48 protein-coding genes (2 of these 48 only partly in view) are annotated in these 57,671 nt (G+C 63.5%); 25 read left to right on the top strand and 23 right to left on the bottom strand.

Annotated features, from left to right (window positions below; genetic code table 11):
- Together H7A13_07535 and H7A13_07530 are read right to left on the bottom strand one after the other, a co-directional pair.
- A protein-coding gene (locus tag H7A13_07535; protein ID MCP5333195.1) for a multidrug efflux RND transporter permease subunit crosses the window boundary here: on the bottom strand, positions 1 to 631 show its beginning. 2,507 nt of this gene lie to the left of the window's left edge; only the first 631 of its 3,138 coding nucleotides appear in the window; its start codon is at positions 629 to 631; its stop codon lies beyond the left edge, outside the window.
- Positions 631 to 1,839 (bottom strand): efflux RND transporter periplasmic adaptor subunit, encoded by a 1,209-nt coding sequence (locus H7A13_07530; protein ID MCP5333194.1) that lies wholly within the window; start codon positions 1,837 to 1,839, stop codon positions 631 to 633. Before H7A13_07530 ends, H7A13_07535 begins: the two co-directional genes overlap by 1 nt.
- A gap of 205 nt (positions 1,840 to 2,044) precedes the next feature.
- Between H7A13_07530 and H7A13_07525 the strand changes: the two genes are divergently transcribed.
- On the top strand, positions 2,045 to 2,653 hold the full coding sequence (locus H7A13_07525; protein ID MCP5333193.1) for a TetR family transcriptional regulator: 609 nt from the start codon (positions 2,045 to 2,047) through the stop codon (positions 2,651 to 2,653).
- 68 nt (positions 2,654 to 2,721) lie between these two features.
- On the opposite strand, the gene H7A13_07520 is transcribed toward H7A13_07525, so the two are convergent.
- The 3 genes from H7A13_07520 to ggt all read right to left on the bottom strand — a co-directional run bounded on the left by H7A13_07520 (position 2,722) and on the right by ggt (position 7,048).
- Complete coding sequence (locus H7A13_07520) at positions 2,722 to 3,945, bottom strand: GGDEF domain-containing protein (GenBank protein MCP5333192.1); 1,224 nt, start codon at positions 3,943 to 3,945, stop codon at positions 2,722 to 2,724.
- Between the two features lie 108 nt (positions 3,946 to 4,053).
- On the bottom strand, positions 4,054 to 5,307 hold the full coding sequence (locus H7A13_07515; protein MCP5333191.1) for a hypothetical protein: 1,254 nt from the start codon (positions 5,305 to 5,307) through the stop codon (positions 4,054 to 4,056).
- Positions 5,282 to 7,048, bottom strand: a complete 1,767-nt coding sequence (gene ggt, locus H7A13_07510; protein MCP5333190.1) for a gamma-glutamyltransferase — start codon at positions 7,046 to 7,048, stop codon at positions 5,282 to 5,284. Before ggt ends, H7A13_07515 begins: the two co-directional genes overlap by 26 nt.
- On the opposite strand from ggt, the gene H7A13_07505 reads away from it, so the two are divergent.
- Positions 7,047 to 7,709 carry a glutathione S-transferase N-terminal domain-containing protein gene (locus H7A13_07505; protein MCP5333189.1) on the top strand — a complete coding sequence of 221 codons (663 nt, stop codon included), beginning with the start codon at positions 7,047 to 7,049 and terminating at the stop codon, positions 7,707 to 7,709. The two genes, ggt and H7A13_07505, sit on opposite strands and share 2 nt — an antisense overlap.
- 6 nt (positions 7,710 to 7,715) lie before the next feature.
- Here the strand turns inward: H7A13_07505 and H7A13_07500 are convergent, their stop codons facing one another.
- Positions 7,716 to 8,324: an alpha-ketoglutarate-dependent dioxygenase AlkB gene (locus tag H7A13_07500; protein MCP5333188.1), complete on the bottom strand. Its 609-nt coding sequence runs from the start codon at positions 8,322 to 8,324 to the stop codon at positions 7,716 to 7,718.
- 162 nt (positions 8,325 to 8,486) lie between these two features.
- Between H7A13_07500 and H7A13_07495 the strand changes: the two genes are divergently transcribed.
- The 6 genes from H7A13_07495 (at position 8,487) to H7A13_07470 (ending at position 20,735) form a co-directional block, all read left to right on the top strand.
- On the top strand, positions 8,487 to 8,987 hold the full coding sequence (locus H7A13_07495; protein MCP5333187.1) for an exosortase/archaeosortase family protein: 501 nt from the start codon (positions 8,487 to 8,489) through the stop codon (positions 8,985 to 8,987).
- On the top strand, positions 8,950 to 9,567 hold the full coding sequence (locus H7A13_07490; GenBank protein ID MCP5333186.1) for a hypothetical protein: 618 nt from the start codon (positions 8,950 to 8,952) through the stop codon (positions 9,565 to 9,567). Before H7A13_07495 ends, H7A13_07490 begins: the two co-directional genes overlap by 38 nt.
- A gap of 95 nt (positions 9,568 to 9,662) precedes the next feature.
- Positions 9,663 to 11,180 (top strand): putative Ig domain-containing protein, encoded by a 1,518-nt coding sequence (locus H7A13_07485; GenBank protein MCP5333185.1) that lies wholly within the window; start codon positions 9,663 to 9,665, stop codon positions 11,178 to 11,180.
- A gap of 24 nt (positions 11,181 to 11,204) precedes the next feature.
- A complete protein-coding gene (locus tag H7A13_07480) occupies positions 11,205 to 18,719 on the top strand; it encodes a hypothetical protein (GenBank protein MCP5333184.1) in 7,515 nt (2,504 codons plus the stop codon).
- Between the two features lie 14 nt (positions 18,720 to 18,733).
- Entirely contained in the window at positions 18,734 to 19,492 is a 759-nt protein-coding gene (locus H7A13_07475; protein ID MCP5333183.1) for a hypothetical protein, read from the top strand.
- A 49-nt stretch (positions 19,493 to 19,541) separates the two neighbouring features.
- Positions 19,542 to 20,735 (top strand): M48 family metallopeptidase, encoded by a 1,194-nt coding sequence (locus tag H7A13_07470; GenBank protein MCP5333182.1) that lies wholly within the window; start codon positions 19,542 to 19,544, stop codon positions 20,733 to 20,735.
- Between the two features lie 297 nt (positions 20,736 to 21,032).
- On the opposite strand, the gene H7A13_07465 is transcribed toward H7A13_07470, so the two are convergent.
- Genes H7A13_07465 through H7A13_07450 form a run of 4 tightly spaced genes read right to left on the bottom strand, consistent with a single transcriptional unit; the run spans position 21,033 to position 24,491 of the window.
- Positions 21,033 to 21,788 (bottom strand): metal ABC transporter permease, encoded by a 756-nt coding sequence (locus tag H7A13_07465; GenBank protein ID MCP5333181.1) that lies wholly within the window; start codon positions 21,786 to 21,788, stop codon positions 21,033 to 21,035.
- The gene (locus H7A13_07460) at positions 21,785 to 22,684 is read right to left on the bottom strand and encodes a zinc ABC transporter substrate-binding protein (protein ID MCP5333180.1); all 900 of its coding nucleotides are present in this window, start codon (positions 22,682 to 22,684) and stop codon (positions 21,785 to 21,787) included. Before H7A13_07460 ends, H7A13_07465 begins: the two co-directional genes overlap by 4 nt.
- Before the next feature lie 10 nt (positions 22,685 to 22,694).
- Positions 22,695 to 24,080 carry a TonB-dependent receptor gene (locus tag H7A13_07455; GenBank protein MCP5333179.1) on the bottom strand — a complete coding sequence of 462 codons (1,386 nt, stop codon included), beginning with the start codon at positions 24,078 to 24,080 and terminating at the stop codon, positions 22,695 to 22,697.
- Between the two features lie 60 nt (positions 24,081 to 24,140).
- Positions 24,141 to 24,491, bottom strand: coding sequence for a hypothetical protein (locus H7A13_07450; protein ID MCP5333178.1), 351 nt, complete (start codon positions 24,489 to 24,491; stop codon positions 24,141 to 24,143).
- Between the two features lie 270 nt (positions 24,492 to 24,761).
- Between H7A13_07450 and H7A13_07445 the strand changes: the two genes are divergently transcribed.
- Positions 24,762 to 25,292: a dihydrofolate reductase gene (locus tag H7A13_07445; GenBank protein MCP5333177.1), complete on the top strand. Its 531-nt coding sequence runs from the start codon at positions 24,762 to 24,764 to the stop codon at positions 25,290 to 25,292.
- A gap of 17 nt (positions 25,293 to 25,309) precedes the next feature.
- Here H7A13_07445 and H7A13_07440 read toward each other — a convergent pair whose 3' ends face one another.
- The 4 genes from H7A13_07440 to H7A13_07425 all read right to left on the bottom strand — a co-directional run bounded on the left by H7A13_07440 (position 25,310) and on the right by H7A13_07425 (position 30,070).
- Positions 25,310 to 25,993 carry a class I SAM-dependent methyltransferase gene (locus H7A13_07440; GenBank protein MCP5333176.1) on the bottom strand — a complete coding sequence of 228 codons (684 nt, stop codon included), beginning with the start codon at positions 25,991 to 25,993 and terminating at the stop codon, positions 25,310 to 25,312.
- 67 nt (positions 25,994 to 26,060) lie between these two features.
- On the bottom strand, positions 26,061 to 27,146 hold the full coding sequence (locus H7A13_07435) for a hypothetical protein (GenBank protein MCP5333175.1): 1,086 nt from the start codon (positions 27,144 to 27,146) through the stop codon (positions 26,061 to 26,063).
- A 189-nt stretch (positions 27,147 to 27,335) separates the two neighbouring features.
- Positions 27,336 to 29,189, bottom strand: a complete 1,854-nt coding sequence (ilvD, locus tag H7A13_07430; protein ID MCP5333174.1) for a dihydroxy-acid dehydratase — start codon at positions 29,187 to 29,189, stop codon at positions 27,336 to 27,338.
- A 140-nt stretch (positions 29,190 to 29,329) separates the two neighbouring features.
- Complete coding sequence (locus H7A13_07425) at positions 29,330 to 30,070, bottom strand: VPLPA-CTERM sorting domain-containing protein (GenBank protein ID MCP5333173.1); 741 nt, start codon at positions 30,068 to 30,070, stop codon at positions 29,330 to 29,332.
- Positions 30,071 to 30,323: 253 nt separating this feature from the next.
- Here H7A13_07425 and H7A13_07420 point away from each other — a divergent pair, with 253 nt between their 5' ends.
- A complete protein-coding gene (locus tag H7A13_07420) occupies positions 30,324 to 31,010 on the top strand; it encodes a DUF1614 domain-containing protein (GenBank protein ID MCP5333172.1) in 687 nt (228 codons plus the stop codon).
- A gap of 6 nt (positions 31,011 to 31,016) precedes the next feature.
- Here the strand turns inward: H7A13_07420 and H7A13_07415 are convergent, their stop codons facing one another.
- The 8 genes from H7A13_07415 to H7A13_07380 all read right to left on the bottom strand — a co-directional run bounded on the left by H7A13_07415 (position 31,017) and on the right by H7A13_07380 (position 40,868).
- Entirely contained in the window at positions 31,017 to 31,535 is a 519-nt protein-coding gene (locus tag H7A13_07415; GenBank protein ID MCP5333171.1) for a histidine phosphatase family protein, read from the bottom strand.
- Positions 31,536 to 31,637: 102 nt separating this feature from the next.
- Positions 31,638 to 32,603 carry an ATP-binding cassette domain-containing protein gene (locus H7A13_07410; GenBank protein ID MCP5333170.1) on the bottom strand — a complete coding sequence of 322 codons (966 nt, stop codon included), beginning with the start codon at positions 32,601 to 32,603 and terminating at the stop codon, positions 31,638 to 31,640.
- Positions 32,600 to 33,574 (bottom strand): ABC transporter ATP-binding protein, encoded by a 975-nt coding sequence (locus H7A13_07405; GenBank protein MCP5333169.1) that lies wholly within the window; start codon positions 33,572 to 33,574, stop codon positions 32,600 to 32,602. Before H7A13_07405 ends, H7A13_07410 begins: the two co-directional genes overlap by 4 nt.
- Complete coding sequence (locus H7A13_07400) at positions 33,571 to 34,482, bottom strand: ABC transporter permease (protein MCP5333168.1); 912 nt, start codon at positions 34,480 to 34,482, stop codon at positions 33,571 to 33,573. The genes H7A13_07405 and H7A13_07400 overlap by 4 nt, the downstream gene beginning before the upstream one ends.
- The gene (locus H7A13_07395) at positions 34,479 to 35,456 is read right to left on the bottom strand and encodes an ABC transporter permease (GenBank protein ID MCP5333167.1); all 978 of its coding nucleotides are present in this window, start codon (positions 35,454 to 35,456) and stop codon (positions 34,479 to 34,481) included. Before H7A13_07395 ends, H7A13_07400 begins: the two co-directional genes overlap by 4 nt.
- A gap of 34 nt (positions 35,457 to 35,490) precedes the next feature.
- The gene (locus tag H7A13_07390; protein MCP5333166.1) at positions 35,491 to 37,047 is read right to left on the bottom strand and encodes an ABC transporter substrate-binding protein; all 1,557 of its coding nucleotides are present in this window, start codon (positions 37,045 to 37,047) and stop codon (positions 35,491 to 35,493) included.
- A 217-nt stretch (positions 37,048 to 37,264) separates the two neighbouring features.
- On the bottom strand, positions 37,265 to 38,521 hold the full coding sequence (locus H7A13_07385; protein MCP5333165.1) for a cytochrome P450: 1,257 nt from the start codon (positions 38,519 to 38,521) through the stop codon (positions 37,265 to 37,267).
- A gap of 142 nt (positions 38,522 to 38,663) precedes the next feature.
- A complete protein-coding gene (locus H7A13_07380; GenBank protein MCP5333164.1) occupies positions 38,664 to 40,868 on the bottom strand; it encodes a primosomal protein N' in 2,205 nt (734 codons plus the stop codon).
- A 276-nt stretch (positions 40,869 to 41,144) separates the two neighbouring features.
- On the opposite strand from H7A13_07380, the gene rpmE reads away from it, so the two are divergent.
- Both rpmE and H7A13_07370 read left to right on the top strand, forming a co-directional pair.
- Positions 41,145 to 41,369 (top strand): 50S ribosomal protein L31, encoded by a 225-nt coding sequence (gene rpmE / locus H7A13_07375; protein ID MCP5333163.1) that lies wholly within the window; start codon positions 41,145 to 41,147, stop codon positions 41,367 to 41,369.
- A gap of 266 nt (positions 41,370 to 41,635) precedes the next feature.
- Positions 41,636 to 42,919 carry a malate dehydrogenase gene (locus H7A13_07370; protein ID MCP5333162.1) on the top strand — a complete coding sequence of 428 codons (1,284 nt, stop codon included), beginning with the start codon at positions 41,636 to 41,638 and terminating at the stop codon, positions 42,917 to 42,919.
- Positions 42,920 to 42,955: 36 nt separating this feature from the next.
- Here H7A13_07370 and H7A13_07365 read toward each other — a convergent pair whose 3' ends face one another.
- The gene (locus H7A13_07365; GenBank protein ID MCP5333161.1) at positions 42,956 to 45,355 is read right to left on the bottom strand and encodes a penicillin-binding protein 1A; all 2,400 of its coding nucleotides are present in this window, start codon (positions 45,353 to 45,355) and stop codon (positions 42,956 to 42,958) included.
- Between the two features lie 269 nt (positions 45,356 to 45,624).
- On the opposite strand from H7A13_07365, the gene H7A13_07360 reads away from it, so the two are divergent.
- The 13 genes from H7A13_07360 to H7A13_07300 form a co-directional block, all read left to right on the top strand.
- Positions 45,625 to 46,683 carry a pilus assembly protein PilM gene (locus tag H7A13_07360; protein ID MCP5333160.1) on the top strand — a complete coding sequence of 353 codons (1,059 nt, stop codon included), beginning with the start codon at positions 45,625 to 45,627 and terminating at the stop codon, positions 46,681 to 46,683.
- Positions 46,683 to 47,249: a PilN domain-containing protein gene (locus H7A13_07355; protein MCP5333159.1), complete on the top strand. Its 567-nt coding sequence runs from the start codon at positions 46,683 to 46,685 to the stop codon at positions 47,247 to 47,249. The genes H7A13_07360 and H7A13_07355 overlap by 1 nt, the downstream gene beginning before the upstream one ends.
- Before the next feature lie 104 nt (positions 47,250 to 47,353).
- Positions 47,354 to 47,887, top strand: coding sequence for a type 4a pilus biogenesis protein PilO (locus H7A13_07350; GenBank protein ID MCP5333158.1), 534 nt, complete (start codon positions 47,354 to 47,356; stop codon positions 47,885 to 47,887).
- A complete protein-coding gene (locus H7A13_07345; protein MCP5333157.1) occupies positions 47,884 to 48,411 on the top strand; it encodes a pilus assembly protein PilP in 528 nt (175 codons plus the stop codon). Before H7A13_07350 ends, H7A13_07345 begins: the two co-directional genes overlap by 4 nt.
- Before the next feature lie 44 nt (positions 48,412 to 48,455).
- On the top strand, positions 48,456 to 50,591 hold the full coding sequence (locus H7A13_07340; GenBank protein ID MCP5333156.1) for a type IV pilus secretin PilQ: 2,136 nt from the start codon (positions 48,456 to 48,458) through the stop codon (positions 50,589 to 50,591).
- A 35-nt stretch (positions 50,592 to 50,626) separates the two neighbouring features.
- A complete protein-coding gene (gene aroK / locus H7A13_07335; GenBank protein ID MCP5333155.1) occupies positions 50,627 to 51,127 on the top strand; it encodes a shikimate kinase AroK in 501 nt (166 codons plus the stop codon).
- A gap of 225 nt (positions 51,128 to 51,352) precedes the next feature.
- Entirely contained in the window at positions 51,353 to 52,441 is a 1,089-nt protein-coding gene (aroB, locus tag H7A13_07330; protein MCP5333154.1) for a 3-dehydroquinate synthase, read from the top strand.
- A 62-nt stretch (positions 52,442 to 52,503) separates the two neighbouring features.
- The gene (locus H7A13_07325) at positions 52,504 to 54,060 is read left to right on the top strand and encodes an AAA family ATPase (GenBank protein ID MCP5333153.1); all 1,557 of its coding nucleotides are present in this window, start codon (positions 52,504 to 52,506) and stop codon (positions 54,058 to 54,060) included.
- A 209-nt stretch (positions 54,061 to 54,269) separates the two neighbouring features.
- Positions 54,270 to 54,566: a helix-hairpin-helix domain-containing protein gene (locus tag H7A13_07320; GenBank protein MCP5333152.1), complete on the top strand. Its 297-nt coding sequence runs from the start codon at positions 54,270 to 54,272 to the stop codon at positions 54,564 to 54,566.
- 173 nt (positions 54,567 to 54,739) lie between these two features.
- Positions 54,740 to 55,441 (top strand): ribonuclease T, encoded by a 702-nt coding sequence (gene rnt / locus H7A13_07315; GenBank protein MCP5333151.1) that lies wholly within the window; start codon positions 54,740 to 54,742, stop codon positions 55,439 to 55,441.
- A 102-nt stretch (positions 55,442 to 55,543) separates the two neighbouring features.
- A complete protein-coding gene (locus tag H7A13_07310) occupies positions 55,544 to 56,350 on the top strand; it encodes an outer membrane lipoprotein-sorting protein (GenBank protein MCP5333150.1) in 807 nt (268 codons plus the stop codon).
- A 2-nt stretch (positions 56,351 to 56,352) separates the two neighbouring features.
- Positions 56,353 to 57,603 (top strand): hypothetical protein, encoded by a 1,251-nt coding sequence (locus H7A13_07305; GenBank protein MCP5333149.1) that lies wholly within the window; start codon positions 56,353 to 56,355, stop codon positions 57,601 to 57,603.
- Between the two features lie 43 nt (positions 57,604 to 57,646).
- On the top strand, positions 57,647 to 57,671 hold the beginning of the coding sequence (locus tag H7A13_07300) for a L,D-transpeptidase (GenBank protein ID MCP5333148.1). The gene runs 455 nt beyond the window's last position; only the first 25 of its 480 coding nucleotides appear in the window; the start codon lies at positions 57,647 to 57,649; the stop codon falls past the right edge of the window.

Below are 57,671 nucleotides of genomic sequence, written 5' to 3'. Positions count from 1 at the left end.
GCTCCTGAATCGCCTGTGCCACGTCACTTGCGGTCAGGTTGAACTGCGCCAGTTTGTCCGGCCGCAGCCAGATGCGCATCGAATAGTCCTTCTGACCGAACAGCGATGCGTCGCCGACACCGGGAATCCGCTTGAGCTCGTCGATGATGTTGAGCAGCGCGTAGTTGCTGAGAAACATCGAGTCATACTGGCCGCCCGGCGCAGAGACAGTGATCAACCCCAGGATGCTGGTGGAGCGTTTCTGTACCCGTATTCCTTGTCGGCGCACCTCCTCGGGCAGGCGGGCCTGTGCGGCGGTCACCCGGTTGTTGACGTTGATGGTGGCCTGGTCGGGATCGGTGCCGATGGCAAAACTGACGGTGATGCGCAACTGGCCACTGGCAGCAGCCACCGAACGGAGGTAGATCATGTCCTCGACGCCGTTGATCTCCTGTTCCAGAGGCGCGGCAACGGTCTTGGCGATGACATCGGCGCTGGCGCCCGGATAACTGGTGATCACCACCACTTCGGGCGGAACGATGTCGGGGTATTGCGCAACCGGCAAGGCCCGCATCGACACCAGACCGGCCAGCACGATGACGATGGAGAGAACCGAGGCAAAGACCGGACGACGAATGAAGAATGCGGAAATCATGGTCTGGTTCCGGACTGGCTTGCCTGATTCGCCACCGGTGCCGGCGTCGGTCGAGGTTCTGCAGGCTTGACCGGTTCGCCGGCCTTGACCTTGATGACGCCATCCACGATCACCTTGTCACCCGGTTTCAATCCCTCTTCGATCAGCCACTGCGAACCGATGGTGATCCCCGGTTGAATCGGCTGGACTCTGGCCCGGTCACCCTCGGCGAGCAGATAGACGTAGGCGCCCTGCGGACCCTGCATCACCGCTGCCTGTGGCAACACCATCACCCCTTTGCGCACCAGCCCTTTGGGTACGATGCGCACGAACTGCCCCGGCAGGATGCTGTTGTCAGGATTGGCGAACAGTGCGCGTGCCCGGACCGTGCCGGTGGCCGGATCGATGCTGCTGTCGGTGAAGCTGATGTAGCCCTGTTGGTCGTACACCGTGCCATCACTGAAGCGCAGCTCGGCCGCCAGGCGTTCGCCCCCGGTCATCGTCATGGCGCCGCTGGCCAGCAGTTGGCGCTGACGCAGTGCATCGGTGTCGGGGTAGGAGAAATTGACGTAGAGCGGATCGAGCTGGGTGATGCGGGTCAGCAGGCTGTCCGCGCTGCCCGGGCCCACCAGACTGCCTTCCGAGCGCACCTCCAGACTGGTGATGCCACTCACCGGCGCCACCACCTTGGTGTAGCCGAGGTCGATGCGGGCTGCCTCGACATCACTGTTGGCCACCGCCAGGTTGGCGCGGGCCAGATCGAGTGCAGATTGCACACTGTCACGCTCGCGCGCGCTGATGGCATTTTCGGCAAAGAGCGCGGCGACCCGTGTCCAATCCCGTTCGGCCTGGCGCAGTTGGGCTTCGGCATCGCTCAATCTGGCCTGGGCGCGGGTCAGTGCCACCTCGAACGGAGCAGGGTCGATGCGGAACAGCAGATCCCCGGCCTTGACCCGCTGTCCCTCGACATAGGTCCGCTTCTGCAGGATGCCGGTGATGCGCGCCCGCACCTCGACTTCGCGAAAGCCGGCGGTACGCCCGGCGTACTCGTTCTCGATCGGTACATCACGCGGTTGCACGACCATGATGCCCACTTCGGGCGTTGGCTGTGCATGTGAATTGCCATCCTGCTTTCTGTCGCAGGCCGTGAGAGTGGTCAGCAGCAGGGTGCAGAGCAGGGCAGTGGGCAGATGCCGCGTTGGGAGCCGGGTGGCAGGGCGTATCATTCAGACTCTCTCCTGCAGTCGGTGGAAGCATCGATCCTGAAGCGAATTGAGACCGCAGAAAATCGGCAAGGCAGACAAAAAGTCTTACAATACATGCGGAAACAGGCGGTGGAGCAACGTGCTTGGATGCTGGAAAATTACATACATTCAAGTATGGTTGTCAACAACAATAACAGGCGGATCGCCTTCGAAGGAGATTTGAACCATGGCACGTCGAACCAAGATGGAAGCGGAACAAACCCGCGAACAGATCATCGATGCTGCCGAAGAGCTGTTTTTGACGCGCGGCGTGGCGCGGGCCACGCTGGAGCAGATTGCACAGGCCGCGGGAGTGACCCGCGGTGCGATCTACTGGCATTTCCGCAACAAGACCGATCTGTTCGACGCCATGTACTGTCGGGTGCATGATCCGGTCGAGGATCTGGTCAGCCAGTCGCTGGCGCTGGAAGATGAAGGGGCCATCGAGGCGCTGCGAAATTTCTGTGTGCAATCACTGCTCAGTCTGGCGCGTGACCGACGCCGGCGGCGGGTTTACAGCATTCTGTTCCACCACTGCGAATTCGTCGATGGCTTACAGGAGAGCAATCAGCGTCTGATCGCCATTCAGCACCGTGGCCTTGCCAGCATGGAAGCGCTGTTCCGCCGTGCACGCGAACAGGGCAGTCTGCCCAACGTCTGTCCACGGCTGGCGGCGATTGTCATCCACACCTCGATGCTGGGACTCTACTTCGACTATTTGCGGGAGCCGGATGCCTATGATCTGGAGCGGGAGGCAGCGCCGCTGGTCGATCTGATTTTCCGCTGCATCACCTGAACGGGCGCATGGTCTGATCAGACCGGTGAGCGGCCTGCCTGCACGATGGCTGGAGAATGCATCGGCCTTCAGGGTGTGGCAACGTCAGCCGTTTCGCGAAACAGGGTCCGGTTTCTGCCGCTGCGTTTGGCCTGATAGAGTCGCTGGTCGGCTGTGCGGAACAGCTCGGCGAAGCTCTCTCCATCCGCACCACTCTGTGCCACACCGATGCTGACGGTGACTTCAATGATGGTGTCGCGATGGCGAATCGGCATCTGCTGCAACGCCGTTCGCACCCGTTCGGCCACCGACCAGGCCTGCGCTTCAGTGCTCTCGCGCAGCAGCACGGCAAACTCTTCTCCACCGATACGCCCCGTCAGGTCGGATTTGCGCAACTGCTGGTTCAGCAGCAGCACGAATTGCCGCAACACCTCGTCACCGGCCTCATGGCCATGTCGATCATTGACCTGTTTGAAGTGGTCGAGGTCGAGCAGCAGCATGAAGTTGCTGCTGGCTGTGCGCGTCAGCAGTATTTTTTCGGCCATCAACTCGAACCCGCGACGATTGAGGATACCGGTCAGGCCATCGGTGATGGCCAATCTGTTTTGGCGGGCGAGAAACTTTTGCGACACCAGCAACAGCAGCCCGACGTTCCAGTAACCGAAGCTGGCAATCAGCACCAGCCAGGTGAGTGACGACAGCGGTGAGGCTTGCAGCAGGCTCGATTCGGTTCCGATCCTGATGATGGAAGAAGCGAGGAGGTGGGCATCCATGATCACCAGCAACCGGACCGTGAAGAGCAGGGCCAGCAGGGTGAACAGCGTGGCGTTGACCCACCGGGGCGCGGGCTGGATTTCATGCTCGGTCGGCAGGAAAAACTCGCGCGCAATCAGGATGCACAGCACGATGAATGGCAAGGAGAACAGCAGGACGCGGATGGCGTAATCGGGACTGCTCTGACCGAAATGGAAAAATGCCAGACAGCTCAGAACGAAAACCACCGCCGTTGCCCGCAGTGAAGTCGGGCGCTGATAGAAGCAGCGTATCGCATGATGCAAAAAGGTCAGACCGCTCAGGATGCTGGCATTGGCGATCACCATGGAGAGCAGATCGGGAATCAGCCCGCGTGCGGCGATCAGGATCAGACCGAGATTGATCAGTGCATGGGCGATGACAAACTTGCCGAGGCCGGGCTCGTCACGGTTGTTCAGATAGATGAAGCCCTGTGTCAGCGTGCACATCAGGTAGATCAGCGCGGTGACCAGAATCAGCGTGCGGATGTCGAGGGTGGCGAAAATCTCTGGACTGGGCATTGGGTGTCGGGGGTGCGCTTCGATCGGGCAGGTGTCGGCATGACCAGATGTTCAATCAAGCATAGCCTCATTATCGCCCCAAGGCCGCAACGAGCCCGGATGGACAACTCATGGAAGCCGGTAGGCAGCCAGCCGGTTGATGGCCATACGGATCTCCGATTCGATCTGCTGGTGGCGTGTGGTGTCGAAACCCACACGAGTGCCCTCCTTGGGCAGCGTTTTCAGTGCCGGCATCAGCGTGCCGTCATCGGAAGGCAAAGCGCTGACGACCTGCTGCAACTGCCGGGCGCTGGCTTCATCACCCGTCGCCAGCGTCGCCAGTCGAATGCCGGCCAGATCAGCGGCAAAGTCGAGGTAGCTGAAGTCGTTGCCCGACGCCTGCCGGTCGTTCAGCTCCTTCTGCAGACCGATCCACTCCGCCGTCTGCGGCAGGCTCTTGAGGGTGATGAGCGCGGAGAGCAGGTAGTGCTGCGCAAGGTCTGAACGCCTGTGCAGCGTCAGCGCGACCGGGTGATCGCGGTCGCGCACGAAGGGTTCGGCCATGCCGGCCGCGTAGAGGGCCAGCGCGGTGATGGCGGCGCGGTTCTCGCCTTGCGCCGAGCCTGCGGCACCACTGCGCTCCATCGCCAGTCGGAACAGTGCCGGCAGCGCCGTGGCCAGACTCAATGCGTCATCGGTCTGGCTGATCAACTGCCGCAGCCGTTCGTTGTAGGGCGCCACGGCTGCATGGTCGATGCCCTGCCAGAGCCAGCGGCCACCCTCGGCGACGATGCTGCGCACCTGCTGTCGATCGATGTGGTGATGGAGCGTCAGCCGGTCGGCGCCGATTTCGATGCGGTCGATGCCGTTCAGGGTCTGTTGCAGAAAATCGATCTGCGGCCAGAGTTTCGTGCCCTCGCGCAGCCAGCCGTTGAGCTGTGCAAGCGAGAGCGCCGGCAGTGGCAGGGCGCCGAGCCGGCAGCGGGTGGTCAGAATCTCCAGTGGCGTGGCGGTGACGCGGCAGATCAAATTGAGGTGGCGCGCTGGCCAGAACGACAGCGGCGTGCTGGCCAGAAGGTGGAGCGTGCCCGGTTCGATGCGCACCTGGCTGGTGGCCTGCCGGGTGCCCGGCAGATGGCCCAGTGCCGCCCTGAAGAACAGGTCCAGTTCACTGGCCTGCAGCGTCAGCGCCTGGTTCGACCTGGTGGCCGATTGCTTGATTCGCTGCGGGAAGGGGGCAATGTCGGCCGTGGGGCGTGGGCGGTCGGGCATCGCCAGTGGCGCGGGCGCGGTGGCCAGCCACAGCCCGGCCGCCAGCAGCAGAGCGAGGAGCGCAACCAGCAGACGCAGCATCCGTTCAGCGGCCTGCCGCACTGCCTTCACGGCGTGAATCGGCAGCGCCAATCAGCCCGGTCGGGTTGCGTTCGATCAGATGAATTCCACTGCTGAGGTCGCGCACATCGACCGGATGGCCCAGTGCTTCCAATGGTTCGCGCAGCGTGACGGCGGCGGTGCCTGCCTCCAGTTCGGTGCGGTCGTTGCGATTCTGGTAGTGCGGCAGATCGACGGTGCGTTGCGGATCGAGCCGCCAGTCGATCAGTGCGATCAGGCTCTGGGCCACGAAGGGGATGATGCGTGCGCCACCCGGCGAGCCGAGGATCCATCTGAGTTCACCCTGTTCATCGAACACCATGGCCGGTGTCATCGAACTGCGTGGCCGTTTGCCGCCGGCGATGCGGTTGGCCACTGGCTGACCGTTCTGTTCGGGCAGGAACGAGAAGTCGGTCATCTGATTGTTGAGCAGAAAGCCATCGACCATCAGCGTCGAGCCGAAGGCGGTCTCGATGCTGCTGGTCATCGACACCGCATTGCCATCGCGGTCGATGATGCTGAAGTGACTGGTGGAGGGAAGTTCGGGTGAACGGTCTTCGGCCTGGGTCAGCAACGACAGCTGGCCCGCCGCCGCCACGCCCATGTCATGTTGCGGGTTGATCAGCCGGGCACGCTGGCGCAGATAGTCGGGGTCGAGCAGTGCCTTCAGCGGTACCGGAACGAAATCGCTGTCGGCCAGATAGAGCGCCCGGTCGGCGAAGGCGAGCCGTCCGGCCTGGGCAAAGAGATGCGCCGCCTCGACCGAAACCGGCCTGAATGCGGCCAGGTCGAAGGGCTCCAGCAGTGCCAGCATCTGCAGCAAGGTCACGCCGCCGGAAGAGGGAGGCGCCATGCTGCAGATCCGATGACCGCGATAAGGCCCGCACAGCGGTGGCCGCTCCTTCGGCTGATAGTGGGCCAGGTCGGACAGGCGCAAAGGACCGGGGTTGCGGTGTCTTTGGACGGCGTCGACCATTCGTTGCGCGGTTTTTCCACGATAGAAGGCAGTGGGGCCTTCGATGGCGATGCGCCGCAGCAACTTCGCGTAGGCCGGGTTGGTCAGCCGGCTGCCGGCCGTGAGCGCTTGGCCAGCAGGGTAGAAGTAGTCATGCGCCGCTCCGGGCTCCAGCAGGCCCGGATTGCTGTTCTTTTGCAGCAGTTCGGCCAGTCGTGGCGAGACGATGAAGCCCCGGTCGGCCAGACGGATGGCATCGGTGAACAGTTGCCGCCACGGCAGCCGGCCATGGCGCTGATGGGCCAGTTCGAGCATGGCGAGCACGCCGGGGGTGCCGACCGAGCGACCGCCGACGATCGCCTGCAGCATCTTCATCGGGGCGCCATCATTGTTCAGAAACAGATCGGGCGTTGCGGCAGCAGGTGCGGTCTCGCGCCCGTCATAGCTGATGAGCTGCCCGGTTCTGTGCGTCCAGTGGAGCATGAAGGCGCCACCGCCAATGCCGGAGGATTGCGGTTCGACCAGATTGAGCACCATCTGCACGGCGATGGCTGCATCGACTGCGGAACCGCCGGCGGCGAGAATGCGGCGGCCGGCCTCGGCGGCCTGTGGATCGGCGGCCACTACCAGATAGCGGCTGGCGGTGACGGCGCTGTTGCTGCGGCTGCCAGTGGCGGCTTCCGGAGCGCGGTTCTCATCGACGGCCCAACTGCTGCCGGTGCCGCCGAGCAGCAGCAGGCCACAGAGCAGCAGGCGCGCTATGATGGTCTGCCGAGCGACGACAGGAGAGAGCGACATGATAGACCTTTACACCGCAGCGACGCCCAACGGCTACAAGGCGTCGATCATGCTCGAAGAGATTGGCCTCGACTATAACGTAATCGCCCTCAATCTGGCAGCTGGCGAGCAGAAGAGCCCGGCTTTCCTGGCCATCAACCCCAATGGCCGCATCCCGGCGATCGTCGATCGGGATGAAGAGGATTTCGCCATCTTCGAATCGGGGGCCATTCTGGTCTATCTGGCCGAGAAGAGTGGCCAACTGCTGCCGACCGATCGCAAGGGGCGCTCGAGGGTGATGCAGTGGCTGATGTTCCAGATGGGTGGCATCGGGCCGATGCAGGGGCAGGCCAATGTCTTCTTCCGCTACTTCGAAGAGAAGCTGCCGGCGGTGATTTCGCGCTACCAGAACGAGACCCGGCGGCTCTACCAGGTGCTCGATGGCCAACTGGCGCAGCATGAGTACCTCTGTGGTGACTACAGCATTGCCGACATCGCCAACTGGAGCTGGGTGCGTGCGCACAACTGGGCCGGCGTGGCGATCGATGACCTGCCCCACCTGCAGCGCTGGCATGACACCCTGCAGGCACGTCCGGCCTGTGTGCGCGGCATCGCCGTTCCACCGCGACCACCCCGCTCCGATGCCACCATTGCCGGCGCGCGACAGATGTTGACCCGCTAGGTGCGGCTATGGCCTGATCAGGCGAAAGGTCAGATTGATCCGCGGTTCGCTCACGCCTCTGCTGCGCGGCACCGCATGTTGCCAGTGTGTTTGCAGTGGTCCGGCCATCAGCAGCAGTGAGCCGTCGCTCAGCAGAATCTCGATTCGCGGTCGGTCCTTGCGCCGGCGGTGTCGCAGCAGAAATCGGCGGCTGGCACCGAAGCTGACCGAGGCGATGGCCGGATCGACGCCCAGTTCGGCCTCGTCGTCACTGTGCCAGCCCATTGCATCGTTGCCATCACGGTAGAGATTGGCCAGAGCCGAGTTGAAGCGCAGCCCGGTCAGGGTCTCGACCTGCCGGCGAATTTCGTTCAGCAGTGGCTGCCAGGGCGTTGGCTGCAACAGCAGCCCCGAATAACGGTAGCTCGCGCCCGGATCGCCATGCCAGGCCTGCAACCGGGGCAGCCGATGACGCTTGCCGAACAGCGTGATCTCATCCTGCCGCCAGGGAATGGCCGAGCTCAACTGTTCGAACAGCGATGGATCGTCGGGCCGTGACAGGACAAAGGCATCGGGCCACAGCGTGAGCTCGCCATCGTCGATGACGATCGACCGGGCTGCTGGATGGGAGGTCATGGGGAGTGATTCCAGCAGATGCGCCGCTGCACACCCTGGGTGGTCATCTTGATGTCATCTCGAAAACGGAACATCGGAGGCGTTCAAGGACAATTCTCCGCCAGAGCCGTGTGCAGCGACAACCACGCTTTCGAACCGTCCGACAGCCTCGCCCACAGGCGAATGCCAGCGCTGCCCTATCCGCTGTGGTTGAGTCTGGTCATCTTCGTTGGCCTGTTTTTCATCCTGCAATGGGCTTGGGGTAAAGCGCACGACACCGGGGTCGAGCGGCTGATCATCCACGATGCCACGGTAAGGCTGGCAACGACGCTGGTGAACCTGCTCACACCCGAAGCCGGCGCACGGGCGGTCGGTGCCAGCATCAAGGCCTCGGGAGGTGGGCTCAATATCCTGAATGGTTGCGAAGGAACGGAGATCATGTTTCTGCTGATTGCGGCCTTTGCCGCCGTGCGTCTGACCTGGCGCCGCACCCTGGTTGGTCTGGGCCTTGGACTCGTGCTGGTCTTCGCGCTCAATCAGTTGCGCATCCTGGTGCTGTTCTATGCCTTTCGCAATGAGCGGAATCTGTTCGACCTGTTGCACACCTCCATCCTGCCCGCCCTTCTGGTGGCTGCCGTTGCGCTCTATTTCTACGCCGTCCTTCACCGTGACCGCATGGCCTAGCCCAGCGCGCTTCGCGCTGGCACTGACCGTCAGCCTTGCGCTCACTCTCTGCGCGGTGTGGCTGTGGGGCACCGCCCTGATCGAACGGCTGATTCCGGTCGTCGGCCAGCTGCTCGGTCTGATCGATGACCGCTTCGGCATCCTGTTTCTGGGTGTCGAGCACGATTGGCAGGACACCGTGGTGCGATTGCGGGTGAACGTCATCGAACCCTTCGTCATGGGCGGGCAACAGGTCGAAGCCCTGCCCGAAGGATGGCTCGAAGTCACCACCACCACCGGCGCGGTGCTCCAGCCACTGATCATCGCCTCGGCCACCGGCCTGGCTCTGCCGGGTGGTCTGGCGGCGCGTCTGACCTCCGGCGCGCTGGCGACACTGTTGGCGTTCGGCTTCCTGTTGCTCGATCTGCCGCTGACGCTGCATGCCTATGTCTGGGACATGTTCATCGACCATCTGGAGCCGGACCGCTTCTCGCCGCTGATGCAGTGGCACCAATTTCTGCACAGCGGTGGCCGGTTCGGCGTGGCGCTGCTGCTGGGCCTTGGAGGATGGTGCAGTGCCGGGCGACTGTCACGGCAATAGGCCAATCGGCTCATCGATGTCGGTCATTGGCGACATCTTGTCGTCACGCGGGGCGTGTAGGCTTATTCAAGCCAGATACAGGGAGGAAGGCGCGCATGACCCGACCCCATCGACTCCTCTGCTCACTGCTGTTGCTGCTGGTCACAGTGCCCGGCCATGCAACGCTCGATGATGCCCGCGCCAAGGGCATCAAATGGTTGCTGCAGAACCAAAGAGGCGACGGCTCTTTCGCCGGGATGCGGGGGCTGAACATGCAATCGACCTCGGCCGCCGTGGAGGCGATGCAGACGGCGGGGCTTGCGCGTTCACCGCACTATGGCCGTGCGTTGACCTGGCTCGCCAATGCCTCGGGCGACAGTCTCGATTCACGTGCCTGGCAGGTGGCTGCGTTGACGGCAGCGGGACGTGATGCCGTCGCCATCGCGACCCGAATCCGCGATGAGCGCAGCAACGGCGTTGCCAGTGCCGGCAGTATCACCGGGAGCGTGGTGGCTTGGGGCGCCTATCCCGGCTACGGTGCGAGCACGATCGACACGGCGCTGGGTTACGGTGCCCTGCGTGGTGCCGGGGTGGGTTACGCGGGCGACACCACCGACCTCACGATCACCGCGCTGTGTATCATTCTGCCCGCCCAGCTTGCCAGTTCGCCTTGGAGCGGCGCATGGCCGCAGGCGTTGCCGCAAAACGGCCAGCCAGCACATGCCGCGGCCGGATCGTTGACGGCAACCACGGTCATGCTGCATGAGCTGAAGAAGCAGCGTCAGGCTTCACGCTTTCTGTCCGGCAGCGTCTGTGGCAAGAGCTCCCCAAGCGCCGTTGATGGCGCCATGACCAGCGCCAGAAGCTGGCTCATCGCCCAAGCCAACGGCGACGGCGGTTTTGCCGAACGCAATCCGCAAAGTGGTGCGCTGGAGGCCTCGACCCCGCTGGCGACCGCCATGGCGATTCGAGCGCTGGCGCCGTTTGCGGCCGAAGGCGATGCGGTCGCCGCCACTGCACTCGGCAACGCGCGCGCCTGGCTCGATGCCCAGCAGAGTGGCGATGGCAGTTGGCGTGGTGATCCACTCGTCACTGCCCGCGTCCTCGCCGCGCTGCCCGCCGCCACCGGCGCCCAGCTCACCGACAGTGATCAGGATGGTGTTACCGACACCATCGAGCAGCAGCTTGGCACGCAGATCATGGTTGCCGATGCGCAAGCCTGGCTCGATCCGAATGCCAACGCCGTGCCTGGAGTGACCACCACCTCGTTCCGCGTGCTGGCCAATCTCAACGAAGCCTTCAGCTACAGCGTCACTGCCGTCGGCGGCAGCGGGCCCTTCGTCTTTGCCCGCGTCAACGGCAACCTGCCGCCGGGTTTGACCATGGCGGCCAATGGCGTGATTTCCGGCGCGCCGACGGCGCCCGGCAGCTACGCCTTCGACTACGAAGTCACTGACGCCACCGACGCCCGGAGTCTGGTCATTGGCCGCATCGATGTGGTGCCAGCCAGCATGACGAACGGTGACGTGCCGCTGCCGCCCTGGGCGCTCGTGCTGCTGGGCGCCGGGCTCTTCAGCGCCATGCGCCGGCATGTCGCGCGCAGTGGCGTCCCGCTGCGGCGCAGAGCGAGATAACAGAGCGATCGCCGAGGAGTCCCCATGTCCTGTTCGACCCTGAATCGTCTGCTCGCCACCCTGGTTCTGCTGGGCGTGGCCTGCGCTGCCCATGCCGACCACAAAGAGGTGGCGCCCCTGCCGGCCAAGGCGGCCGAGGCGGTGCGGGCGGCGCAACAGGGTCGACCCGACCCGCTGGAAGCCGCAATCAAGCGCAATCTGGAGGCAACACTGGCGCTGACCGAACGCGGTGAGCGTGACGCGGCGAAGTTCAAGCAGAAAAAGATGTTGCCGCACGAGGTGCGGGGTCTGCTTGCCGATCGCAAGGCCGAGGCCGCCGCCAAGCGGCAGGAGATGCTGACCCTGAAAGGGGAGGTGTTGCAGCGTGTCGCCCGCGAGGCCGACACGATTGCGGCACGGGGGGCGTCCGAGCAGGCCGCGCAGGCCCTGGAATTGCACCGCCGGCTGGCAACCCGCTTCGACCTGGCCATACAGGATCTGGATGAGCTCTCCCGCGCGGACCCGGCCACTCTGGATGGACGCGCCAGGCAGGCTGCCAGCCGGATCAGGAGCTGGCTGACCGCGCGTCCGGCTGAGCCGCTGCCCGCGCCCAATTGGCGTCAGGCCGAGCCGGTCAGGCCGATGAAGCTGCCGGAGGCGGTGCCGCCGCGGTTCGTCGCGGACGCCTGGTGGCTGATGCAGCAGCAGTTTGCCAGCCGCGATGGCCTGGTCCGGGTCGCACTGCGGCCGACCCCGGCCGAGGCGGTGGCCTGCGGTTACGGTACCGCCGACCTGGCCGGCACGGCCGAGGCCCCCACCGCACATCCCGACATCGTCGCGTTGGCGAAAGGGCTTGATCACAATCCGGTGCGGATGTTCGAGTGGGTGCAGCAGAACATCGGGTTCGAGCCTTACTACGGTTCACTGAAGGGCGCGGTGGCGACCCTGTGGGCCAAGGCGGGCGGCGCCACCGATCAGGCCAGCCTGCTGATCGCGCTGCTGCGTGCTTCCAACATTCCGGCGCGCTATGTGCGCGGCAACGTCGCCGTGCTCGATTCGACCGCCCTCGGTGCCGACGGCCGCGGCCCGCGCTGGATCGGTGCCAGGAGCTACCAGGCGGCGGCCACGGTGTTGGGCAGCAACGGCAATCCCTATACGGCCTACCGCACCAACGGCATCGACCTGGCCCATGTCTGGGTCGAGGCCTGCCTGCCCTATGCCGACTGGCGTGGCAGCGGCCTCGACGACTCCGGCCACCGCTGGGTGCCACTCGATCCCTCGTACAAGGATCGGCGCTACCAGGCGGGTGTCGGCGTCGATGGCAGCTTCGACTTCGGTTACGACAGTTGGCTGGCGAGCCGACTGGATGCGCAGGGCAGCTATCGCCTGCCGCAGGAGCGCTTCGAGGAGGAGGTGGCGGCCCACGTCAAGAGCAAGGCCCCCGACTACGCCAACACCACGCTCGAAGAGGTGCCCTACAAAGCCGAGATCACGCGTGGCCATTTCGACATCCTGCCGATCGTGCCGCCCTACGAAGTGCTGCAATACAGCAGTTGGGATGGCACGACCGGCGGCTTGGCCGAGACTGCCGCGCTGCCGGAGCGGCACAGATACCGGCTGTCGCTTGTCGCCATGAACAGTGCGGGCAGCACGCTCGCCCAGAAAACCCTCAACCTGACCGACCTGGCGACCCGACGACTGACGCTGGCGTACCGGGGGGCAACCCCGGCCGATCAGTCGGCGTTCGATGCCTGGTTCGACGCGGTCGATCCGGCCGCTGCGCCGACCTGCGCGGCCACCGCCAACATGGTGCCGCTGTTCAGGCTCGAAGGGGTCGAACAGGCCAGCGAGGCAGGCAGCGGCAGCGTCCCGCTCTGTTCGTCCGACAACCGGTTGACGATGACGGTCACCCTGGCCGAACTGGGTAGCGCCGCCACCCGTGCGAGCGTGAGCTATTCGGACCTCCGTGCCGCCAACCTGCACGCCCTGCACGCCTACGCCTGGCACACCTCCGACACCTATCTCGTCAAGCGCAGCACGCAACTGCTGGCCAACCTGCAGGCCAACAACGGCAACGTCAACGCCGACCGCGACGCCATCGAGGGCGAATTCCTCAACATCGCCGCCAGCAAATACAGCCGCTACGTCGCCGACGCCTCGAAACGGGCCGGCGAACTGTTCGGCGAATCAGGCACCGTTGGAACGAGCCTCGGTCTGACCTCCGCCCAGGTCAAGGTCGCCTACCTGTTCGATCTGCCTTATGGGCTTTATCGCAGGGGCTTTCTGATCGACTGGCCCGGCGGCAAGTACACCGGCAGCCGTCTGGATATGCCCAGTACGACCGACAAACGCGCCTTCAAGCTGGCCGGTTTCGCCGGCTCGGCCTATGAAGCCTACATCTGGCAGGAGCTGGCGAATCTGGATGCGGTCTCCACCACCCGCGGTCTGCAGTTCGCCGCCGAGCAGGGGGTGGAGATCCTGCAGATCAACAGCAGCGGCGACTGGGCGGCGCAGAAAGCCAAGCTCACCAGCAACACCGACCCCGGCCTGAACTACGCGGCCAGCCATGTCGCCCAGATCGAGGCGAAATACGTCAACAAAGGCTTCAAACTCACTCTGCCTCGCCGGCTGATTCGCTATCCCGATGCCAACGGTTGGCTGGGCGCCACCTTCTATGCTGAACGCCTTACGCCGAACGCTGCTGACATCGATTGTCCCTATGTCTGTGCCAGCTTCCCCATCAACGGCTACAGCGGCGGCGTCACCATCGAGCCCACCGCCGCCTCGACCGGCACGTCCGGCGGCGACAGCGGCTCCGGCAGCGGCTCTGCTTCGGGCGGCTATGGCATCAGCGATCCGTTGGGCAGTCTCTACAACCCCAGCCTCGGCAGCGGCATCGTCGCTGACCCCTATGCGCCCACCTTCGCCCAGCAGTCCGGGCAGAACGGCTACCAGAGCGCCAACGGCTTCGGCAGTGGCACTGCCGTCTCCGGCGACCCGGTCAACATGGTCACCGGCAACCTGATCCACAGCGAGCGCGACATCGCCATCAAAGGGCGGGGCGGCTTGCCCATCGTCTTCGAGCGCTGGTACAACAGCCGGAACCCCCAGGACGGTCCGCTGGGCTTTGGCTGGACCCACAGCTTCAACCACGTCCTGCGTTTCTACGGCGTCGAGGGCGGGCAGGCCAAGCTCGGCTGGAGCGACGGCACCGGCGGCGAGCGCTACTTCGCCACGCCGAATCACACGAGCGGCAACATCGCCGCCGGTGCGACGTTTACGGGTTCCGCCGGCATCTACGCCACGCTCGAGCGTCTGGCCGACGGCCAATACCGCATAAGCGAACGCTCGGGGATGAAATACCTCTTCGAATCGGTCAATGGCGGCGCCAGCGACAGCGGCCTGAAAGCGCGGCTGCTCTTGATCACCGACCGCAACGGCAACGCGCTGAGCCTTTCCTACGCACCGATAACCGGCTGCCCCGGCAGCTGGGTCTGCAAGGTCAGCGACAGCCTCGGCCGCGCGCTGACCTTCGGCTACACCGCCAACCGCATCAGCCAGATCAGCGACTGGAGCGGCCGCAGCTGGCAATACAGTTACGACGGCAACGGCGACCTCACCCGCTTCAGGAACCCGCTCGCCGTCGCCGGCAGCCAGCCTGCGGTCAGCTACCAGTACCACACCGCAGCGGATGGAGCCAGGCTCGCCCACACCCTGAAGCAGTACCAGTTGCCGCGCGGCAACGGCATGCGCTTCGCCTACTACCAGAACGGCCGCGTCTTCCGCCACACCCCGTTCGGCGCCGACGGCGTGCCCAAGGAGGACCACGCCACCACCTTTGCCTGGAGCGAATTCCGCCGCGAAGCGCGGCAGATCGACGCGCTGGGCCATACGCGCACCTTCCTGTTCGACGCCCACGGCAACCCGCTTGCCATCACCGACGAAGCCGGGGCAACAACCGACTACACCTACGACCCCGCCGCCGGCCGCACCCACCTGCGGCTCACCCGCACCGACCCGCTGGGGATGCTGACCCAGTACGCCTACGACAGCCAGGGCAACCTCACCGACCTCACGCTGCCCTCCGGGCGCACGCTGCAAACCCTTGACCACACTGCCTACGGCCAGCCGCAGCGCGTCAAGGACGCCGACGGCCACTGGACCCTCAACCGCTTCGACGCCCAGGGCCGGCTCACCGACGTCATCCGTGTGAAGAATGGCGTTACCCCCGTCGCCAACACCAAACCCGCCAACGCTGACATCCTCGCCTGGACGCAATACCAGAGCGACAGCGTCGGCAACCCGGTCAAGACCCGGCGCCTGCGCGACTGGACCAGCGCCGTGCTCGGCGACCCCACCAGCGGCGTCGGCCCCAGCCTGGAAACCACCTGGGACGCCAGCCAACTGAACATCACCGGCCTCACCCGCCGCGGCGACCTCGACGGCACCCCGGCCAGCCTGGAAGTCGAGACCACCAGCGACTTTGCGCACGACAGCCTCGGCCGCACCACGCGCGGCCCGGATGGCGCCTGGTACCCCGCCGACTTCCAGTACGACCCCCTCGACCGTCCGCTCAAGACCGCCGACGGCCGTGGCCATCTGTGGGACACCGTCTTTGATGCCAACGGCAACCCGCTCATGGTCGGCTTGACCGTCAACGGCGCGTACCTCGACGGCCACTACGCCACCTGGGACGAACTCGATCGCCTCGAACGCCGCGTCGACTACGCCGGCCACGCCACGCTGACCCAGTACGACCCGCTCGGCCGCGTCAGCCAGGTGACCGAAGCCGACGGCTACACCCTTGCCTTCGACCGCGACCCGCTGGGAAGAGTGACCGGCGCCTACGACGAGGAAGGCCATCGCGTCAGCCTCGCGCTGGACGCCGACGGAAGACCGAGAAGCAGCACCGACCCCAACAACCTCACCACCGCCTACGAGTACTACCACGCCACTCAGGAAGGCCGCCTCAAGACCACCACGCTGCCCAAGGTCACGGGCCAGTCTCAGGGCCGTGCCGTCGAGATCGCCGCCTACGACGGCGCGGGCCGCGCCACCCGCATCAACAGCATCGCCGCCGACGGCAGCGTAAGAGATACATACCGCTTTTACGACGAACTGGGCCGACTCACCCGCGAAGTCGGCCCGCCCACCAGCGGCACCGATGTTAACCGTCCCGTCAGCTGCGTCGTCTACACCCCGCTCGGCGACGTCAAGGAACTCTGGGCCGGCAGCAGCACCGACACCACCAGCAAGAGCTGCGCGCTGGACGGCATCAACATCAAGAAACAGCTCAGCCGCACCTTCGACGACTTCGGCCGCAAGCTGACCGAGACCGACGCCCTGGGCAACACCTGGACATGGAGCTGGAACCGCCACCACGAACTCGTCACCAGCCAGACCCCGGTGCAGGCCCAGGCCGGGCAGAGCACGACCTACACCTACGGCGCCAAGGGCAACCCCGGCGAAACCCAGGGCCTGCTCAAAACCCGCAGCGTGCCCGGCACGAACGGCCAGACCGTCACCTACACCCGAGACGCCCTCGGTCTGGTGACCCGCGCCGAGACCAGGACCCCCGGCGACAGTCTGATCGTTTCCTACAGCTACGCCTACGACCCCGCCAAGCGCCTTGCCAGCGTCACCGACTCGAGAGGCAACAAGACCCTCACCTACACCTGGACCCCCGGCGGGCGTCTGGCGCAGCTGCAGGACGCCGACGGCCACGTCGCCAGCTTCGCCTACGACGCCACCGGGCGGCTCGCCACGATCACCGCCCCCAACGGCGAGAACGTCAGTTTCGTCTGGGACGCCGGCGGCCGCTTGATCGAGCAGCGGCTGCACTCGGGACAACGCACCACCCAGAGCTGGTTCGAGGATGGCAATCTGAAGCAGCGTCAGACCCTCTTCAACACCAGCACCCTGTCCAGCCACCTCTACACCCTGGACAACCAGGGAAGACGCGCCACCCAATCGGAAACCATCAACGGCAGCACCAAGAACTGGACCTATGCCTACGACTACCTCGACCGGCTCACCTCGGCCAGCGACGGCACGGCCGAGACCTACGCCTACGACATCTGGGACAACCGCAGGAGCAAGACCAAGGCCGGCACCACCACCGCCTATCTCTTTAATGCGGCACATCAACTCAGCGAGATCCGCAGCGGCTCGGACACGGGAACCCTGCTCGGCGCCGCGATCCACGACGCCGACGGGCACCTGAGCAAGCTGTGCGAAGTGAGCCCCGGCGGCACCATCACCAAGCCCACGGGCGACTGCAGCGCCAGCGGCACGGGCGCCAGCACGCTCACGCTCGTCTGGAACGCGCTCGATCACCTGCAAACGGCGACCCGCAGCGGCAGCGGCGCCATCGCCGAGAGCTACCAGTACGACGACCAGGGCCGACGGATCGCCAAGACCAGCGCCGCCACCACCACCCACTGGCTGTACGACGGCGATGCCATCCACGCCGAGTGGACCGGCACCATGAGCGGCCTGCCCGGCGCCGTCTACGCCCACGGCGGCCTCGACCAGCCGCTCGTGCGCCTGACCGGCACCACCCACACACCCGCCGCCACCCAGAGCGCCTACCTGCAGGATGGCCTGGGCAGCGTCGTCGGTCTGGCCAACGCAAGCGGCACGCTCACCGCCAGCCAGCGCTTCGACGCCTGGGGCAACCGGACCGCCTCGACCGGCACCATCCCGCAGTACGGCTACACCGGCCGCGAGCCCGACGCCACCGGCCTCGTCTACTACAGAGCCCGGTATTACCACCCCGGCATCGGGCGCTTCGCATCAAGAGACCCGATGGGGATGGCGGATGCGGTGAGCCCGTATGCGTATGTGGCCAACAATCCGGTCAACTACGTCGATCCCACCGGGGAGTTCCTGGACGTCATCGCCGACATCGGCTTCATCGCCTACGACCTCGGCGTGCTGGGATACGACCTGTACAAGACCGGCGGTCAGAACCTCGGCGTGCATGCCACGGCGCTGGCGCTCGATGTCGGCGGCGCGGTGCTGCCCTTCGTCACCGGGGCGGGCCAGGCCTACCGCGCCGGCAACACACTGGTGGACGTGGCTCGTCAGGCCGATAATGCCATTTCAGCCGGCGGCTCGGCGGCAACCCGGGGGACGAAGGTGCATACGGAGTTTGATACTGCGCTGAAGAATGGAGCAGGTGGGAAGAATATTTCGCCCGAGAGCGCCTATTTAAATAGAGTTCCTGATGAACGATATCGTCCTCGTGGAAGTTCGAATCCTGACGCAGTTGTTGGCAATATCCGGCAACCGACCGCCGTCTTCGATCTGAAGACGGGCAAGTCCGGCATCTCCAATTCGCAGATGGCAAAGTACAACGATAATCTTCCTGAGGGCACGCCAATCTTTACGGTGACACCCAATGGCCACAATGCCCCGCGTCCGCAAAGCATGTCGGGAATGGGCGCTGTGCTGAACACGGGCTCTCTGCTGGGAGGTTCGCTCTATGGGGATGATTCGGTGCCCTATCTAGGCGGAAACTCAGGAGGTGGTTTGGTCGATCCGCGCTTGTATAAGTAAGCCGAGTAGCAGCCGTGTACAAGGCCATCGAAATCGCGCGGTTCGTCAGGACGTATCTGCGGACTGCATTGCCAATAGACTATCAATTTTATGGAAAACGCGATTTGGTCAGGATGCGCGGGAATTTTGCGCAGCTTTTATTGATAGCGCAGGCCCGTGGTAATTATCTTCGTATTTTGCCCACGCTATATGTTGTCGGCGCAAATTTGGCTGAGGCTACAATCCATCAGGCTGTCTGCTTATATACAGTAAGACCAAGCGATTGGAATCTTGCACCTGAGTCGTTGGATTTTGATTTTGCTGCCCAGATCGTCGATCAGCTAAAAAAATCACCTGTCGGGATATTTGTGCGCGAAAGTGTGGATGCGGAAATCGACAACACCTTTCGTTGGTTTGGTAAGGATGGAAGCCACTGGTCTGATTATTTGTTCTTGGCATTTTTCAACATGACCCGTGGCGCTCCCACGGCGCGCAAGGACCTGGCGCGAGCCTTCGAACTGTTCATCAAGCGCAGTCGTTATTCGACGAACAAACCGCCCTTGGATTTCGAAGAGGCGCTCCACACCCGCTTCCAGGACCTCGAATCCCGCCTGGACCGCCCCGACTGCATCGCGCTGTGCCGGGCCGATGCCGAGGAACACGCCCGGCTGTTGAAGCTGCCGGCCATCGTCTGGCCGCCCGAGTGGCCAGAGGCAGTACCGCCCTGGCCGAAGGATGTGCCGGGCCTGATGGCCAGGCTTGGCAGTCTCTTCGCCGATCGCAGCAAGCCTTGAGCGGTCGCATGTCGCGTCCAATTTCCCTGAAACGCAAAGGAGCCCGACCATGACCATCTCCGCTGCCGCCTTGCCGCCCGCCATCGAACTGCGCCGCTGGCCGGGCGAACGCATCTGGCTGGCGCTGGTGGCGCTGTTGGCCGCGCTGGTCTGGGTTCTGCTGGCGGCAACCATCATCGGTCTGATCTATGCGCTCTTCCTCGGCATCTTTTTCTTTCTTGCCCACACCGTCTTCATCGCCCATGTGCGCGGCAGCGGCGTGCGTCTGGGCACGGCACAACTGCCGGAGCTCAATGAGCGCGTCGAACGGCTGGCCCGGCGGCTGGGTCTCAAGCAGGTTCCCGAGGCCTACCTCATGCAGGCCGGCGGCTCGCTCAACGCGCTGGCGACGAAATACCTCGGCCGCGACTGCATCGTCCTCTACAGCGAACTGGTCGAGGCCTGTGGCGATAACGGGGCGGCGCTCGATTTCATCGTTGCCCATGAACTCGCCCATCTGCGGGCCGGGCACCTGCGCCTGCACTGGCTGCTGCTGCCCGGCCTGTTCATGCCCTTCGTCGGCAGCGCCTACCGCCGCGCCTGCGAATACACCGCCGACGGCGCCGCGCTGGAGAGCGCCGGCCGCAGTGAAGAGGCCCTGCAAGGCCTGCTCATTCTGGCCGCGGGCGGCAAGCTGGCCGGTCGCATCGACAAGCCGCAGTGGATCGCCCAGACCGACACTCTGAACACGCCGTGGATGAAGCTGGGCCAGTGGTTCTCGTCGCACCCGCCGCTCAGCCGGCGGCTGGCGGCGCTGCTCGAGCTGCCGGTCAAAGGCACTCACCGGGCGACACTGGGCGCCGCGGGCATCGTGCTCCTGGGCATCGGCGTACCGGCCATCGGCGGCGTGGTGTTCGTCCAGTATCTCGGCCCGCAGATGCAGGCCGCGTTGCGGCCGCCCGCCGACGCAGCCCCCGCGCCCGCAGCCGACGGGCGTCGGCGTCAGGTCGAGGAAGGCATCTTGTCGCTCGCGCAGACGGCGGAAACGGCGCGCGCCCAAGCGATACTGCCGGCGGATGGCGAGGGGCTCTACGCCCTGTGGCGGCAGAGCCATCCGCAGCAGTCGGAACCGCGCGATCCCTATACCGGCGAGCGCTACGCTTACGAAACGGCCGCTGGCCACTATCGCATCTGGAGTCCTGGTCCCGACCGGCGCTCGACCGAGGATGATCTCTACTACGACTCGCGACCGGCGGCGCGCTGAGGGCATGCGCTTCGCCTACTACCAGAACGGCCGCGTCTTCCGCGTGACGCGCCTCACCCGCCGTGGTGACCTCGACGGTACCCCCGCCAGCCTATAAACCGGACAGATGCAGCGCCTTCAGCTACGACAGCCTTGGCCGCCTGACCCGTGGTCCGGATGCCCACTGGTGCGCTGCCGAATGCGACTGCGATGCCAACGGCAACCCGGTCGCCGCTGGACTCACCATTGGTGGAGATCGGCCGGCAGCCAAGGTGAAATGGTCGACGATATTCGAGATGCCTGTCTTGTGCATGATGGTCAGTCAGAAATGGCATTCGTGATGGAAGGCACAAGCGCCGTGAAGCCGCCGACCGCCACCAGCCCCAACACGATGGCCGCCCCCGCCGGCAGGTCGAACAGCGCCGACGCCAGCAGGCCGAGCGCATAGCCGGCGGCACCGATCCCATAGCCGCGCTTGAACCGCCCGCCGGCGGCAAGCGCCGGCACGATCAGGCTCGCGAACACCAGGTACACACCCACCACCTGCACCGATGCGGTGACGGTGACGGCGAACAGCCCGTAGAAACCGAGTGGCGAATCCTTCAGGCGCAGGTCGTGCCAGGCCGCCAGCACGGCCGCGGTGACCAGCGCCAATGGTCCAAGGTCGCCCCAGGTGCTCCACAGAATCTGCCCCACCAGCAGCTCCTGCAGGTGCTCGCCGGCGTGCGGGTCGTGGCTCATCAGCACGATGGCCGCGCAGGCGGCGGTGACGAAGCCGACGCCGATCAGTGCTTCCAGGTGGCGCTGCGCGCGCCGCTCCAGCGCGCGCAGCAGCAGCGCACCGGTGAGCGCCGCCAGCACGGCGGCGAGCTGCATGCGCCAGCCGCTCGCCTCGAAACCGAGCGCGCTGGCGATGACGATGCCGAGCCCGGCGAACTGCGCGATGGCGAGATCAATGAAGATGATCCCGCGCCGCAGCACCTCGCCGCCCAGCGGCACATGGGTCGCCAGCACCAGCAGGCCGGCGGCGAAGGCCGGCAGCAGGATGCCGAAATCGACCGCCGCGAAACTCATGGCGCGGCGCTCAGCAGGCGCGCGAGCGTCACCTCGAACAGCCCGAACAGGTCGTCCGTGCCCGGCGCCCCACCGACCGTGTAAGGCAGCTCCACGGCCGCAATGCCGGCCTTCTGCGACAGCCATGCGGAGGGTTGAGCGGACTGATAAGCCGCATGCAGGATCATCCGTGCCGGATGGCCTTTGAGCGATTCGAGCAATGCCGCCAGATGCGCTGCCGACGGCTCGACGCCGGGCTTGGGTTCGAGATCGCCCACCACCACCAGCCCCAGCCAGTCGGCCAGATAGCTGAAGCTCTTGTGGTGCACCACCACGGCCACACCCTTCAGGCGCGCGCCCTGTTCCGCCCAGCGCTCGCTCGCTGCCTGCCAGCGCTTCTGGAAGTCGGCGTTGCGCTCGGCATAGCGTGCGGCGTTGGGCGGGTCGAGCTGCGCCAGACGCTGGGCGAGCGCGTCGGCAATTTTCGCGACGCGACGCGGGTCGAGCTGCACGTGCGGGTTGCCGGCGGCGTGCAGGTCGCCCTGGGCGCGGTCGAGTTGGGCCGGCCTCTCCAGCAGCGGCACCTGCGCGCTCCCCTCGAAGTAACCCGGCTGGCCGGGCTGGATGCGGCCGTTGCCGGCCTGGCGCTGCAACAGCGGCAGCCAGCCCATTTCCAGTTCGGCGCCGGTGCAGACCAGCAGATCCGCGCGCCGCGCCTTGGCCAGCAGCGAGGGCCGCGCCTCGATGCGGTGCGGGTCCTGCAGCGCGGTGGTGGCCGAATCGACCTCGGCCAGATCGCCGGCCAGTTCACGGGTCAGCGCCGCCCACTCGGGCTCGCAGGCGAGCACGCGCAGCGCGGCCTGCGCCGGGGCGATCAGCAGGAAGCTCATCAACGCAGACAGGAACAGGGTTCTCATGGTGATCTCCTCAGAACTGATGGGCGCCGTGGGAACCGAGGCTCATGATGTATTGCAGGATGAGCTGGTTGTCGGTGTCGCCGGAAAGCACCTCATCGCGGTTGAATTGCAGGCGAAAGCGCGAGAACTCCGACGGCGAGAAGTCGGTCATCAGGCTCCAGCGGTCGGGGTGATAGCGATCGCCATCCAGACTCGCGGCGTTCAGGCCGAAGTCGGTCGAACCGCTCGACAGCCGGCTGTAGCGGGTGCCGACGCGCCAGCGCGGCATGAACTGGTACACCGCCTGGGCATACCAGCCGGACTGGTCGCTGTCGTAAGCGTCGGTCACGTCGAGACAGGCGCCGCCCTCGATGCGGTTGTCGGTACAGCTCAGGTCGCCGTTTTCGTCGCGCTGGAAATACTCGGCGGCAAAGGTGAAATTGCGCTGGCGCGGATTGCCGTTGGGCGCCCACTTCCACACTGCATCGGCCAGCCAGGTCTTGGAGTCGCCGGAAAACAGCGTCAGCGCCTCGACATCGTTCAGGTCATCCACCCAGCCCTCGCGCTCGCGCGGCCGGGCCTCGAGGTAGGAAAGTCCGGTGCGCCAACTGTGCGAGGCACCGACATCGCCGCCCAGGTGCGCGAAGGCCGCCCAACTGCCGGCGCCATTCTTGTCCCCGCCGGCTTCGGAGCCCGGAAAGAACTGCCCCTTGGCCAGCTCGGCGCCGAGTTCGAAAAACAGCTCGGTCGGCGCCAGCCAGCGCAGTTGCAGGCCGTCCTGCAGCAGTCCCTCGCCGAACAGCGCCTCGTAGACCAGGTTGTTGTCGGCGAAGTCCCAGGCGTGGGGGTGCTTCTCGTTCTGGTAGCCGATGCCGGAGCGAAAGCGCCCGCCCTTCACCGTGACGCCGTGGCCGATTTGCAGGCTCTGGAACCAGGCCTCCTCGACCTCCACCTCCTCGTCCAGAAACGCGAGGTTCAGATAGCCGCGCAGGTAGGGATCGATGTTGGCGCTCATCACCAGCTCGGTGTGTTCGAGCGTGAAGCCGCGCTCGGCGTGGGCATGCTCGCCGGCCGGCAGGAAGCCGCTGATGGGCCGCTCACCGCCGGCGCGATCGTTGTAGGCGCCTTGCAGGATCAGCGAGATGTCGGGGTTGAAGGCGCTCGACGGCGGCGGCGCCGCCTGGGCGGTCTGCTCGGCGCTGGCGGTGGCGGTCTGCGCGATCGCCTGGGCTTGGTCGGCCTGCGCCTCGGCCGCCTGCACGCGGCCTTCGAGCGCCTTCAGACGCGCCTCGTAATCGGCCTGCAGGGCCTGGAATTTCTGCTCGAACTCGGCGCGCAGCACGTCGAGTTCCGGTTGTGGCGCAGCCAGCGCCGGCGTGGCGAGCGCGCACAGCGCAGCCAGAAGAGTCTTTTTCATGGTTTGCTCCCAAACAGAGTGGCCCCGGCGCGCAGCAGCGGGGCGACGAAAAACGTCGGTTCAGATCGTCGGGAGCGGGGGTGGTGCGCGCACCTGATAGGGGAGGGTGTCGCGTCCGGAAATGGATGCAGGTTGATCGAAAAGTGGCGGCAGGATCGAATGGAGAGTGGGCGTCAGCAGTGCCGACGCGGGCAGTGGCGCCCCTTCGGCACCGGCGTGGGCCAGACAGAGCAGGCAATGCGGATGTTGCGGCAGTGCGGAGCCGTCGCCGTCCGCCGTGTGGCTCAGCGAGTGCAGCAGTGCCGAAACCTGCCAACCCAGCAGCATGGCCAGCAGCCATGGCAGCAGGCGCCGCGTCCGTTGGCGCGAGAAGAGTGACCGCGCAACTGCGTGGCTGTCAGCGCTGTTCACTGCACTGTTTCCGCATCGATCGGTACCGTGATCAGGTGGGTTGGCGGCGGACGATTGGACACGGCATGCTCGCCAGCGCCGGGGCTGTCGCCCGGCCCGCATCATTGTACTGCCTATCTGCTGTTCGCCAAGAGATGGCCGCTCGGCGCGGACGCCACTGGTTGATCGGGTCACCTTTGCCACTGTAAAAAGCATTGCCTGACCGGATGGTATGCTGCCGCGCCTTGAAAAGCCTTTCGCAATCGATCTCTCTCTTCCGGAGTCTGCCTGATGCCCGTCATCGCCCTGATTGCCGCCATGGCGAACAACCGCGTTATCGGACGCGACAACCAGCTGCCCTGGCACATTGCCGAGGATTTGCGTTTTTTCAAAAGGATGACCCTCGGCAAACCGCTGATCATGGGACGCAACACCTTCGAATCGCTGGGTAGACCGCTGCCCGGGCGCCCGCACATCGTCATCAGCCGCAATCCCGACTATCAGCCGGCGGGTGTCGAGCGGGCGGCGACGCTGGAGGCGGCCATCGCCCGCGCCACCGAGCTGGCACTGGCCAGTTCGGCCGATGAGATCATGGTGATCGGCGGTGCGCAGGTCTATGCGGCCGCATTGCCGTATGCGCGGCGCATCTACCTGACGCTGGTCGATGCCGAGGTGGCAGGCGACACCCACTTTCCAGCGATCGACAGCGCGCTGTGGCGGGAGGTGAGCAGAACAGCGGCCCAGGCGCGGCAGGCGCACGAGCCGGACTACTGCTTCGTGGTGCTGGAGCGCAACGAGGCCGGACTGTCTGAGCCGAACTGAGTGTTGCTGTATGTCGATCAGGCCGCGGATTGACCGATCAGAATCAGTGACGCTGGCTGCTGGCTGCGTGGGTCGAGCGGTTCACGCAGCTCGATCAACCGGAATCCGTTGCCGATGAACAGTCCTGTCCAGCTCTGCAGGGTTCTGAAGTACCAGTCGGATGGGTCGGTGAAGGCACTGCTGAAGCCTTGCCATGAGCCGCTTCGCCAGCCGTCCCGGTAGGTGGTCTCTGCGTCGACCCTCAGCGGATGCAGGGTCTGCACGATGAACAGTCCTTCGGCATTCAACAAGGCGGGCATGTTCCCGAACAGCTTCTCGACCGATTCATGGCCCAACAGCGAAAAATTCGCCACCGCCATGTCGACCTTCAAATCGAGTGCTCCGGCCGCGATCTGTGCGTAGTCGAGCAGACGAAAATCGGCGCCGCCGGCCTGGCGGGCGGCTTCGATCAGCGCTGCGGTGGCATCGATGCCGATCACCTCGATCGAATGCTTGACCAGTTCACGCGCCAGCCAGCCTTCACCGCAGCCGATGTCGAGCAGGCGGCCTGGTGAGTGGTCGAGAATGGCAGTGACGATGGCCTGATCGGTGGCATGACGACGGCTGGCGATCTCGCCCTGCCGCACTGCATTGGTCCAGGCGCCTGCATTGCTGTTCCAGCAACGCAGGATCTGCGCTTCTCGCAGTGGATCACTGGACATGGAGGCCTCCTGGCGGGGTTTGTGCTGGGAATGTCATTGAATCATGACGTTCCGCTGCTGCCCATGGTCATTTGAACGCGTATTGCCAGCCAGCGACCAGGCTCCAGTCGCTCTCCAGTTGCGGGCCATCGAGCCGCTCCCACAGCGGTTTGGCCAGTTCGATGCCGAAGCGGTGGCCGGCCAGATTGCCGGTCGGAACCCGGTAGTTGAGACCCATGGCGGCTTCCACCCGCTCGCCGGCCTGTGCCTCGGGGTTGGAGGCCGGTGACATGGTGGGTGAGAGTCTGGAGTCCCGACCGTCGATGTCGCCCCAACTGGCACCGTTCAGCCGCACCGAACCGCTCCAGCTGGGCGAGAAACGGTAGGCGAACCAGCCGGTCAGATCGATCCGGTCACCGAGCGAGTAGTCCGCACTGTTTCGTCCAAGCCGTAGCGTGGCGATGCCCTGGCCGCCCCACGAGCAGTCGCCATGCTGCGCGAAGTAGGTGATGCCGGGCAGCAGGTCATAGGTGCCCGAACCCAGCTGCATCGGGTACTCCATGCGCATGTCGATGAAGCTGCCGCCGGGGCCATGCGGCATGGCATCTTCCTCGGTGATGCTGCCGGTCGGCAGGCTGATGCCGAGGTTCAGATGGATCTGCTCAGGGGCCGCCACCGGCGTCAGGCGCAGCAGCGTCGAGAGTTCGAGATCACCGATCCCTTCGGACTCCATGCCATAGCGCACCGGCGGATTGCTGCCATGCTGATGCAGTTCCATGCTCATCTGCATCTTCTGGTACGGCAGCATCGCCATCAGCGTCATGGTGTCGTCGAGCGCGTACATCAGCTCGAACATGTGCATCTCCATGCGCATCTCCAGCGGGGCATCGTGGTAACCGTAGCCGCCGCTGGCGATGCTGCCGTAGGTCTGCTGCACGCTGACCGAATCGGTGCCGTCGATCAATCCGCTCTGTTCGCTGCGCATGTAGCGGTAGCCGAACATCCATTCACCGTTTTTGTGGGCATGGTCGGCCATCACGCCGATCGGCGCATGGGCATCGGGCCGCGCGCCCATCCAGTTCTCGTCGGCCAGCAGCGGCGGGCTGCTCAGCAGGGCCAGCGTGGTGAATGTGACGCCGAGAGGGTGGAAAGGGTGAGGCTGTGTCGGGGCCATGGCCAAACTCCTGGAGCAGTGTCGATTGGCGCGGCAGTGTAGGGAAGCTGGCGGGGCAATAGAATGCGACAGATTGTCGCAGCGGTGGGAATGGCTGATGAAACGGGAGGTTCGTGCAATCAGCGGGCGGGTGGCATTTTCCAACTCCGCTGCGCCAGCCGGCATTGTGACTGGCGCAGCGCAGAGACCTCAACGCCGCAACTGAGTAAGGTCGCGCACCGCGCCGCGGTCGGCACTGGTGGTGAGCAGGGCGTAGGCGCGCAGCGCGGGTGAGACCTTGCGGCTGCGCACTTCGCCGGGGCTCCATGCCGCGCTGCCGCGGGCGACCATCGCCTCGCGCCGGCGCGCCAGTTCAGCGTCGCTGACCGCCAGCTGGATGCGCCGTTGCGGAATGTCGATCTCGATCAGGTCACCCTCTTCGATCAGTGCGATGGCGCCCCCTTCGGCGGCTTCGGGCGAGACATGGCCGATCGACAGCCCCGAAGTGCCGCCGGAGAAGCGGCCATCGGTCAGCAGCGCGCAAGCCTTGCCGAGCCCTTTCGATTTGATGTAGCTGGTCGGGTAGAGCATCTCCTGCATGCCGGGCCCGCCGCGTGGCCCTTCGTAGCGGATCACCACCACGTCGCCCGGTTTGAGCTGGTCATCCAGAATGGCGGCCACGGCGCTCTCCTGGCTCTCGAAGATGCGGGCCGGGCCGGCAAAGCGCAGCAGGCTGTCGTCGACGCCGGCGGTCTTGACGATGCAGCCATTGAGGGCGATGTTGCCGAACAGCACCGCCAGGCCGCCATCGCGGCTGTAGGCATTTTCGAGATTGCGGATGCAGCCGGCACTGCGGTCGAGGTCGAGGCTTGGATAGCGGGTCGACTGACTGAAGGCGGTCTGGGTGGGGATGCCGGCCGGACCGGCCCGGTAGAACTCCCTGACCGCGGCATCGCCGCTGCGGACGATGTCCCAGCGGGCCAGCGCGTCACCTAGCGTGGGGGCATGCACCGTGGTGGTGTCGGTGTGCAGCAGTCCGGCGCGGTCGAGTTCGCCCAGAATCGCCATCACGCCGCCGGCGCGGTGGACATCCTCCATGTGGTAGCTGGCGGTGGCCGGTGCCACCTTGCAGAGGTTCGGCACCTTGCGCGAGAGCCGATCGATGTCACGCATCGTGAAGTCGATCTCGCCCTCCTGGGCGGCGGCCAGCAGGTGCAGCACCGTGTTGGTCGAGCCACCCATGGCGATGTCGAGCGTCATGGCGTTCTCGAAGGCGCGAAAGTTGGAGATGGCGCGTGGCAGAACGGCCGGGTCATCTTCCTCATAGTGGCGGCGCGTCAGTTCGACGATACGCCGTGCGGCCTGCAAGAACAGTTCGCGCCGATCGGCATGGGTGGCGAGCAGGCTGCCGTTGCCGGGCAGCGCCAGCCCGAGTGCCTCGGTCAGGCAGTTCATCGAGTTGGCGGTGAACATGCCCGAGCAGGAGCCGCAGGTGGGGCAGGCGGAGCGCTCCACCTCGGCCGCATCGGCATCGCTGACCGTGGGGTCGGCGGCCATCACCATCGCGTCGATCAGGTCGAGGTGATGCTCCTTGCCGGCGAGACGGGTCTTGCCGGCCTCCATCGGTCCGCCGGAGACGAAGATTGCCGGAATGTTGAGGCGCAGTGCGGCCATCAGCATGCCCGGCGTGATCTTGTCGCAGTTGGAGATGCAGACCATCGCATCGGCACAGTGGGCGTTGACCATGTATTCGACCGAGTCGGCAATCAGCTCGCGGCTCGGCAGGCTGTAGAGCATGCCGTCATGGCCCATGGCGATGCCATCGTCGACGGCGATGGTGTTGAACTCCTTGGCAATGGCGCCGGCACGTTCGATCTCCCTGGCCACCAGTTGCCCCAGATCCTGCAGGTGGACATGGCCCGGCACGAACTGGGTGAAGGAGTTGACCACGGCGATGATCGGTTTGCCGAAGTCCTCTTCCTTGACGCCGGTGGCGCGCCACAGCGCGCGGGCGCCGGCCATGTTGCGGCCATGGGTGGAGGTCTTGGAGCGGTAACTGGGCATGGTGTCGGTTCCATGGGACAAGGAGGAGGGCGGCATTGTAGCAAAGGCATCGTTCAGCACGGCCGGTAATGCAGTTGCTTCAGACAGCAAAAGGCCCGCCGGCAAGATGCGCGGCGGGCCTTGAAGCAGCCAGAGGAAGATCAGGTGTTGCGACGGGCGATGCCTGCCAGCGAAATCAGGCCAGTGCCGAGCAGCCAGACCGCAGGTGGCAGCGGTACGGGTGCCGGGGTTCCGCTCAGCTCGATCCTGACATTGTCGATGCCCCAGCTTTCGTCGCCGATGCCCTGCAGGCCCGAGGCGAAGAAGACGACCTCAAGCGGTGCATTGGTCTGGCCGAATCCCCAGCCAAAGCTGAGTTGGTAGACCGAATCGCCGAAGTAGGAATAGCCGAGGCTGTTCTGTTCAGCCGAACCGCTCTGAGCGGGGTTGCTGGAGAAAAAATTGCCCGGGTAGGACTGGTTGTAGCTTGGTATGTTGGAAAAAGTGGTGTGCAGCAGCGGCAAGGAGAGCGAGCCACTGGTGGCGGTGGCGCCGATCAGGTCCGGACCATAGCCGAACTGATTGCCATCCAGACTCTGGATCGCATAGAGATCGAAGCTGAGGGTGAAGCCGCTGTAACTGGGCAGCCCGGTGAGCGTCAACTTGACGGCATCATTGCTGAAGCCGAGGTTCTGACTGTCATTGAGTCCCAGAAATTTGCGGCCGCTCGGGGTGGTGTCGACGGCCAGCGAGCCCGGTGAAATCATCGACCATTCGGCATCGACGGTGCCGCTTTCGAAGTCATAGGTGAAACTGGTGGCGGCCATGGCGGCAGAGCTGCCCAGCAGCAGCGAAGCAGCCAAGGAGGCGACGGCCAGAGGTGAGCGATGAGACTGAATCATGACATTGTCCTGCTGAGTGGTTAGTGCCAATGTTAAAGCACTATAGATGCCATTAAATTTATATTATTAAAAATCATATAGTTAATAAAAAAAATAATGATTTTTTAATCGTTTTTTGATCGAAAGTGTAAAAAAAATTGACACTCGCCAGGCGTGCGGTCATTCCGCTCGGCAGGTTTGCCGCAGGCCGGTTACACTGCATCCCGTTGTGGAAAATGAGTCTGATCGGAGGAGTTGGATGTCAAGAAATGGTCTGTTCCTCGGCCCCCCCGGCTGCCTGGCACTGCTGTTGCTGTTCGGTCTGCTGGTGCTGGTGCCGATCTTTCTGGCCAATGCGGCGGTGACCGCGCTGGCGAAGCTGGGGCTGAGTCCCGGCGTCTCGCTGCTGGCGCTGATCGGCATCGTGGTCGGTGGGTTGATCAACATTCCGCTGTACCGCCTGCCGACCTATCTGGTGGTGGATGCGCCGGCACCGCAACTGTTTGGTCTCGATCGGTTGCGTCCGCAACGCACCACCTTTGAAGAGGGCTTCATGGTGCTGGCGGTCAATGTCGGCGGCTGTCTGGTGCCGCTGGCCATCGCGCTCTATGAGCTGGTGCGACTGGCCGGTGCCGGCGGCGGGATGCTGCTGTGGACAGTGCTGGCAGTTGTCATCAATGTGCTGCTCTGCCAGCGGTTGGCGAAACTGCTACCGGGCCGTGGCGTGGCCTTGCCGCCGTTGCTTCCGGCGCTGACGGCGGTGCTCTGCGCCTGGATACTGGGTGGCGAGATGGCCGCGCCGGTCGCCTTCGTGGCCGGGGTGCTGGGGCCGCTGATCGGGGCCGATCTGCTCAATCTGCCCAGGGTGCGGCAGTTGGGGGCGCCGATTGCCAGCATCGGCGGCGCGGGCACCTTCGATGGCATCGTGCTCTCGGGGCTGCTGGCCACGCTGCTGGCGTAGCCGACATCAGGAGTCCTGCTCGATCTCCTTGGGCCTGACCAGGGTGATCAGCCGGCCGCACTTCGCACGCACTTCACTCCAGTCGCAGTCGAGCTGAATCCGGGCGATGGCTGCGGTGGTCATCAGTTTGCCATCGGCGCGCATGGCGATCTGATCCTGCGCCAGCGTCAGCAGCAGTTGCTCAAGCCCTGGATTGTGTCCGATCAGCAGCAGTCGCCGGCAGCTGGAAGGGGTGGTGTGCAGCCGTGTCAGCAGGGTGGTCGGGGTGGCTTCATAGATGCGTGGCTCCCAGCGCAACCGGGTCGGCGGCAGTTCAAGCCGGGCGCAGAGCAGTTGGCAGGTCTCGGCCGCGCGTGCCGCCGTGGAGGCGATGACCAGTTCCGGCAGCAGCTGCTGTGCTTGCAACCAGTCGGCCATTTTCTGGCTGTCGGCACGGCCGCGCTTGGTCAGCGGACGGTTGAAGTCGGCGACATCGGGCGGCCAGTCCGATTTGGCATGGCGCATCAGCAGCAGTTCGCGGGTCATGATCGAAGGTTTCTGCGAGGTGATTGAACGTCTGGATGGATGATAGAGGATTGAACACCAAGGTGTCAGGGCATGTTGCTCTGGCATCTGAACGAGACGGCTTCACTCCAGCAGATGGCAGGCGACCTGATGCTCTGCCGCGATCTGGCGCAGGGCTGGACGCTGCTGCCGGCAGAGCGCCTGCGCCTGCGGACAGCGGCTGTGAAATGGACAGCCGATCAGGGTCGTGCCGGGGTTGGGCAGTTCGGCAGCGAGGCGCGGTGGGTTGGGGCGGTCGCGGTCGAGCCGTGGAATCGCCTGCAGCAGTGCCTGGGTATAGGGATGGCGTGGGGCGCTGAACAGCGTCGCGGCCGGGGCCAGTTCGCACAGGGTGCCGAGATACATCACCGCCACCCGGTCGGCGATGTGGCGCACCACTGCAAGGTCGTGGCTGATGAAGAGGTAGGTCAGTCCGCGTGAAGCCCGCAGCTCCAGCAGCAGGTTGAGCACCTGGGCCTGCACCGACAGATCGAGTGCCGAGACCGGCTCATCGGCGACGATCAGTTCGGGCGTGGTGGTGAGGGCGCGGGCGATGGCGATGCGCTGTTTCTGACCGCCGGAGAGCTGGTGTGGATAGCGCTGGCGCCAGGCGGTGTCGATGCCGACCGCGGCCATCAGGCTTTCGAGCTGCTGCCGATGTTCCGCCGCAGAGGCAGTGGGGTGGTGCCAGCGGATCGGCTCCAGCAGTTGGGCTTCGATCCGCAGCCGTGGCGAGAGCGAGGCGTGCGGATTCTGGAACACCATCTGCACCCGCCGGCGGAACTGCTGCCAGTCATCGCCATGCAGTTGCCGGATCGGCTGGCCACGGTAGCGGACTTCGCCGGACGCTGGCGCGGTCAGGCCGACGGCGATGCGCCCCAGCGTCGATTTGCCGCAGCCGCTCTCGCCGACCAGTCCCAGCACCTCGCCGGGGCGGATCTGCAGCGAGACGCCATCGACCGCCCGGATGGTGCGACGCTGCAGACCGCTGCCGCTGGTAAAGCGCTGTTCGATGGCGGTCAGGCTGAGCAGCGCAAGGGGGTCGCTCATCCATCGACCTCGATCGGCAGGTGACAGCGGCGCTGTCGATCAGGCGCAGTGCCTTGCCACTGCGGTGGCTGTTGCGGGCAGACCGACATGCGCTGCGGGCAACGTGGATGAAAGGCACAACCAGAGGGCAGGGCGCTGGCGGTCGGCATGCTGCCACCCAGGGCGCGCAGCGGTTGGCCGGGCGTGGCCCGCTGCGGCAGCGCATCGAGCAGGGCGCGGCTGTAGGGGTGGCGTGGCCGTTCGATCAGGGCGCGGGTCGGCGCGGTTTCGACCGCCTCTCCGGCATAGAGCACCAGCGTGTGGTCGGTGGTCTCGGCCAGCACGGCGAGGTCGTGGGTGATCAGCATCAGTGCCATCCGCTGTGCGGTGCAGAGTTCGGTCAACAGCGCCAGAATTTCGGCCTGGATGGTCACATCGAGCGCAGTGGTCGGTTCGTCGGCGATCAGCAGGGCCGGCCGATGCAGCAGCGCGATGGCGATCGCCACCCGTTGGCGCATGCCGCCGGAGAGCTGATGCGGATAGGCTTGCAACTGGCTGGCGGCCGCAGGAATCCGCACTTCCTGCAGCGCCTCGATGGCGCGGACGCGGGCCGCCCGGGCGCTGATGCGCTCGACCCCCGCTGGCGGATGGGTCAGGCATTCGGTCAACTGGGTGCCGATGGTCAGCAGCGGATTCAGCGTCATCATCGGATCCTGAAAGATCATCGCCATCTGCCTGCCGCGCAGGCGATGCAGCGCCGCTGGGTCGAGTGTCCGCAGATCCTGCTGCATGAAGCGCAGCGCGCCGCTGCTGATATGCGCCGGCGGCGGCAGCAGGTTCATCACTGCATGGGCCAGCATCGACTTGCCGGCGCCACTCTCGCCGACGATGCCGAGGCGCTCGCCCGCTTGCAAAGTGAAGCTGAGCTGTCGCAGCAGCGGCGTGCGACCCAGGCTCACTTCCAATCGGTCGACCTCGAGCAGTGGCGTCATGGCGCGTGACCGCCATGACGTGGATCGAGCGCATCACGCAGCCAGTCACCCAGCAGGTTGATGCAGAGAATCAGCAGTACCAGCGTGAGGCCAGGGATGATCGAGATCCACCAGGCGCCGCTCAGCAGCAGCTCGAAACCGCTGTTGATCAGGGCGCCGAGCGAAGGACGGGTGATCGGCATGCCGAGGCCGAGAAAGGAGAGGGCGGCTTCGCTCATGATCGCGCTGGCCACCTGCACCGTGGAGATCACCAGCAGCGGCGACAGGGTGTTGGGCAGCAGGTGGCGCAGCAGGATCCGGCGCTGGCTGAAGCCGAGCAGCCGTGCCGCCTCGACGTAGGCGAGCTGCTTCTCGGCCAGTACCGCCGCGCGCAGCGTGCGGGCGTACTGCGGCCACTCGGCGAGCCCGATCACCAGAATCAGCAGCAGCGGGACATGGTGTTGATAGTGCTCGGCCGGCAGCAGCGACTGTGCCAGCGCCAGCGCGACCAGCGCGATCATCAGGGTCGAGATCGACATCTGCACGTCGGCCAGCCGCATCAGCAGGTCGTCGAGCCAGCGGCTGCCATAGCCGGCGCAGAGACCGATCACAATGCCGAGCAGCGCCTGCACCGCCACGGCACCCAGGCCGATCAGCAACGAGATGCGGCTGCCGTGCAGAATGATGCTGAGAATGTCGCGTCCCTGCCCATCGCTGCCGAGCAGAAAGCGCGGGTCGCCGCCGGCCAGCCACAGTGGCGGGATCTGCGCATCCATGATGTCGTAACTGGCCGGATCATAGGGATTCTGCGGCGCCAGCCACTGCGCCGCCAGGCTGGCCGTCACCAATGCCAGCAACAGCAGCAACGCGGCGAGCGCCACCGGCGCGCGCAGCAGCTGTCGGCCCAGACTGGATGACCGGTCGTTCATGGCGCGGTTCCGCTCAGTCTGATGCGTGGGTCGACCAAGCCATAGAGCAGATCGACCAGGGTACTGGTGATGACGAAGATCACACCGACCACCAGCAGGTAGGCGGTCACCACCGGGCCATCGGCGCGGTTGACCGACTGCAGGAAGAGCGCGCCCATGCCCGGCCACTGAAAAATGGTTTCGGTCAGGATGGCGTAGGCCACCAGGCCACCGATCTGCATGCCGCCGACCGTGATCAGCGGCAGCAGCGTGTTCTTGAATGCATGCAGCCACCAGATGCGCCCAGGCGCGAGCCCCTTGGCCCAGGCGAACTTGATGTACTCCTGATTGAGCACTGCGGTCATCTCGGCGCGGATCAGCCGCACGAACAGCGGCAACAGCAGAGAGGCCAGCGTGCAGGCCGGCAGCAGCAGATGCTGCACGCCATCGAGGGTAAAGAGGCCGGACTTCCAGCCGAAGGGTGCGCTCAGTTCGCCGCGTCCCTGCGCCGGCAGCCAGCCCAGTTTGACCGAGAACAGCATGATGCCGAGGATCGCGGCGATGAAAACCGGAACAGAGATGCCGAACAGGGTCAGCCCCATGGCGAGCTGACTGAGTGGATGACGCGGCCGGATGGCGGCGAACAGCCCGACCGGAACGCTGATCAGGAGCACGATCAGGGTTGCGCCCAGCACCAGCTCCAGCGTGGCCGGTAGCCGCGCCAGAATCAGCGGCAACGCCGGCTCCTTGAAGAAGTAGGAGTGGCCGAGGTCACCGCGCAGGGCGCGACCGACGAACTGGCCATAGCGCAGTGCAAAGGGTCGATCGAGGCCCAGCTCGTGACGCAGCCGGGTCCGCTCTTCGGTCGACACCGACTGCCCGCTCAGCTCCCGCAGCGGGTCACCGAGTTGCTCCTGGATCACGAAGGCGATCAGGCTGATCACTCCCAGCACCAGCAGGGTCTGGATCAGGCGGCGCAGCAGCAGTTCAAGCATCGGTGAGCTGGATCCACTTCCGTTCGGCACAGGACTACTCGATCACCAGATCGCCCAGGTAGGGAAAATCCATCACATTGACGATCCGGTCGATCCTGACCCCACGGCGGGCGGCCCAGGCGAGGTTCTGCCAATGCAGCGGAATGATCGCCGCATCGTCGTGCACCAGCCGTTCGGCCTGCTGCAACAACTGTGCGCGCCGTGCGGGGTCGAGTTCGGTCTGCGCCTGCAACAGCAGCGCATCGAGCGCCGGATTGTGGTAGTGGCCACTGTTGTACTGCCCGTAGCCGTTCTGGCTGTCGCGGGTCATCAGCATGAATTCGAAGAAGTTGCCGCTGTCCTCGGTGTCCGACTGCCAGCCGAGCATCAGCATGTCCGCCGCGCTCTGATCGAACAGCGGCCAGTATTGCGCCTTCGGCACCGTCTTCAACTCGACGCCGATGCCGATCTTGGCCAGCATCCCCACCACCGCCTGGGCGATCTGCTCATCATTCACATAGCGGTTGTTGGGCGCCAGCATCGTCACTTTCAGCCCCTGGCCATGGCCAGCCTGTTGCAGCAGTTGCCGGGCTTCGGCGAGGTCGAACCGTGGCACGAGCGCGGGATCATGACCGGGATAGCCCGTCGGGCTGAGCTGGGCAGCTGGTGTGGCAAAACCGCGCATGATCTTCTCGCTGATGCCGACATTGTTGATTGCCAGCCGCACTGCCCGGCGCACGCGGGGGTCGGCAAAGGCCGGCACCCGCTGCTGATTCAGTTGCAGGGTGATGATGCGGGTGCCGGTCATGGTGACCACCTCGATGGCCGGCTGCCGTTGCAGGCGCGGCAGGTCGGCCGGCGGCACCGGCGCGATGAAGTCGACATCGCCGGCCAGCAGCGCCGCGATGCGGGTGGCATCCTCCTTGATCGGCGTCAGCACGATGCGCTCGACATTGCCGGGGGATTGGCGATCCCAATGGTTGGCAAAGCGTTGCAGTTCGAGCCTGACCCCCTGCTGCCGGCTCACCAGCCGGAACGGGCCACTGCCGCTGACATTGCGGGCGGCGAAGGAGTCACCACTCTTGACCAGTGCCTCCTTGTTGCGCCCCTGCTCATCCTGTCCCTGATAGAACTGCCGATCGAGCACAAAGATGTAGGTGGCGAGGTTGAGCACCAGCGGATAGGGCTGATGGGTGATCAGTTCGAAGGTGTGGTCATCGATCACTCGCACCGGCTTGAAGGGGGCGAACAGTCCCTTGAAGTCCGGGCTGCCCTGCAGCCGGGCGAAGGTCCAGGCGACATCCTGGCTGGTCAGCAGACGTCCGGAGTGGAACTTGACGCCCGGCCGCAGATGAAAGCGGGTGGTGAGCGGATCGATGCGTTCCCAGCGTTCGGCCAGCCTGGGTTCAAAGCTGCGATCCTGCTTCCAGCGCAGCAGTGGATCGAACAGCAGGTGCGAGAGTTGGAGCGTGGCGCCTGACAACTGCTCATGCGGATCGAGCGAATCGGGGTCGGCGTCATAGGCGACGCGCAGCGTGTGCTGCGCTGCTGCGGTCGTGCAGAGCGCAACGAGCAGTCCCATCAGCAGCAGGCGTGACCAGCGGGTGCGCATGGGTGGGGGACTCCAGTATGGGCTTGAATGCAAATGCAGAACGATCCGCAATGGGGCGCGCCGTGAATGGTAACTTGAAAAGCGGCGGTGATGGAGCCCCGATGCAATCCGTTGGCCAGAGGCGGCATGAATGAAAACAGGCGCCAAGGAGACCCAGGCGCCTGTTCGAGAGGCTGGCGTCCTTGCCGGTTGGCAGGACCGCTCAGTCGTCGTCAGCTCACAGCGGGCGCAGTTGCACCGGCAGTTCAGAGTAACCCTTGATGAAGGGTGAGTAGTTGCGCACTGGCTCGCCGACCACTTCAATGGTCTTGAAGCGCTTCATGATCTCTTCCCAGGTGACCCGCAGTTGCATCTCGGCCAGGCGGTTGCCCATGCAGCGGTGGATGCCGAAGCCGAACGACAGGTGGTGGCGCGGGTTCTCACGGTCGATGATGAACTCGTAGGGGCGGTCGATCACCTCTTCGTCACGGTTGCCCGAGACGTACCACATCACCACCTTGTCGCCCTTCTTGATCTGCTTGTCACGCAGAACGGTGTCGCAGGTTGCGGTGCGGCGCATGAAGGTCAGCGGCGTCTGCCAGCGGATGATCTCGGGCACCATCCTGGGAATCAGACCCGGGTTGTTGCGCAGCTTCTGGTACTCCTCGGGGAACTGGTTCAGTGCCAGTACGCCACCGCTGAGTGAGTTGCGAGTGGTGTCGTTGCCGCCGACGATCAGCAGTATCAGGTTGCCGAGAAACTCCATCGGCTGCATGTGCTTGGTCTCTTCGTTGTGCGCCAGCATCGACAGCAGGTCATGCTTGGGCGGTGAATTGACCCGCTCATTCCAAAGTCCGACGAAGGTGGCCATGCATTCGTTGACCAAGATCGACTCGCGCTCTTCGTCACTCTCGATCAGCCCACCTGGTGTGGGGACCGCTGTGGCGACATCAGACCAGTAGGTGAGTTTGCGGCGCTGCTCGAATGGAAAGTCGAACAGCGTGGCAAGCATCTGGGTGGTCAGTTCGATCGACACCCGGTCGACCCAGTTGAAGGTCTCGTTGACCGGCAGCGTGTCGAGAATTTCAGCGATGCGTTGCCGGATCAGCCCTTCCATCTTCGCCAGGCTGGAGGGGGCGACGATGCCCTGGACGGTTTTGCGCTGCACGCCATGCTTGGGTTCATCCATCGCGATGAACATTTTGAGCGGGAGCTCTTCGCGTGGATCGGCAATGCCGATACTGGGTTCAGAAGAGTAGATCTGCGGATTGCCTTCGACCGTCATGATGTCGTTGAACTTGGTCACCGACCAGAAGGGGCCGTTTTCGGAATCCTTGCAGTAGTGCACCGGTTCTTCCTTGCGCAGCCGGTCGAAAAATCCCCACATGGTGTTGGATTCGAACAGCGCCGGTTGGGAGACGTCGTAATCTTCGAGCGGAATGCTGTAGGGATCCTTCCCATACATGTGGTTGTAGGCTTTCTTGACAGCAGTCATGGTGAATCACCTGCGGATGTGAATGGATCTGAAGGACCGTATGCACACGAAGATGCGGCAGACGCACCATCGCTCAATAAATCATGACACGCGACCGAATGACCGTCCAGTCGATCCGGGCTTGATTTTGCCGCAATGCTGGCTACAGCGATTCAAGCGGATCGACAGCGATGTTCCAGTGCAGGCCGGCGGGCGTCGGCAGCCGCTCCAGTTCACTGGCCAATCGGCGCAGCAGTTGCTGCAGGTGGGGGCGGTTGCGGGCGATCAGCAGAATCTGGGCATGGTGGCGTCCGCCACGCCGGTCGATCGGCGCGGGATTGGGGCCGAGCCATTCGATGCCGCTGTGTGGTGGGGGTGGGGTCAATCCCTGCAGAAAGCGTTGGGCAGCCTCGGGTGCGGGCGCATCAGCCAGAATCAGTGCGAGGTGGCGATAGGGTGGCAGTGTGGCCATGGCGCGTCGCTGCAGTTCGGCCGCGGCAAAGTGGCCATAGTCCGCTTCGATCAGTTCGAGCAGTTGCGGATGGTCGGGGTGGTGGGTCTGTATCGCCACCTCTCCCGGCCGCTCAGCGCGCCCGGCGCGCCCGGCGACCTGGGTGACCAGTTGCGCCATCTGCTCCATCGCCCGGAAGTTGCTGCTGAAAAAGGCGCCGTCGGCGTCGAGGATGGCGCAGAGGGTGACGCGGGGAAAGTGGTGTCCCTTGGCCAGCATCTGGGTGCCGACCAGAATGGCGGGCGCCTGCCGTTCCACCTGTTCCAGCAGTTCGGTCAAGGTCGCGGAGTTGTGCGCCGTGTCGCGGTCGATGCGGATCAGCGGCACATCGGGAAAGCGCTGTGCCAGCGTCTCCTCGCAGCGCTCGGTGCCGCTGCCCAGTGCGATCAGCGTCTGGCTCTGGCACTGCGGACAGGCCTTGGGTGGAGTGCGGCGCTGATCGCAGCGTGGGCAGCGCAGTCCCGGCCGATGACGATGGAGCACCAGGCGTACTTCGCACAGTGGGCAGGTGGCCATCCAGCCGCAATCGTGGCAGAGCAGGGCGGTGGCATAGCCACGACGGTTGTGGAACAGCAGCACCTGATTCCCGGCCGTGAGATGTTGATCGATCAGCGCCAGCAGCGGCAGCGAAAAACCCTGTTGCAGCGGACGACCGCGCAGATCGATCAGACGGATTGGTGGCAATGTCGCATTGCCGGCCCGCTCCGGCAATGAAAGGAGGTGGTAGCGGCCGCGCTCGACGTTGGCCAGACTCTCCAGCGACGGTGTGGCGCTGCCGAGCAGCACCGGAATCTGCTCGATCTGGCCACGTCGTACAGCAAGGTCACGGGCGCAGTAGTGGACCCGTTCCTCTTGATGGTAGGAGCTGTCGTGCTCCTCATCGACGATCAGCAGCGCAGGCCTTGCCATCGGCACAAAGATTGCCGAGCGGGTGCCCAGGATGATGTCGGCCGTGCCCTGTGCACTGTGCAGCCAGTCGATCATGCGCAGGCCGGCAGTGCGGCCGGAGTGCAGCACGGCGATACGTGCCTGCGGAAAGCGCTGCGCGAAACGTTGCTGCAATTGGGGTGTCAGGCCGATCTCCGGCACCAGCACCAGTGCCTGTTGCCCGCGGGCCAGCACATCGTCAATCAATTGCAGATAGATTTCGGTCTTGCCGCTGCCAGTCACCCCTTCGATCAGCGTGACGCTGAACGCTCCCCAGCGCTGCCGCATCGCCGTGCAGGCCGCTTGCTGGTGTGGATTCAACGGTGGTCCGGTTTCTACTGTGCTGGATGCAGACGGGGCGTGCGAGCTGGGCAGCCGCCAGTCACAGCGCAGCAGCCCTTTTTTCAGCAGCGCAGTGAGCGGGGCGCCAGTCAGACCCAGCGCGCGCAACTCGGCATGGTCCAGACCGCTGTCGCGGGTCAGACGGGCGAGGATCTCCTGCTGCTTGCGGCTGCGCCCAGTGGCTTTCGTTTCATGCAGGGTGGCTCCGGCAGGCGAAAGCCGGTAGTGCCGCTCCATCACCTTGCGCAGTGGTTGGCCGTGCCGCAATGGCGGTGGCAGAGTGGCGGCCAGCAGTTCACCGATCGGCTGCTGGTAATACTCGGCACTCCAGAGGGCGAGTTGCAGCAGTGGCTGTGGTAGCAGGGGATGTTCGTCCAGCACCGTTTCGACAGGGCGGATTTTGCCGGCAGCGACTGAACTCCGTGCTGCAATGGCGACCACCACCCCCACCAGCAGGCGGCCAGAGAAGCGCACCCGTACTCTGGTGCCCACGGCCATCGGTTCGGCCGATGGTGCCAGGTAGTCGAAGGTGCGCCGCAGCGGCACGGGCAGCGCGACCTGCAAGTAGAGCGTCTCTTCGCTGTGCATCACGAGAGTGGATCAGCGATTGCGACGGAGTGGTCTGGCGCAACAGAGATCAGGTGGGATGGGTTGCACTGCGGCGCTGTTCAGGTGCCATGCGTGGCTGGGACGGCTGCCAAGTGCGGCAGTGGGCGTGACCTTTGTTCTCGGTTCTGCTAGCATCAGCGCCCTTTATGTGACTGGGTTGCCTCAGCGGCGGGTTGCGACTGTGCTGGGGGATTCTAGCTGGGTTCGATCCGAATCTGTAACGAATGCATTCCAAATTGTGCCGCGGGAGGAGCAATGAAATCTGACATTCACCCTAAATACACCAAAATGGTCGCTTCCTGCCGCTGTGGGGCAACGATCGAGACCCGTTCGACGTTGGGACGTGACATGAACATCGAGGTCTGCTCCAACTGCCATCCGTTCTATACCGGCAAGCAGAAGGTTCTTGACACTGGTGGCCGGGTCGAGCGTTTCCGCAAGCGGTTTGGCCGTCCCAGCGTGGCAGCTTCGACCGAGTAAACCTCAGCGGTACAGCGCCGCTGTCGTCATCAGGCCCATGCCAGCCCGAACAGGGCTGGCATGGGCCTTTTTTGTCTTCCTCTGAAATCGACTGAGGCTGCCGGATGGCAGCTTATCAGACATGCCTGATGTGAACAGAGCTGTTTGTCGGTCGCCAATAGCAAATTTTCCAGAAAATTGCTTCTAATCTGGTCTGTTTGAAACCGATGTCTTGCGCTATTCTGGCAGAAACACCTGTTCAACCGACCAGTCTTGGAGGATTTGGCATGTCTGACAGCCTGAAACAGACCGCTCTGGAATACCATGAGCTGCCCAGGCCCGGAAAACTGGAGATCTCTGTCACCAAACCGACCGGTACAGCGCGTGATCTGGCGCTGGCCTACAGCCCCGGCGTGGCCGAACCGGTGCGAGAGATTGCCAATGATCCCGAAAGTGCCTACCGCTACACCGCCAAGGGCAATCTGGTCGGTGTGATCTCCAACGGTTCCGCCATCCTGGGCTTGGGCAATCTGGGACCACTGGCCAGCAAGCCGGTGATGGAGGGCAAGGGGGTGCTGTTCAAGCGGTTTGCCGGCATCGATGTGTTCGACATCGAAGTCGATGCCGAAACGCCGCAAGCCTTCATCGACACGGTGGTGCGAATTGCCGAGACCTTCGGCGGCATCAACCTGGAAGACATCAAGGCCCCGGAGTGCTTCGAGATCGAGCGGGTTTTGATCGAGCAGTGTGCGATTCCGGTGTTTCATGATGACCAGCATGGCACGGCGATCGTGACCGCGGCCGGACTGCTCAATGCGCTGGAGTTGCAAGGGAAGCGGCTCGAAGAGGCGACCATCGTCTGCCTTGGCGCCGGTGCGGCGGCGATTGCCGGCATGCGGTTGCTGATCAGTCTGGGTGCCGACCCGGAGCGCATCTTCATGCTCGACCGCAAGGGCGTGATCCATGCAGACCGTGACGATCTCAATCAATACAAGGCGGCTTTTGCGCGGGAAACCGACAAGCGCAGTCTGGCCGATGCCTGTGCGGGTGCCGACGTCTTCATCGGGCTGTCGGGACCGAACCTGTTTCCGGCGCAGGCGCTGAAGATGATGGCGCCGCGTCCGGTGGTGTTTGCCTGCTCCAATCCCGATCCGGAGATCAGCTGGCAGATGGCTCATGCAGCACGAGATGACCTGATCATGGCAACCGGCCGATCCGATTATCCCAATCAGGTGAACAATGTGCTGGGCTTTCCGTTCATCTTTCGCGGTGCGCTCGATGTGCGCGCGCGGGTCATCAACGAGCCGATGAAGATCGCGGCGGTACATGCCTTGCGGGAGCTGGCCAAGGCGCCGGTGCCGCAGGAGGTGATGGATGCCTATGAGGGGCGGCGGTTGAGCTTTGGCCCCGAATACATCATTCCGAAGCCGATGGATCCACGGCTTCTCGGACAGGTCTCAGCCGCGGTGGCGCGTGCCGCGGTCGACTCGGGTGTCGCGCAAAAATCCTATCCAGCGCACTACCCGCTCACATCGACCGATGAGGTTTTTGGCGGTGGTCGCACCGGCTGATGGGTGAGGCGGCATCGATCTGGCGTACTGCATTGTTCAGAACAGTTCGCGGCTGTCGGTGGGGCTCGGAGCCGCGCCTTCCGGCGAGCTTGACGGTGGGGAGCGTGTCTCCTGCTGCGGCAGCTCTTCGGCCTTGAACAGTTCGAAGATGGCGTGGCTCATGTCCGGACCGGCACGCTCTCCAGTCACCGGGTCGATGCGCACTGCGACGATCCCGGGTGGTTGCGGCAGCTGCACTTCGTCGACGCCATCGAGCGCAGTGCGCATGAAATCGATCCAGATCGGCAGGGCGGCAGTGCCGCCGAACTCATATTCGCCGAGGCTGCGGGGCTGGTCGTAGCCCACCCACACCGTGGTCACCAGATTGGGGTTGAAGCCGGCGAACCAAGCATCCTTGCCTTCGTTGGTGGTGCCGGTCTTGCCGGCGATGTCGTGGCGGTTGAGAGCCAAGGCAGCCCGACCGGTGCCCTTGGTGATCACATCCTTGAGCATGTCGTTGATCAGGTATTGGGTACGCGCATCCATGACCCGTGGCGCGCTTTTCGAGGCGGCGCTCCCATCGATTGCGGCCGGGTGTTCCGGAGCGGGATTTTCGGTGTCGCACTCATGGCAGACCCGGGCAGGGTTGGCGCGGTACAGCTCCTGTCCGTAGCGGTCGTAGACCGCCTCGATCAGGTAGGGTTCCACCTTGAAGCCGCCATTGGCGAGCACAGTGTAGCCGCGGGTCATCTCGAGCGGCGTGACCGTGCCGGTGCCCAGCGCCAGTGTCAGATCGCGTGGCAGCCGCTCCTTGGCAAAGCCGAACTGCTGTGCGTAGCTGATTGCCTTGTCGGGCCCAATCGCTTGCAGCAGGCGGATCGAGACCAGATTCTTGGAGAGGTAGAGCGCCTGGCGCAGGCGAATCGGGCCGCTGAAATCCCCGCCCGCATTTTCGGGGCGCCACTCCGGCTCGAAGGGAGAGGTCTGAAACACCAGTGGGGCATCGTCAATGATGCTGGCCGCGGTAAAGCCATTTTCGAGCGCGGCGCTGTAGATGAAGGGCTTGAAGCTGGAGCCTGGCTGTCGCTCGCCCTGGGTGACGCGGTTGAAATGGTTGCTCTCGGCATTGAGTCCGCCCACCAGTGCCTGGATGGCGCCACTGTTGGCATCGACGCAGAGCAGTGCGGTCTGGACTTGGGGCGGCTGGGCCAGAATCCAGCTGCCATCCTGCTCCCTGAACAGCCGGATCAGATCACCGGGAGAAAAAGGCTGTTTCCCGGGTTTGGGGTTGCGTGGCAGGGCGACCTGACTGGTCTTGCGCCCGCTCCAGCCCAGCAGCTTGTCCCAAGGCAGGGTCAACTCCTCGCCATTTTCGAGCAGGATGTCGATCTGCTTGCCATCGATGCGGGTGATCAGTGCGCGCTGCAGGCCGCTGAAGGCGGGCAGCGCCATGATCCTGGCCAGTCGCGCGTCGCGGCTGGTCACCTCCTTCAGGTCGATCTGTCCTTCGCTGCCGCGATAGCCATGACGCCGGTCATACTTGAGCACGCCGGAGAGCGTGGCCTGGTTGGCGCTCTGCTGCAGCCGGGCATCGAGGGTGGTGATGACCTGCAGGCCACTGCTGTAGGCCTTGCTGCCATAACGGGCCAGAATCTCCTGGCGTGCCATTTCGGCCACATGCTCGGCCTGCAGGTCGCGTTGCGGGCCGTGATAGCGCGTGGCGGGCGGAACGGTGATGGCTGCGTCATGCTCGGCCTGATCGATGTACCCCAGTGAGAGCATGCGGCCGAGAATCCAGTTGCGACGCAATCCGGCCCGCTCGGGGTCGGCGATCGGGTTGAACCGAGACGGGGCCTTCGGCAATGCGGCGATCATGGCGATTTCGCTCAGGTCGAGGGCGTCGATCTTCTTGCCATAGTAGACTTCGGCGGCGGCCTGAATGCCGTAGGCGCGGTTGCCGAGATAGATCTTGTTGACGTAGAGCGCGAGAATCTCCTGCTTGGAGAGTTCGCGTTCGATCTTGATCGCCAGCAGGATCTCCTTCAGCTTGCGGTCGAAGGTCCGCTCCTGAGACAGAAAATAGTTCTTCGCCACCTGCATGGTGATGGTGCTGCCACCGCTTTTGATGCGGCCGCTTTGGATCAGCTCCAGCGCGGCACGCAGCAGGCTGCCGGGATTGATGCCGGGATGTGAAAAGAACTGGTCATCCTCGGCGGCCAGAATGGCCTGGATGAACCGTTGCGGAATCTCCTCGTAGGTCAGTGGCGAGCGCCGTTGCTCGCCAAATTCTCCGATCAGCAGCCCCTCTTTCGAGTAGATCAGCAGCGGGGTTTCCAGCTCCACCTCTCGCAGCAGCTCCACGTCAGGCAGTCGCGGTACGGTGTAGAGGTAGAGTCCGAACAGTGCCAGCGTGAAGAGGCAGAGCGTGGCAAGCGTGATTCGTATCAATTGCAGCATGAAGAGCGGGCGTGGTGTGAAGAGTGGTGGAGTGACTGGCAAACTGATCGGCAAGGACTACTATTGAAAAAGATTGGATTTTCGGTGCCTGTCACAGTTCTGCATTCTAACGCATGGGCCAAGGGGTGCGGGATGTGAAATGGTCCGCATCGCTCCGGAAGCAGGAGATGTCTGCTGAAAATCCTGTTTGCCTGTTGGGTTGCAGGTGGTATTTAATGTGAAGGGTCGAGATATATCTCCGGCGTGCGCAAGCAAGGAATCATTCTGACGTGTTTGGTCTGTTCAAAAAGAAGCAAACGCCCCTGCTCGGGATCGACATCAGCACCACGGCGGTCAAACTGATCGAACTGAGCTGCTCCAGTGACAGCTATCGGGTCGAGAGCTATGCGGTCGAGCCATTGCCGCCCAGCGCGGTGGTCGAGAAGAGCATCGCCGATGTCGAGGCGGTGGGGCAGGCCATCGGCAGGGTGGTGTCCCGTGCCAAGACCAAGGCGCGTGATGGCGTGGTGGCAGTGGCTGGATCGGCGGTCATCACCAAGACGATCGAAATGGATGCCGATCTGACCGACGACGAGCGCGAGACCCAGATATCGCTCGAAGCAGACCAGTACATTCCCTATCCGCTCGAAGAGGTGGCCATCGATTTCGAAGTGCAGGGGCCCAGTGAGAGCGACGCCAGAAAGGTGCAGGTGCTGCTGGCCGCCTGTCGTCATGAAACAGTGGAAGCGCGTGAAGCCGTTCTGGCCATTGCCGGACTGACGCCCCGCATCGTCGATGTCGAAGCCTATGCGATAGAGCGTGCCTTTTTGCTGGTCAAGGATCAGATCGACCCTGATGCCCGGGTCGTGGCCATCGTCGACATTGGCGCCACCATGACCACGCTCAGCGTGCTGGTCGAAGGCAAGACCATCTACACCCGCGAACAGCTCTTTGGCGGCAAACAGCTGACTGACGAAATCCGTCGGCGCTATGGACTTTCCGAAGAGGAAGCAGGACTGGGCAAGAAGCAGGGCGGATTGCCTGATGAATATGAAGATGAAGTGCTGGCACCCTTTCGTGAGGCGGCCGTGCAGCAGGTGGCGCGCTCATTGCAATTCTTCTATGCATCGAGCCAGCACAATGACATCGATTGCCTGATTCTGGCAGGTGGAACCTCTTCGATCTCCGGCATGACAGAGCTTCTGCAACAGCGAATCGGTGTTCCCACTTTTCTGGCCAACCCTTTTCTCGGGATGACCATTGCCCCCAAGGTCAATGCCGCCGCGCTGACCAATGACGCGCCCGCCTTGATGATTGCCTGCGGTCTGGCGTTGAGGAGCTTCGACTGATGGCCAAGATCAACCTGTTGCCATGGCGGGAAGCGCTGCGTGCCGAGCGTAAAAAACGCTATATGATCGCGCTGACCGTGACCGCGCTGGTCGCGGTGCTGCTGGTGCTGGGGGGCAGTCGCTACATCCAGGGAGAGATCGAGAATCAGCAGGCGCGCAATCAGTTCATGCAGCGTGAGATCGCGCAGCTCGATGCGCAGATCAAGGAGATTCTGGGGTTGAGAAAACGCCGGGACGAGCTGATCGACCGGATGAAAGTGATCCAGTCGCTGCAGGGCAACCGGCCGGTGATCGTGCGGCTGGTCGATGAATTGGTCAGAACATTGCCTGATGGCGTCTACTACACTTCGCTCGATAAACAGGGTGAGCAGATCACCATTCAGGGTGTTGCCAAGTCGAACAATCGGGTCTCGGCGTTGATGCGCAACTTCGACCGTTCCGAGTGGTTTGCCAATCCGAATCTGCTTGGCGTCAAGGCATTTCCCGAATTCGGTGAACAGGCCAACAGCTTCAACCTGCTTGTGCAGCAGAAGAATCCAGACGCTGGCGAAGCGAAGAAGCAATAGGGTGTTTCGTGGCCATTCTTGATCGAATCAAAAACCTTGGAAAGATCGATTTCAGCAAGATCGATCTGAACGACCTCGATCTCGACAACATCGGCTCCTGGCCGATGCCGATCAAGGTCCTTCTGGCGCTGCTGCTGTTTGCAGCACTGCTTGGATCAGGATACTGGTTCTATCTCAAGGAGATGGAGCTTGAGCTGGAGACTGCGGCGCGCCAGGAGCAGCAGTTGAAGGAGAGCTTCTCGGCCAAGTCGTTTCAGGCCGCCAACCTCGAACAGTACCGCCAGCAGATGAAGGAGATGGAGGAGTCATTCGGGACCCTGCTTCAGCAGTTGCCCAAGGATACCGAGGTGCCTGGGCTGCTCGAGGACATCACCCACACCGGGCTCGGTTCCGGACTGGAGTTCCAGAGTATTCGCCTGCTGCCCGAGGTCAAGCGAGAAATCTACATCGAACTGCCGATCGAGATCGTTGTCACCGGCAGCTATCACGATCTGGGCAGCTTCGTCAGTGGTGTGGCCGCATTGCCGCGCATCGTGACTCTGCATGATTTCAGCCTCAGACCCGACAGCAATTCCGGTCTGTTGACGGCGCGTATCATCGCCAAGACCTATCGTTACAAGGATGGGGCAGCACAATGATTCGGGCATCGACGAGATGGGGATTGGTATTGCTGTGCCTCCTGTTGCAGGGCTGTGGTCAGGAAGATCCGTTTGCCGATCTGAAGGCCTATGTGGAAGAGGTCAGGGCCAAGCCCAAGGGGACGATCGAACCACTGCCGAAATTCAAGCCTTATGAATCCTTTGCCTACTCGGCGGCGGGAATGCGCAGCCCCTTTGATCGACCGATCGAAATCCAGGCCATCCAGCGCCGGATGGAGGGAGAGAAGGTGGCGCCAGACACCAATCGAGCCAAGGAATTCCTTGAAGGCTTCAACATCGATGCCTTGGTGATGGTGGGCACCATTGCCAAAACCGACCAGATCTGGGCGCTGTTGAGTGATGGCAGTGGCGGCATACACCGGGTGACCCAGGGCAACCATCTGGGGCGCAATCATGGTCGTGTGGTGGCGGTTCACGAGAACAAGATTGATGTGGTCGAGATCGTTCCGGATGGACAGGGTGGCTGGGTGGAGCGTCCACGCACCCTGGACATGAAGGAATAGTCGGCCCCGATTGGATATTGATGGAGAGAAGATTCATGACGTTGATGCGGGCAACAAAAAAAGCATTGCAAGATGGCCGCTGGATCGCGTCGCGGTTCGTTGCGCTGTGGGGGCTGCTGTTTGCATTGGGCGTCCAGGGGGCGGCACTGCAGGGGGTCGAGTTTGCATCCCTGCCGAATGACCGTTTCGAGATCAGGCTCGATTTCGACGGCGCTCCGCCCCAGCCTCAAAGCTACAGCATCGAACAGCCGGCACGCATCGCCATCGACCTGGTCGGGGTGAAGAGTGCGCTGGGCAAAAAGAGCTATTCGCTCGACCACCGCAATGCCCGCAGCGTCACCGTGGTGGAGAGCAAGGACCGCACCCGCATGATCATCAATCTGGTCGATCTTGCGCCCTACAGCACGCAGGTCGATGGCAATACATTGCGGGTGGTCCTGGGTGAAAAGCAGGCTGCTGCCGTGACGGCCGCTACGCCTGCGCCGGTGGCTGCCCCAGTGGCAGCAGCGCCGACTGCGGTACCCGTGGCGGCTGCACCCCCGCCTGCCGCAGTCGCGGTGACTCGACCTGCGGTGTTGCCAGCACGTGGCAGCCAGGTCGAAAAGGTCGATTTTCGGCGTGGCGAGAGCGGTGAGGGCAAGCTGGTGGTGACGCTGTCGAACAGCGGTGCCAACGTCGATGTTCGCGAAGAGGGTGGCAAGATCCGCGTCGAGTTCAGCGACACCAGACTGCTGCCAGCCTTGCGGCGGCGGTTCGATGTCACCGACTTTGCCACGCCGATCACCAGCATCGATGCCACCGAGGAGTCGGGCAAGGCGGTGATGACGGTGACGCCGACGGGTCACTATGACTACCTCGCCTACCAGGCCGACACCGAGTTCACCCTCAGCGTCAAGCCGCTCACGGCCCAGGAGCAGGCCGATGAGCAGAAGAAGAAGTTCGCCTACACCGGCGAAAAGCTGTCGCTGAACTTCCAGGACATCGAAGTGCGGGCGGTATTGCAGTTGATCGCCGATTTCACCAACCTGAATCTGGTGGCGAGCGATACGGTGACCGGTCGCATCACGCTGCGACTGAAGAATGTCCCCTGGGATCAGGCGCTCGATCTGGTGCTCAAGACCAAGGGGCTCGACAAGCGGCTGGTCGGCAACGTGCTGACGGTTGCGCCGGCGGCCGAGATCGCCGCGCGTGAGAAGCTTGAACTGGAGACCAACAAGCAGGTCAATGAGCTGGCGCCGCTGCACACCGACTTCATCGAGGTGCGCTACGCCAAGGCGGCCGACCTGCTGGCGATGCTGACCGGCAAGAACAGCATCCTGTCGACGCGCGGCACCGCCAGCATCGACAAGCGCACCAACCTGCTGATCGTGCAGGACACCGATCAGGTGCTGGCCGAGGTGCGCAGCCTGCTGAAGCGCCTCGATGTGCCGGTGCGGCAGGTGCTGATCGAAGCGCGCATCGTCAAGGCCAGGGCCAATGTCAGCAAGGATCTCGGCATCCAGTGGGGGGGGCGCTATGGCGATAATGACGGCAACAACATGGTGATTGGCGGGTCTGGCGTGAGGGCCGGTGTCCCTGGACCGGTGACCGGTGGCGATGTCGTCAACCTCGGCGTCACCAAAACCGGAACCACCACGCTCAACCTCGGCTTTGTCAACAACTCCAACATCCTCAACCTGAGCCTGACCGCGATTGAAGAGAATGGCGACAGCCAGACCCTGGCCCAGCCGAAGGTGCTGACCGCCGACAAGCAGATGGCCAAGATCGAGCAGGGCACCGAGATCCCCTATCAGGAGGCCACCTCCAGTGGCGCCACCTCCACCTCGTTCAAGCCGGCCGTGCTGGCGCTGGAGGTGACGCCGCAGATCACGCCGGACAACCGCATCATCATGGACCTGCAGGTCAATCAGGATGTTCCGGGAGCCGTGACCAATGGCATTCCGAGCATCGACACCACCCGCATCAAGACCCAGGTACTGGTCGACAATGGCCAGACGGTGGTGCTGGGCGGCATCTACACGCAGGACGACACTTTCACGGAAACCAAGACTCCGCTGTTGGGGGATGTGCCCTATGTCGGCAGCCTGTTCAAACGGACCTCCAAGGGCAAGATCAAATCGGAGCTGCTGATCTTCATCACCCCGCGGCTGGATGGCGAGGGCAAAAGCAGCCTCCAGTGAGCAGGGCGGATCGCAACATATTTCTGATCGGGCCGATGGGGGCGGGCAAGAGCACCATCGGCCGGCTGCTGGCGGAACGTCTCGGTCTGCCGTTCAAGGATTCGGACCATGAAATCGAAGCGCGCAGTGGTGCTGACATTCCCTGGATTTTCGATGTCGAAGGCGAAGCGGGCTTTCGTCGACGTGAAACTGCCGTACTGGCCGACCTGACCTGCGAGCAGGGCATCGTGCTGGCGACCGGCGGTGGCGCGATCCTGAAGGAAGAGAATCGCACGCTGCTGAAACAGGGTGGCACGGTGGTCTACCTGGCTGCCTCGGTCGAGCAGCAATATGCACGCACCCGCCGTGACCGCCAGCGGCCGCTGCTGCGCGAGGCCGATCCCCATGCCAGGCTGGCCCAGCTCTTTGCCGAGCGTGAGCCGCTCTATCTGTCGATCGCCGACTGTGTGGTGACCACCGACCGGCGCACGCCGCGGCTGGTGGTACAGGAGATTCTGCGACATCTGGGTCGGGACGATCCCACGACAGCCTCCTGATTTCGTTCCTGAGTGCGGTCGGTGAAGTCACGCCCACCCTGCATCGGGTGAGCCCGAATCGGTGGTCCCGGGTGCAAAGGGCTCACCATCAATCAAATCAATGGGTTATCATTCGGTCTGGTGCTGAAGGATGGCCGATGCCGGACTTTCAGCGGTTTTGGTGAATCGTCGTCGAACATGTCATCTGGACATGAAGACTGCGCACTCAAGTCCCGGATCTGATTCATGCTGCAACTCACTGTCGACCTTGGCGCGCGTTCCTATCCCATCCACATCGGCGCGGCCCTGCTGGCGCGGCCTGAGCTCTTTGCGACGGCGATTCGCGGCGAAAAGGTGCTGATCATCACCAACGATCGCATTGCGCCGCTCTATCTCCAGTCCCTTTTGGCCACGCTGGCAAACCATCGGGCCGAGGTGTGCATCCTGCCGGATGGTGAGCAGTACAAAACCGTCGAGAGTGCGATGCAGATCTGGGATCGACTGATTGCGGGGCACCATGATCGGGGCACCACCCTGCTGGCGCTCGGCGGAGGAGTGATCGGCGATCTGACCGGATTCGCTGCCGCCTGCTATCAGCGCGGTGTCGATTTTGTGCAGGTGCCGACCACACTGCTGGCGCAGGTGGACTCCTCGGTGGGTGGCAAGACCGGCGTCAACCACCCGCAAGGCAAGAACATGATCGGCGCCTTCCATCAGCCCCGCGCCGTCATCATCGACACCAATACCCTGAACACGCTCGCGCCGCGCGAATTCTCGGCAGGGCTGGCCGAAGTGATCAAGTATGGACTGCTCGGCGATGCCGATTTCTTCGGCTGGCTCGAAGCCAATATGGAGCAGTTGATGGCGCGCGATCCGGATACCGTTGCCAGGGCAATCGAGCACTCCTGTCGGGCCAAGGCGCTGATCGTGATGGCCGATGAGACCGAACAGGGGCAGCGGGCGCTGCTCAATCTGGGACATACCTTTGGCCACGCCATTGAATCAGTGACACATTATCGGCGCTGGCTGCATGGCGAGGCGGTGGCGATGGGGCTGGTGATGGCGGCCGATCTCTCGCGGCGGCTGGGCATGTTGGACGAGGTCGAGGTCGGGCGGATCAAGCGGCTGCTGCAGCGTGCTGGCCTGCCATCTCATCCGACACCGGACATGCAGAGCGAGGCGCTGCTGGCAGCCATGCAGATCGACAAGAAAGTACAGGGTGGAAAACTGCGGGTGGTGGTGATGCGTGGCATCGGTTCAGCCGAACTGCTGACCAATCCGGCAGTCGGACTGCTGCGCGAGACAATTTCCGCTGCCATCGCTGGAAGCATATAATGGCTTTCCATTATCGATGGTTGGCATGAAATCTTCAGAATCCACCTCAAGAGGCGGCGAGAATGACACAACATGATGCAGGTCACGAAAGAGCGGGCTCGGCCCTGGCTGGGCTGCGTGCCACTGATGATGCTGCGCTGGAGCAGGCGCTTGCTGCACCGTCGATACCGTTCTTTCCGGGCGCCGGTCGGGAACAACTGCTGACCCAACTGGAGCACTGGAGCCGTTATGGCAATGGCATCCTGATCGTCGAGGGCAGCGAGCAGAGTGGAAAAACCACGCTGGCTGGAGAGTTGCAGCAGCGGTTCGGCAATGAGATGACCCTGTTGTCGATCTGTGCCAGCGGGCAGACGCAATCAATCGACCTGCTGATCGAAATTGCCGATGCGCTGGGTATCGAGTCGGGACTGGAACCGGATGAGGCTGACCTGCTGGAGAAGATTCAGCAAATCGCGCAAGAAGCCCAAGCGGATGCCAGTGCCGTGGCGATCGTGATCGATGATGCCCATGAACTCGATGAGGCCAGCTACCATCTGCTGTTCAGGTTGGCGTTCAACCCTGAAGACAACCAGCCGCTGATTTCGGTGATCCTGCTGTCGCTGCCGGGCATCGATCTGTGGCGCAACGTGCCCGAAGGCATGGCCTGGCCGACACTGGCAGTGCTGCGACCCCTCGATTTCGAAGAGGCGCTCGAGTTCTGGCGGCACTGTCGGCAACAGAGTGGTGGATCGGCTGACGCCATCGAGGATTCACGGACGGCACGGCGGCTGTGGGCTGACGCCGAAGGGTTGCCGGGCAACCTGCTGCGGCGTTTTCCCGACCAGAAGGAAAGTGTTGCTGCGGCCGTGCCAAGCCGTGCGGCGCTCTTTTCGCTGCCGAACTGGCATCTGCTGGCCATCGTGGCAGTGGGTCTGCTGCTGGCGGCGGTACTCTGGTTTGGCAACCGTGAGTCCGCGCCTCCTGAGCAGCAATCGCTCAGCATCGCCCTGCCCACGGAGCCTGCCGCGCCGGTCGTGCCGCTCCCTGCGGCGCCACCGTCATCAGAGGCTCAGCCCGCGCCAACAACGCTGCCGCCTTCAATGCCGCCAGTGTCAACGCCAATTGCCAGCGAACAGCCTGCCGTGGTACCGGCGCCGGTACCCGCTCCACTGCCCAAGCCGAAGGTGATTCCAGCGCCAGTTGAGCCGCCCAAGGCGGTTGAAAAACCCAAACCTGCGCCAGTCAAGGAGCCTGCCAAGGCGAGCAAACCGGCCACTCCGCCGAAGCAGGCGGTGGCCGCTGTGCCCGCACCCAAGGCGACGCTGGCGACACCGGAAGTGGCGCAGCAGCATCAAAAACTGCTCGCACTGGCGCCAGAACGGTTCACCCTGCAACTGCTCGGCGCTTCGGATCTGAGCAAGGTGCGCAACTACATCGATCGCGAACTCGGTTGCAAGGATTGCTACTACTATGAAACCCGGCGCGATGGCAAGCCTTGGTTCACCGTGGTCAAGGGGGTCTACGCCGATCGGGCGGCCGCCGTGGCGGCGCGTGACAAGTTGCCGGCCAAGGTCAGGGCGCAGCAGCCATGGCCGCGCAGTGTGCGCGACATCCAGAAGGAGCTGCGTCAGCAGCGATGACGCCGAAAGAGGGTGTGCATGAAGCGCCGATCGGTCAGGCGCTCTCATTGCCTTTTCCCGTGACCGGCGATGGTTGTTTTCCGGGCTCCCGAACTGCCTTCACCAGTCAATGATGTGCAGGATTGGCGTTGTCGTGCCCCGAGCCCTGATATATCCTGCCGAAGCACGTTTTGCGTGCTTTCGTCAAATCAACCGCTTGGAGAATCGATATGAACAGTCGAGTGATAAAACTGCGTTTCTTGCAATTCCTTCTGGCTTTCATGTTGGCGTTGGGAGGTGGTCTGGCATCGTCGTTGGCGTGGTCGGAAGTGGCGAAGATCGACATCAACAGTGCCGATGAGGCCACCCTGTCAACGCTCGATGGCGTCGGGCCTGCCAAGGCCAAGGCGATCATTGAGTACCGCAACAAGAACGGCAAGTTCAAGTCGATCGAGGAGTTCGAGAAGGTGCCGGGCATTGGGCCTGCCACGCTGAAGCAGAACGCCGCCCGGTTGACCGTGAAGTGACCAGCGGCAGTGATGCAGTTTGATACCGAGCAGTTCTCACGGGGTGTGGAGCCGGCATTCCAGCGACGCCCCCCCGTGTCTGCGCAGAGTCCCGTCAACATACAGCACGGATGGCCAGGCAGACCGTTGGACCACGTCACTCATCTCCTTGAGCCAATCCGGATGCATCCCCAATGAACGATTCGTCGACGTCGGCGGAGCGAAGCGCTGGATTCTGGCCGATTGGCAACCGTTTTCGTGGCTTTCTGCCGGTGGTGGTGGACGTCGAGACTGGTGGATTCAATGCCCGCACCGATGCGCTGCTCGAAATTGCCGCGACCCTGCTCAGAATGGATGAAGAGGGCTATCTTCATTGCGAGCAGACGCATTTCTATCGCGTTGCCCCCTTTGCCGGCAGCAACATGGAACCTGCGGCTCTGGCCTTCAACAAGATCGATCCCTACCACCCGTTTCGTTTGGCAAAATCTGAAGACGAGGTGCTGACCGACCTGTTTCAGCATGTGCGAAAAGCGATCAAGGCCAACCACTGCACCAAGGCCATCCTGGTTGGACACAATGCCAGCTTTGATCATGGATTTCTCAATGCGGCGGTGGCGCGTTGTCGGATCAAGCGCAACCCGTTTCATCCATTTTCGAGTTTCGATACGGCGACCCTGGCGGGTCTGGCCTTTGGCCAGACCGTACTGGCACGCGCCTGCCGCTGCGCCAACCTCGAATTTGACAATGACCAGGCTCACTCAGCGCGTTACGACACCTTCAAGACTGCCGAACTCTTCTGTTTCATCGTCAACGAGTGGAAGCGTCTTGGCGCAAAGCCACCGAACAGTGAGGGCGAAGTCGACGGTGAAGCGGTGGATGACGAGGTCGACGACTGAAGCTGAGGTTGTCGCAAGATTCCTTGCAGTGGCTACTATTATCAAAGAGCGTTTCGACGCCAGCATTGGAATTTTTCGTTAGATCGGCTCAAGGGCTTGATAATGATAAAAAATTATCTGTTATCGCTTGGTTTGTCCGCGCTGCTTCTGCCGTGGACGGCTGTTGTGCAGGCGCTGGATGCCGCCGAACAGCGGGGTCTTGAGATCGCCAGGGAGGCGGATCGGCGCGACCAGGGCTGGGGCGACAGCTCAACCTCGATGGAGATGATCCTGCGCAGCAAGGAGGGTGAAACGGCGAGCCGTGCCCTCACCGTCAAGGTCAAGGAGGGGCAGCCCGCTGTCGAAGAGGGTGACCGGTCACTGATCGTTTTCAACTCGCCCAAGGATCAGAAGGGCACCGCGCTGCTGACCTACAGCTACCGCACCAGGTCCGACGAGCAGTGGCTCTACCTTCCGGCGCTCAAGCGGGTCAAGAAGATCGCCTCCGACAACAAATCGGGACCCTTCGTCGGCAGTGAATTCGCCTTCGAGGATTTTTCCGACCAGGAGGTCGAGAAATACCGCTACCGTTATCTGCGCGATGAACCCTTCAATGGCATCGACTGTTTTGTCATGGAACGCTATCCGCTCGACAGCAACTCCGGTTACAGCCGCGAACTGGTGTGGATCGATCAGGCGCATTACCGGATCCACAAGGTCGACTACTACGACCGCAAGCAGACATTGCTGAAAACGCTCAGCGTCAGCGGCTATCAGCAATATAACGGTAAGTACTGGCGTGCCGATCTCAGCGAAATGGTCAATCATCAAAATGGTCGAAGCACCTCGCTGAAGGCGGCCGATTACCGCTTCTCGCAGGGGTTGAGCGACGATGAGTTTTCACAGAACAGCTTGCAGCGGGCGCGTTGATGATGAAAAAGTTGGGCAGCGCGCTTCTGGCCACACTGCTGTGGACAGGGTCGGCATCGGCGTATGAGCTCGATGGCGAGCTGGCGCTCGAGGGCCGACTCTTCGCCGACCGCGGTCCCCGTGGACAGGAGCAACTGGATGGCGCGATCTGGACGCGCTGGCAATATTTCAACGACTGGAATGACGGCAAGGACAGCATCACGGTCGTGCCCTTCCTGTTGCAGGATCAGCGTGATGCCGAGCGCAGCCATTGGGATTTCCGTGAGTTGACCTGGCTGCATGTCGGTGATGGCTGGGAGTTCCGCGGCGGGTTGCGCCGGGTTTTCTGGGGTGTCATCGAGTCACAGCATCTGGTCGACATCATCAATCAGACCGATGCGGTGCTGGCGATCGATGGCGAGGAGAAACTTGGACAGCCGATGCTCAACATCTCGACCGAAGGCCGCTTTGGCACCCTCGATCTCTACCTGATGAGCTTCTTTCGCGATCGGACCTTCCCGGGGATCGACGGCCGTCTGGGCGGACCCTTGGTGGTTGCCGATGACAGCAGCCGGTTCGAGGCCAGTGATGGTCGCCGTCATGTCGATGTGGCCATCCGCTGGGCGCACAATCTGGAGAACTGGAACTTCGCGCTCTCCCACTTTTCGGGCACCAGCCGGGAACCACTCTTTCAGCTTGAATACCTGGGCGCCTCACCCATCCCGACCGGGCGACTGATTCCACTCTATCCGACCATCGATCAGACCGGCCTTGAACTGCAATACATCCAGGGAGGCTGGGCCTGGAAGCTGGAGGCCATTTCGCGCAGCGGTTATGGTGGTGATCGATATGCCGCTTCAGGATTCGGTTTCGAATACACCCAGACCGGTATTGCCGGGAGCCGCATCGATCTGGGCTGGATCGTCGAGTACGACTGGGACGAGCGGGGTGACCAGGCACCACCCGGCGTGCTCGAGCATGATCTGTTCCTGGGTATCCGCTGGGCCTTCAACAACCTGGGTGAATCGCAGCTGCTGGCCGGCGTCGTGGTGGATTCGGACAGCAGGGAGCAGGTCTACTGGTTCGAGGGCAGCCATCGGTTGAGCGATCAGTGGAAGCTGGCCTTCGAGAGCCGCATCTTTGCCGGTGGTCATCTGCCGCCCACCGATCTGACTTCGATTCTGACCCAGGCTGCACAGCCCGATTTTGACAACAAGCTCGGTTACTGGCAGAAGGATGATTTCGTCCAGTTGCAATTGATCCGCTACTTCTGACAATCGATGTCGCTGTCAGCCGCGGGATGAGTCCGATTTCACCATGTTTCTTCATGTCTCGCTGTCAC

This window comes from Pseudomonadales bacterium (genome assembly GCA_024234215.1).
Taxonomy (GTDB): Bacteria; Pseudomonadota; Gammaproteobacteria; order Pseudomonadales; family UBA5862; genus JACKOQ01.
This window is presented reverse-complemented; position numbering and strand designations above follow the sequence as displayed.

Excerpts from the sequence above, each read along its gene's own strand:
- H7A13_07465 (MCP5333181.1), bottom strand. The coding sequence starts at position 21,788 with ATGAGTTTCGCGGCGGTCGATTTCGGCATCCTGCTGCCGGCCTTCGCC.
- H7A13_07485 (MCP5333185.1), top strand. The coding sequence starts at position 9,663 with ATGACCCGACCCCATCGACTCCTCTGCTCACTGCTGTTGCTGCTGGTC.
- H7A13_07390 (MCP5333166.1), bottom strand. The coding sequence starts at position 37,047 with ATGCGCACCCGCTGGTCACGCCTGCTGCTGATGGGACTGCTCGTTGCG.
- H7A13_07530 (MCP5333194.1), bottom strand. The coding sequence starts at position 1,839 with ATGATACGCCCTGCCACCCGGCTCCCAACGCGGCATCTGCCCACTGCC.
- aroB (MCP5333154.1), top strand. The coding sequence starts at position 51,353 with ATGCTGCAACTCACTGTCGACCTTGGCGCGCGTTCCTATCCCATCCAC.
- H7A13_07460 (MCP5333180.1), bottom strand. The coding sequence starts at position 22,684 with ATGAGAACCCTGTTCCTGTCTGCGTTGATGAGCTTCCTGCTGATCGCC.
- H7A13_07405 (MCP5333169.1), bottom strand. The coding sequence starts at position 33,574 with ATGACGCCACTGCTCGAGGTCGACCGATTGGAAGTGAGCCTGGGTCGC.
- H7A13_07455 (MCP5333179.1), bottom strand. The coding sequence starts at position 24,080 with ATGAAAAAGACTCTTCTGGCTGCGCTGTGCGCGCTCGCCACGCCGGCG.
- H7A13_07495 (MCP5333187.1), top strand. The coding sequence starts at position 8,487 with ATGCCAGCGCTGCCCTATCCGCTGTGGTTGAGTCTGGTCATCTTCGTT.
- H7A13_07395 (MCP5333167.1), bottom strand. The coding sequence starts at position 35,456 with ATGCTTGAACTGCTGCTGCGCCGCCTGATCCAGACCCTGCTGGTGCTG.
- H7A13_07310 (MCP5333150.1), top strand. The coding sequence starts at position 55,544 with ATGATAAAAAATTATCTGTTATCGCTTGGTTTGTCCGCGCTGCTTCTG.
- rpmE (MCP5333163.1), top strand. The coding sequence starts at position 41,145 with ATGAAATCTGACATTCACCCTAAATACACCAAAATGGTCGCTTCCTGC.
- H7A13_07355 (MCP5333159.1), top strand. The coding sequence starts at position 46,683 with ATGGCCAAGATCAACCTGTTGCCATGGCGGGAAGCGCTGCGTGCCGAG.
- H7A13_07435 (MCP5333175.1), bottom strand. The coding sequence starts at position 27,146 with ATGGCCCCGACACAGCCTCACCCTTTCCACCCTCTCGGCGTCACATTC.
- H7A13_07500 (MCP5333188.1), bottom strand. The coding sequence starts at position 8,324 with ATGACCTCCCATCCAGCAGCCCGGTCGATCGTCATCGACGATGGCGAG.
- H7A13_07350 (MCP5333158.1), top strand. The coding sequence starts at position 47,354 with ATGCCGATCAAGGTCCTTCTGGCGCTGCTGCTGTTTGCAGCACTGCTT.
- H7A13_07505 (MCP5333189.1), top strand. The coding sequence starts at position 7,047 with ATGATAGACCTTTACACCGCAGCGACGCCCAACGGCTACAAGGCGTCG.
- H7A13_07400 (MCP5333168.1), bottom strand. The coding sequence starts at position 34,482 with ATGAACGACCGGTCATCCAGTCTGGGCCGACAGCTGCTGCGCGCGCCG.
- H7A13_07520 (MCP5333192.1), bottom strand. The coding sequence starts at position 3,945 with ATGCCCAGTCCAGAGATTTTCGCCACCCTCGACATCCGCACGCTGATT.
- H7A13_07525 (MCP5333193.1), top strand. The coding sequence starts at position 2,045 with ATGGCACGTCGAACCAAGATGGAAGCGGAACAAACCCGCGAACAGATC.
- H7A13_07365 (MCP5333161.1), bottom strand. The coding sequence starts at position 45,355 with ATGCTGCAATTGATACGAATCACGCTTGCCACGCTCTGCCTCTTCACG.
- H7A13_07325 (MCP5333153.1), top strand. The coding sequence starts at position 52,504 with ATGACACAACATGATGCAGGTCACGAAAGAGCGGGCTCGGCCCTGGCT.
- ggt (MCP5333190.1), bottom strand. The coding sequence starts at position 7,048 with ATGTCGCTCTCTCCTGTCGTCGCTCGGCAGACCATCATAGCGCGCCTG.
- H7A13_07370 (MCP5333162.1), top strand. The coding sequence starts at position 41,636 with ATGTCTGACAGCCTGAAACAGACCGCTCTGGAATACCATGAGCTGCCC.
- H7A13_07340 (MCP5333156.1), top strand. The coding sequence starts at position 48,456 with ATGCGGGCAACAAAAAAAGCATTGCAAGATGGCCGCTGGATCGCGTCG.
- H7A13_07305 (MCP5333149.1), top strand. The coding sequence starts at position 56,353 with ATGAAAAAGTTGGGCAGCGCGCTTCTGGCCACACTGCTGTGGACAGGG.
- rnt (MCP5333151.1), top strand. The coding sequence starts at position 54,740 with ATGAACGATTCGTCGACGTCGGCGGAGCGAAGCGCTGGATTCTGGCCG.
- H7A13_07425 (MCP5333173.1), bottom strand. The coding sequence starts at position 30,070 with ATGATTCAGTCTCATCGCTCACCTCTGGCCGTCGCCTCCTTGGCTGCT.
- H7A13_07415 (MCP5333171.1), bottom strand. The coding sequence starts at position 31,535 with ATGACCCGCGAACTGCTGCTGATGCGCCATGCCAAATCGGACTGGCCG.
- aroK (MCP5333155.1), top strand. The coding sequence starts at position 50,627 with ATGGGGGCGGGCAAGAGCACCATCGGCCGGCTGCTGGCGGAACGTCTC.
- H7A13_07385 (MCP5333165.1), bottom strand. The coding sequence starts at position 38,521 with ATGACTGCTGTCAAGAAAGCCTACAACCACATGTATGGGAAGGATCCC.
- H7A13_07410 (MCP5333170.1), bottom strand. The coding sequence starts at position 32,603 with ATGAGCGACCCCCTTGCGCTGCTCAGCCTGACCGCCATCGAACAGCGC.
- H7A13_07320 (MCP5333152.1), top strand. The coding sequence starts at position 54,270 with ATGAACAGTCGAGTGATAAAACTGCGTTTCTTGCAATTCCTTCTGGCT.
- H7A13_07445 (MCP5333177.1), top strand. The coding sequence starts at position 24,762 with ATGCCCGTCATCGCCCTGATTGCCGCCATGGCGAACAACCGCGTTATC.
- ilvD (MCP5333174.1), bottom strand. The coding sequence starts at position 29,189 with ATGCCCAGTTACCGCTCCAAGACCTCCACCCATGGCCGCAACATGGCC.
- H7A13_07470 (MCP5333182.1), top strand. The coding sequence starts at position 19,542 with ATGACCATCTCCGCTGCCGCCTTGCCGCCCGCCATCGAACTGCGCCGC.
- H7A13_07480 (MCP5333184.1), top strand. The coding sequence starts at position 11,205 with ATGTCCTGTTCGACCCTGAATCGTCTGCTCGCCACCCTGGTTCTGCTG.
- H7A13_07345 (MCP5333157.1), top strand. The coding sequence starts at position 47,884 with ATGATTCGGGCATCGACGAGATGGGGATTGGTATTGCTGTGCCTCCTG.
- H7A13_07380 (MCP5333164.1), bottom strand. The coding sequence starts at position 40,868 with ATGCACAGCGAAGAGACGCTCTACTTGCAGGTCGCGCTGCCCGTGCCG.
- H7A13_07440 (MCP5333176.1), bottom strand. The coding sequence starts at position 25,993 with ATGTCCAGTGATCCACTGCGAGAAGCGCAGATCCTGCGTTGCTGGAAC.